Raw genomic sequence first — 55,523 nt, forward strand, 5'->3', positions numbered from 1 at the left:
ACGCTCCTCTCCCCCTAAATGTGCCAGTGTGGACGGCTGACAGAAAGGTAGCACGCCGAATAGTTCACAGCCGTTCAATCGCCAGGGCAATCCCCTGACCGCCGCCGATGCACATGGTGATCAGTGCCGTTTTCCCCCCGGTTCGCTCCAATTCATAAAGCGCCTTGGTCAGGATGATTGCCCCCGTCGCCCCGACGGGATGCCCCAGCGCGATGGCCCCGCCATTGGGGTTCACCTTTGCCGGGTCCAGATCCAGCGCGCGGGTCACGGCAAGGGCCTGAGCGGCGAAAGCCTCGTTAGATTCGACCAGATCAAAGTCGACAGGCTTCATCCCCAGTTTGGCCGCCAACTGTCGGCTGGCCGGAATTGGCCCGATGCCCATCACCTTGGGGTCCACCCCCGCGACCGCATAGCCCATGATCCGGGCGCGCGGTTTCAGCCCCGCCTTTTCCGCCGCACTTGCCCGCGCCAGCACCAGCGCCCCGGCTCCGTCATTCAGGCCAGAGGCATTGCCCGCTGTCACCGTTCCTTCCTTCTGGAACGCGGGCCGCAGCCCACCAAGGGTTTCCAGAGTGGTGGGCTTGGGGTGTTCATCAACCGCAAAGACGGTGGGGCCTTTGCGGCTGGCAATCTCGATCGGGGCGATCTGGTCGGCGAACAGGCCAGCCGCGATGGCGCGGGCGGCGCGGGCCTGGCTTTCCACCGCAAAAGCATCCTGATCGGCCCGGCTGATCCCGGCTTCGGCGGCGACATTCTCGGCCGTGATGCCCATATGGCCGGTGCCGAAGGGGCAGGTCAGCGCGCCTGTCATCATGTCGATCATCTTGGTGTCGCCCATCTTCTGGCCCCACCGCGCGGCTTGCACCGCATAGGGAGAGCGGCTCATGCATTCCGCTCCGCCCGCCAGCGCGAAATCGGCATCGCCCAGCATCAGGGATTGCGCCGCCGAAATCACCGCCTGCACCCCCGACCCACACAGCCGGTTCACGTTCATCGCCGGGGTTTCCTGCGGCACCCCCGCCCCGATGGCCGCAACCCGCGACAGATACATGTCGCGCGGCTCGGTGTTGATGACATGGCCGAAGACGACCGTTCCGATCTGGTCGGGCGCAATCCCGGCGCGCCCGATTGCGGCCTTGGCTACATGGGTCGCCAACTGGTGCGGCGCAAAACCGGTCAATGATCCGCCAAAGCTGCCAATGGCGGTGCGGGCTGCGGAAAGGATCACGATATCGGTCATGCTGGGCCCCTTTTGTTGATCACGTCTTGATGGCGGATTGTGACATGCCTTCACATCTTGCGCAGCATGACGTTGCGTCGTCACCGGGCCAATTGACATTCCCCCATCGCCGGGATTTTTGGCGCGGCGATCAGGAGAATGATGATGCAAGACATAACCGCAACGCGCCGGGCGCTGCTGGTATCGGGGTTGGCGACCTTTGTCTTGCTGGGGGTTGCCCAGGCGATCATCGGGCCTGCCTTGCCGGTGTATCAGCAGATGTTCGGCCTGACGACCGGCGGGGCTGGCTGGCTGGTTTCGGGCTTCTGGATCGGCTGCTTTCTGGGCGTGATCGGCATTTATCTGGGGGCAGGGCGGATTGGCCCGCGCCCTGGTCTGGCAGGATCGGCTGCCGGGGCGCTGATCATGGGATTGTCTCCCTGGTGGCCAGCGGTGATTCTGGGGGGCGTGGTGTTCGGTGCGGGCTATGGCAGCCTGTCCGCCGTCTTCAATCCGCGCATCCTGTCGGCCTATGGGGCGCGGGGGCCGTCGATGATGGGCCTCTTGAACGCGATTTTTTCGCTGGGGGCGATTGCGGCACCGCTGGTGTTTCTGGCGCTGGGGGGCAGCCCGCGCGACACGCTGCTGGTGACGGCGCTGTTCGCGGCGCTGATCTGGCTGGGGTCTGGCGGGGTTTCGCGCGGCGGCGCCGGAGCCAATCAGGCGCAGACCGGGTTTCGCCTGCATTGGCCGATTCTGGCTTTCGGGGTTCTGGCCATCGGGGTCGAGGCGTCGCTGGTCAGCCTTGGACCAACCGCACTGATCCGTGCAGGGCTTGAGGAGACGCAGGCGGCGCGGCTCTTCTCGCTGTTCTATGTGGCCTATCTACTGGCGCGTACCTCTTTGATCTTTGTGGCCAGCCGCATTCCGGCATTTACCATCTTTTCCGGGGCCGTTGCCGTGACGCTGGCTTGTGCGCTGGGCGCGATATTCATCAGCCCGGTCTGGTTTTTCCCGCCGCTTGGCATCAGCGCCAGCTTGTTCTTTCAGGGCTTTTTCGTCACCGGCATCCGCAAGATGGGCACGGATGCCCGCGTACCTTCGGTGATCATCGCCTCGGGTCTGCTGGGGGCGATCGTGCTGCCCCTGATCTGCGCGCGGCTGATGGACGGGTTGGGCGACCGGGGGTTCTTCTGGCTTATTCTGGCGGCGTCGGTGGCCATGTTGGCCGCCGCCGTACCGATGCACCGCCAGATGGTGCGCTAGGCGGTCTCGGGGCGGATCGGCATACGCCCGCCCTTGATCAGCCGATAGGCATCGCGCCCTTCAACCACCACCGCCGACAGCGGCCCACCATAGGCGACCGAGCTGTCGATATTCAGCCGGTTGCCATAATGGCGCGGCTGGTCGATGGCGGTATGGCCATGCACGATCAGGGCACCATGGTCACGCGGATCTTCCAGAAAATCCTTTCGGATCCAGACCAGATCGGTTTCGGTCTGTGCCTCCATCGCGATGCCGGGTCGGATGCCCGCATGGACAAAGATTGCCTGATCCCGCTGCCACCAGTTTTGCAGGCCTGCCAGAAAAGCACGGTGTTCGGGCGGCACGGCGGCGACGGCCTCGGGGTGAACCTTGCGCAGCGGTCTGTCGGCGGCGCTTTTGACGCCGTAAGAGGCAAGGGTTTCACCGCCGCCGATCTTGTAATGCAGATAGGACAGGTCGGACCGCAGGCCCGCATCTGTCGAATCGGGGCTTTGCAGAAAGCCCGCGAACATCCGGTCATGATTGCCGCGCAGGGTGATCCAGTCCTCGCCCCGCGCCTGACCGGCGATTAGAAAGTCGATCACGCCACGGCTGTCAGGGCCACGGTCCTCGAAATCGCCGACATGCACAACCGGAGCGTTGCCGTTCCGCGCCATGTCATCGGCGATCAGATCGTGAACTGCCTTCAGCTTGTCCAGATGTCCGTGAATGTCGCCAATCGCATAAGTGTGCATCGCGTGCCTCGTTTCCTGTCCGCAAGGGTTAGGCGCTGCGGTGCAGCAGGACAAGGCCCCTTTGCGGGCATAAAGTCCTACATATATGGTCATGGTAGCGCTGACAGGAGGCGGTCATGGAACTTGCAGAGATTGGTCTGGTGGGTCTGGGCACGATGGGGGCGGCGCTGGCGCTGAACATCGCGGAAAAGGGACACCGGATTGCGGTGTGGAACCGGACCGGCACGGTGACAGATGCGTTTGTGGCCGAAGCGGGCGAATTGGCCGCAAGGGTGGTGCCGACCCACAGCTTGCAGGCACTGGTTGACGCAATTGCCCCTCCGCGCGCCATCATCCTGATGGTGCCTGCGGGTGATGCGGTCGATCAACAGATTGCGGCCTTGCGCCCCTTGCTGGGCAAGGATGATCTGATCATCGACGCGGGCAACGCCAATTTCCACGATACGGAGCGACGGTCAGCCGAGGCCGAGGTGCAGGGCGTGTCCTTCATCGGCATGGGCGTTTCGGGGGGCGAGGAGGGTGCGCGCCATGGCCCCTCGATCATGGGCGGCGGGCCGCGCGCGGCCTGGGACCGGGTTGCGCCCATCCTGACCAGCATTGCCGCGCGGCATGGCGAGGTGCCTTGCGCCACATGGATGGGGCCGGGCGGGGCGGGGCATTTCGTGAAAACCGTGCATAACGGCATCGAATATGCCGACATGCAAATGATCACCGAGGTTTACGGGCTGATGCGCGATGGCCTGGGCATGGCGGCCCCGGCGATTGCCGATGTGTTTGATGGCTGGAACGCCGGGGCCTTGCGGTCCTATCTGGTGGAAATCTCGGGTGCTGTGGCCCGCGCGGTGGACCCAGAGACTGGTGCCGCGATGCTGGATGTCATTCTGGATGCCGCCGGGCAAAAGGGCACCGGGCGCTGGACGGCGATTGAGGCGCAGCATCTGGCCGCCCCGGTTCCCGTGATCGAGGCGGCGGTGATGGCCCGCAACGTCTCGTCCCGTCTGGCCGAGCGGCAGGCGGGGCAGGCGGCGTTCGGCGCAGGCCCGCAGCCGGTTTCGCTGACGGTAGAGGATCTGGAAGGCGCGCTGATGGCGGGCAAGATCCTGTGCTATGCCCAAGGCTTCACCATGCTGGATGCGGCGTCGAAAACCTTTGGCTGGGGCGTGCCCTTGCCGGAATGCGCCAAGGTCTGGCGCGCGGGTTGCATCATCCGGTCCGATATGCTGGACCATATGGCGCAGGCCCTGACCGAAGACCCCGGCCGCAACCTGATTTTGGCACCGACCTTTGCGGCCCTGCTGAAACAGCACCATGGGGCGTTGCGCAAGGTGGTCGCGGCGGCGGCGCTGAACGGCCACGGATTGCCTGCGCTGTCAGCGGGACTGGCGTGGTTCGACCTGATGCGCACGGCGCGCGGCACGGCCAACATGATCCAAGGCCAGCGCGATTTCTTTGGCGCGCATGGGTTTGACCGGCTGGATGGCAAGCCGGTGCATCATGGGCCGTGGGGCGGGCATGCTTGACCACATCTTTCTGACGGTCAGTGATCTGGCCCGGTCTGTGGCATTTTATCAGGCGGTTCTGCCAAATCTGGGCATCATCGCGCGCCATGATTACGACGGCAAGGATGGCCCAACCGGCCACCCTGATCTGAAAGGATTCGGGGCAGGCGGGCGGATTTTCTTCTGGCTAAAGCAGGGCAATGCCGCGCCGGGGGCGGTGCATGTCGGCTTTGCCGCAAGGTCCGAGGATGAGGTTCGCGCAGCCCATGTGGCGGCGCTGTCCGCCGGGGCGACCGAAATCCACCCGCCGGGGCCGCAGCATCATTATGACCCGCGCTATTATGCGGCGCAGGTTTCGGACCCGGATGGATACAGCTTGGAATTCGTGTTCAAAAGCTGGCAGCACTAAGCAAAAGGCCCGAGGTTTCCCTCGGGCCTTTTCCATCACGCGCCAACAAATTCCAGCGGCTTCACCTGGCTGAACATGCCGGTGTTTTCCAGCGTTTCCACCACTTTCGGGTCAAGCGCCTGATCCAGATACAGGATCGCAATCGCATCCTGCCCCACGCCCGACCGGCCAAGGGTAAAGTTGGCGATGTTCACGCCGTTCTTGCCCATGGTCATGCCCAACAGGCCGATGATGCCCGGCACGTCCTCGTTGGTCGTGTAAAGCATGTGGCGGCCAACCTCGGCGTCGATATTGATGCCCTTGATCTGGATGAACCGCGGCTTGCCATCGGCAAAACAGGTGCCCGCGACCGAGCGTTCGCGTTTATCGGTCACCATCGTCACCTTGATATAGGCGTCAAACACCCCGGTCTTGTCCTGCCGGGTGGTCGAGATCTGGATGCCCTTGTCCTTGGCCACGATGGGGGCAGACACAAGGTTCACATCGGGGTTCTGCGCCTTCAAGACGCCCGCGATGACCGACTGGTTCAGCGCGGCCAGATTCATGTCGGCCACGCGGCCATCATACAGGATGTTGATGGCGCGGATCGGCTCATCCGTCATCTGGCCGATGAAGGCACCCAGATGGCTGGCCAGCTTGATCCATGGCCCCATCACGGCGGCCTGTTCGGCGGTGACATTGGGCATGTTCAGCGCGTTCTGCACGGCCCCGGTCAACAGATAGTCCGACATCTGCTCGGCCACTTGCAGCGCCACATTCTCCTGCGCCTCGGTGGTCGAGGCGCCAAGATGCGGCGTGACCACCACATTGGGCAGGTTGAACAGCGGGCTGTCGGTGGCGGGTTCCACCTCGAACACATCAAAGGCGGCCCCGGCAACATGGCCGGATTTCAGCGCCTCGGCCAAGGCGGCCTCATCCACCAGACCGCCACGGGCGCAGTTGATGATGCGCACACCGGGTTTGGTTTTTGCCAGCGACTCGGCGTTCAGGATGCCCTTGGTCTTGTCGGTCAGCGGCACATGCAGGGTAATGAAATCGGCACGGGCCAGCAGCTCTTCCAGCTCCACCTTCTGCACGCCAAGGGCCTTGGCGCGCTCTTCCGACAGGAAGGGGTCATAGGCCACGACCTTCATGTGCAGGCCGACCGCACGGTCGCAGACGATGCCGCCGATGTTGCCCGCGCCGATCACGCCAAGGGTCTTGTTGAACAGCTCCACCCCCATGAACTTCGACTTTTCCCATTTGCCGGCATGGGTCGAGGCAGAGGCTTCGGGCAGTTGGCGGGCGACGGCGAACATCATCGCAATCGCATGTTCGGCGGTGGTGATCGAATTGCCGAACGGCGTGTTCATCACAATCACGCCTTTCTTGGAGGCGGCCGGAATATCCACATTGTCCACACCAATCCCGGCGCGGCCGACGACCTTGAGGTTCGTCGCATTGGCCAACAGCTTGTCGGTCACCTTGGTGGCCGAGCGGATGGCAAGGCCGTCATATTGGCCGATGATCTCGGCCAGCTTTTCCTTATCCTTGCCAAGTTTCGGCATGTAATCCACCTCGACCCCACGGTCGCGGAAGATTTGAACGGCGGTTTCACTCAGTTCGTCGGATACGAGAACGCGGGGGGCCATGATGGGCTCCTATGAATTGGGTTTTCCGGGGGGGAAGGGGGCGCGGTTTGCGCCCCCGGGAAAGATCAGGCGGCTTGCGCCAACGCCGCGATTTCGGTGTTGAAAGCATATTCGATCCACGGCAGCAGGGCCTGCACGTCCGAGGTTTCGACCGTGGCACCGCACCAGATGCGCAGGCCAGCCGGGGCATCACGGTAGGCCCCCGCGTCCAGCGCCACGCCTTCCTTTTCCAGCCGCTTTGCCACGTTCTTGGCAAAGGTCGCGCCATCGGAGATGCGCGGATCGGTGAACTTCAGGCACACGCTGGTGCAAGAGGCGGTGGCCGGATCGACCGCCAGATTGGCGATCCAATCTTTATCTGCGATGAAATCGGCAATCGCCTTGGCGTTGGCCTCACTGCGGGCAATCAGGCCCTTCAGCCCGCCGATGGTTTGCGACCATTTCAGCGCGACAAGGTAGTCCTCGACGCACAGCATGGACGGAGTGTTGATCGTCTCACCCACAAAGATGCCTTCGGAGATTTTGCCCTTGGAGGTCAGTCGGAAAATCTTGGGCAGCGGCCAGGCCGGGGTATAGCTTTCCAGCCGTTCCACCGCGCGGGGCGACAGGATCAGCACGCCATGCGCGCCCTCACCGCCCAGAACCTTTTGCCAGCTAAAGGTCACCACATCCAGCTTGTCGAACGGCAGGTCCATAGCAAAGGCGGCACTGGTCGCGTCGCAGATGGTCAGGCCAGCGCGGTTCGCGGGAATGGCGTTGCCATTCGGCAGGCGCACGCCGCTGGTGGTGCCGTTCCAGGTGAAGACCACGTCTTTGTCGAAATCGACGGAGGCGAAATCGACGATCTCACCGTAAGGCGCGATTTTCACGGTGGCTTCCAGCTTGAGCTGTTTGACCACATCGGTCACCCAACCTTCGCCAAAGCTCTCCCACGCCAGCATTTCCACCGGGCGCGCACCCAGCAGGCTCCACAGAGCCATTTCCACAGCCCCGGTGTCCGAGGCGGGGACGATGCCGATGCGGTAATCCGCAGGCACGCCCAAGATGTCTCGGGTCAGCTCAATCGCCTCTTTCAGCTTTGCCTTGCCAACGGCGGCACGGTGAGAGCGGCCCAAGGGCGCATCAGCCAACATGTCGAGGGAGAAACCGGGGATCTTCGCGCAAGGGCCCGAAGAGAAACGCGGGTTTGCCGGCCGCGTTGCCGGAGCGGTAGTCGCCATATCTGGTATCCTTACAGATATATGCCCTTCGGTGGGGAAGGGTGTCCCGCCGATGGGAATATGCGGGCGGCGACGCTGGCACAAGACAGAAAATCGCGCTAAAGCGCCGCATCACCCCCGAAAAGCGACGTGCTTTTCCACTATCGGAAACTTTCTGATCATGTTCATCGCCACGCTTTTGACCAACCCCGAACGCCCTGTGCTGGACCGTGCGGCGGTGGAATCCCTGCGCAATGCCTGGGGCGGGGGCGATGCGGTCTGGCTGGACCCCGGCGTGGCGGCAGAGTTTGCGGTGCAGGCGATGCCCGAAAACCGTTGGCAGGTCTGGCAGGATTTTCAGGGGCTTGGCGTCGATCTGGTGGTGCAGCCTGCCGAGGGGCGGCGCAAGAAAATGCTGCTGGCCGATATGGATTCGACCATGATCGAGCAGGAGTGCATTGACGAGCTGGCGGACGAGGCGGGCGTGGGGCCCTATGTCGCCGACATCACCAAACGCGCGATGAATGGCGAGCTGGACTTTGACGCAGCCCTGCGAGAGCGGGTTGGCCTGCTGAAAGGCCTGCCGGTTTCGGTGATTGATCAGGTGATCCGCGACCGGATTACCCTGATGCCCGGCGGGCCGGTTTTGCTGGCGACGATGAAGGCCAATGGCGGCTATGCGGCGCTGGTTTCTGGCGGCTTCACGGCCTTCACCGGCGCGATTGCCGCGCAGCTGGGGTTTGATGAAAACCGGGCGAATACCTTGCTGCATGAAGGCGGCAAGCTGACCGGAGCGGTGGCGGACCCGATCCTCGGCAAGCAGGCCAAGGTGGATGCCTTGGTCGAAATCACCGCACGGCTGGGGCTGACCGAGGCCGATGTGCTGGCGGTGGGCGACGGCGCGAATGATCTGGGCATGCTCAAGCGCGCAGGCGCGGGGGTGGCGCTGCATGCCAAACCCGTGGTGGCGGCGGAATGCGATATTCGCATCAACCATGGCGACCTGACGGCGCTGCTTTACATTCAGGGCTATGCGGCGGAAGACTTCATCCGCTGAAACGGAGACCGCGATGCCCGATAGCCGCACCTTGGAAATGACCGTGCTGATGACGCCCGACATGGCGAATTTCAGCGGCAAGGTGCATGGCGGGGCGCTGCTGAACCTGCTGGACCGGGTGGCGTTTTCCTGCGCCTCGCGGTTTTCGCAGCAATATGCGGTGACGCTGTCGGTGGATCAGGTGGTGTTCAAAGAGGCGATTCAGGTGGGTGAACTGGTGACGTTTCGCGCCAGCATCAACCACGCGGGCCGCACCTCGATGGAAGTTGGCATACGGGTTGAGGCGGAAAACATCCGCACCGGCCACCGGCGGCATACCAATTCGTGCTATTTTACCATGGTCGCGGTGGATGACACCGGCAAACCGGCGCAGGTGCCGACCTATGTGCCCGCGACCGATGTTGACCGCAGACGGCATCAGGCCGCACTTCTGCGCAAGGAGTTGCGGCGAGAGTTCGATGCGCGGCACCGTGAGGTTGCGGGCAAGGCATGACGGTTTCCGTTCGCGCCGCGCGCCCCGAAGATGCCGCAGCGATGGCGGAGATTCTGAACCAGATCATCAGGATCGGCGGCACCACCGCCCATCAGGAACCGAAATCGGCCGAGGCCGTGCGGCGCGACTATATCGACGGGCCAGAGGTTCAAACCTCAGTCGTCGCCGAGGTGGGCGGGCAGATCGTCGGCTGGCAGTCCATCGGGCTGTGGCAGGGCGACGCGCATATCGGCACCTTTGTGCAGCCGGGTTTGCAGGCGGGCGGTGTGGGCGCGGCCCTGTTTGCGCTGACCTGCGATCAGGCCCGCGCGGCAGGAAACACGCAGATCGAGGCAGCGATCCGCGCCGACAATGTGCCGGGTCTGGCCTATTACGCGCGCATGGGGTTTCGGGATGTGGGCGCAGAGCCGGAGTTCGCCCTGAACGACGGGCGCGTGGTGGGGCGCATGCACCGGCGGTATGATCTGTGATCTTTGAGATTTCGCTGCACATGACCGGCCTTCTGGCGCTGGCGGCCTTTGTGGCCGGGCTGGTTGATGCCATTGCAGGTGGTGGCGGGTTGATCACCGTGCCCGCACTGCTGCTGGCCGGGGCCGATCCGGTAACGGCGCTGGCCACCAACAAGCTGCAGGGCAGTTTCGGGTCGGGCACGGCAACGCTGGCCTATGCGCGGGCGGGCCATGTCCGGCTGCGCGATCAGGCGGGGATGGGGCTGGTTGCGCTGATCGGCGGGGCGGCGGGGGCGATGGTGGCGCATCTGATCCCGGCAGCGGCGCTGCGCATCATCATGCCGCTGATCCTTGTGGGCATCGCCGCCTTCTTCGCGCTGAAACCGGGTCTTAGCGATGCCGACCGGGTGCAGCGCATGGCGCCGGAGCTGTTCACGGCAACGGTGGTGCCGCTGATTGCCGGGTATGACGGGTTTTTCGGGCCGGGGACGGGCAGTTTCTTCATGCTGGCCATTGTCATGCTGGCCGGGTTCGGCGTGCTGAAGGCGACGGCGCATACCAAGCTGTTGAACTTCGCCTCGAACATCGGGTCGCTGGCGGTATTCGCGGTGGGCGGGGCGATCTGGTGGAAGGTTGGCCTGGCGATGGCCGTGGCGCAGACGGCGGGCGCGGCACTGGGCGCAAAGCTGGCGATGCGGGTGGGGGCAGGGCTGATCAAGCCTTTGCTGGTCGTCACCTCTGCCGGAATGGCGCTGCGGCTGATCTGGCAGGCCTGGCAGGGCTGAGCGCCCCGCCTTAGTTGAACTTGTTGTCGCGGGGGAAGCCGCGCGGGGCCATGCGGCCCACACCGGCGCGGGCACCTTCCCATTCCGACAGGTCGGTCTCGGTGCGGGTGCGGCCGGCAGGGTCTTTCCATGACAGACCGGCGGCTTTGGTAAAGGTGGTGGCATCCGACAACCCGCCATCCTTGTATTTCTGCAAACGAACGCCCTTGCCCTTGGACATTTCGGGCAGTTCGGACAGCGCAAAGACCAGCATCTTGCGGTTGTCGCCCACCACGGCCACGGCATCCCCCGTGGTGCGGCGGCACAGCGCGGTTTTCACGCCTGCGCCAAGGGTCAGCACCTGTTTGCCCGCCTTGGTCTGGGCCAGCACCTCATCCGAGGGCACGATGAACCCATCGCCCGCAGTCGAGGCGACCAGCAGCTTTTCGCCCGCGCGGAAGATCATCAGGCTGACGATCTCGGTATCATTCGGCAGATCGACCATCAGGCGCACGGGTTCGCCCATACCGCGCCCGCCGGGCAGGTTCGCCCCCAGCAGGGTATAGAACCGGCCATTGGCGGCGATGATCAGGATCTTGTCGGTCGTCTCGGCATGGAAGGCAAAGCGGGCGCCGTCGCCATCCTTGAACTTCTGCTCGGTCGAAAGGTCTACATGGCCCTTCATCGCGCGAATCCAGCCCATTTGCGAACAGATCACGGTGATCGGCTCGCGCTCGATCATTGATTCAATCGAGATTTCCTCGGCATCGCCCGCTTCGGCAAAGGCGGTGCGGCGGGTGCCAAGCACGGTATCCTTGCCGAACTGCTTGCGGATCGCCTCCAGCTCGGACCCGATTTTCTTCCACTGGCGACGGTCGCTTTCCAACAGGTCGGCCAGATCGGCGCGTTCCTTTTGCAGGGCGTCACGCTCACGGATCAGCTCCAGCTCTTCCAGACGGCGCAAAGACCGCAGGCGCATGTTCAGGATGGCTTCGGCCTGAACCTCGGTTAGATCGCCCTCGCCTGCGCCGGGGGACACATAGTCTTTCTCGCTGGTCGCGCGGCGGTGCTTTTTCGACCAATCCTCGGCCATGAGGGCGCGCTTGGGGTCGTCATCATAGCGGATGATGTCGATCACGCGGTCAAGGTTCAGGAAGGTCAGGATGAAGCCTTCCAGCACCTCCAACCGCGCATCGATCTTTTCGATGCGGTGGGTAGAGCGGCGCTGCAACACGTCGCGGCGGTGGTCAAGAAACGCGCGCAGCACCTCTTTCAGGCTGCAAACCTTGGGCACGCGGCCATCGATCAGCACGTTCATGTTCATGTTGAAGCGGGTTTCAAGGTCGCTGTTCCTGAACAGCGCCGCCATCAGCATGTCTGGTTCCACCGTGCGCGACCGGGGTTCCAGCACCACACGGATATCTTCGGCGCTTTCGTCGCGCACATCGGCCAGCAGGGGGACCTTCTTGGTCTCGATCACCTCGGCCAGCTTTTCGATCAGGCGCGATTTCTGCACCTGATAGGGAATTTCGGTGACGATGATCTGCCACATTCCACGGCCCAGATCCTCGACATGCCATTTGGCGCGGGTGCGGAAGGCACCGCGCCCGGTGCGATAGGATTCCAGAATCGAGGCACGGCTTTCCACCATGACGCCGCCGGTGGGAAAGTCAGGGCCGGGGATCAGATCAACCAGCGCTTCGGTGGTTATGTCGGGGTTGGCAATCATCGCCTGACAGCCCTGGATCAGCTCGTCCAGATTGTGCGGCGGGATGTTGGTGGCCATGCCCACGGCGATACCGGATGACCCGTTGGCCAGCAGGTTCGGGAAGGCGGCGGGCATCACCACCGGCTCTTCCAGCGTGCCGTCGTAGTTGGGGCGGAAATCGACCGCGTTTTCCGTCAACCCGTCCATCAGGGTTTCGGCAATCGCGGTCAGGCGGGCTTCGGTATAGCGGCTGGCGGCGGGGCTGTCGCCGTCAATGTTGCCAAAGTTGCCCTGACCATCAACCAGCGGGTAGCGGACGTTGAAATCCTGCGCCAAACGGGCCATGGCGTCGTAAATCGCGGTATCGCCGTGGGGGTGATAGTTGCCCATCACATCGCCCGAAATCTTGGCCGATTTGCGGAAACCCCCGGTTGCCGTCAGCCGCAATTCGCGCATCGCGTAAAGGATGCGGCGGTGAACGGGCTTCAGCCCATCGCGTGCATCGGGCAGCGCGCGGTGCATGATGGTGGACAGCGCATAGGTCAGATACCGCTCGCCAATGGCGCGGGAGAGGGGTTCGGCCACCAGATTTGCGGAAAGCTCTGGCTCGTCTGGGGGATCGATGGGGGTATCGGACATGGATGCTGTCTAAGGCGTGGCTGCGGGTCGGTCCAGTGGGTTTTTCCGGCGGCGTCAGGTGGGAAAAATCGCAAGGAATTCTCCCACCCCGGTCTGCGAATCGTGATAGATCGTGATTCATAGTGAGTTAATGAGATTGATCCCATGTTCCGGCTGACAGCACTTCTTGGCGCAGGCATTTATCTGGCGATGCTGGTGGGCGGCGTTGACCGTGGACAGCAGCGCTTTGGCCTTATGGCCGCGCCTGAAATGGGGCGCCCGGCGATTGTAGCGGCGGCAGAGCCCGCGGCCCCGGCCGTGGTCCAGCCGCAGGTGCAACCGGCTGCCTTTGTGCCAAGCGCGCCGGTGATGGTGACCCCGGCGGTTGAGGTTGCCCCACCCGAGGCGCAATTGCCGGATGCCCCGGCAGAGGTTGCCGCAGAGGTTGCCGTGGTGGTGCAATACATCAGCACCAATGCCAATCTGCGCGAAGGACCGGGCACCGATTTTGCCGTTCTGGCCCGTCTGCCCGCTGGTGAGGCGGTGCAGGTGGTTGAAGCCCTGCCCGATGGCTGGAGCCGTATTCGGATAGAGGGCGATGGCGGCGAAGGCTTTGTCGCCACGCGGCTTTTGTCGCAATAGGGGTTTCCGCCTGCGCTGCCCCCGCTTAGGAAAGCGGGAAAAGGCAGGAGGCGGGCGTGGAATCACGGTCAGTTCTGATCACGGGCTGTTCGTCGGGCATTGGCCTTGATGCGGCCCGCGGGCTTAAGGCGCGCGGCTGGCGGGTGTTTGCGACCTGTCGGCAAGAGGCGGATTGCGAGCGGCTGCGGGCCGAGGGGCTGGAGAGTTTCCGGCTGGATTACGCGGATGAGGCCAGCATCGAGGCCGCGGTGGCCGAGGTGGTCGCCCGCACCGGCGGGCGGCTGGACGCGCTGTTCAACAACGGTGCCTTTGCTTGCCCCGGTGCGGTGGAAGACCTGCCGCGCGGGGCGCTGCGCGAGATCTTCGAGGTCAACCTGTTCGGTTATCACGACCTGACGCGGCGGATCATTCCCCTGATGCGGGCGCAGGGCCGTGGCCGGGTGGTCAACTGTTCGTCAGTGCTGGGGCTGGTGGGCGCGAAATGGCGCGGGGCCTATGTGGCGACCAAATTCGCGATGGAAGGGCTGACCGATGTGCTGCGGCTGGAAATGCGCGGCACGGGGCTGGATTTCATCCTGATAGAGCCGGGTCCAATTGGTACGATGATCCGCCAGAACTCGATCCCGCATTTTGAAAAGTGGATCGACTGGAAGAACTCGGCGCGGGCTGACGAATACCAGACGCTGCTGGGGCGGCTTTATGAAAGCCGGGGGCCAGACAGGTTTCAACTGGGGCCAGAGGCGGTGACGGTCAAGCTGATCCATGCGCTGGAAAGCCCACGGCCACGGGCGCGGTATTATGTAACGACGCCCACCTATATCGTGGGCTGGTTGAAGCGGCTTTTGCCGACACGGGCGCAGGATTGGTTTCTGACCAAAGGCTGACGTTGCCCGTAGGCCGCTTTGGGCCTAGAAGCGGGGCAAAGCGATAAGGGGGCTGGCGATGGCGGCGAAAAAACCTGTTGTCCTGTGCATTCTGGATGGCTGGGGCATTGGCCCCGATCCGGCGGTGTCGGCCCCGGCGCAGGGCAATGTGCCGAACTTCAACCGCATCTGGGCCAATTGCCCGCATTCCACCCTGACCACCTTTGGCCCGGATGTGGGGTTGCCGACCGGGCAGATGGGCAATTCCGAGGTGGGCCACACCAACATCGGCGCGGGCCGTGTGGTGGCGATGGATCTGGGGGCCATTGATCTGGCTGTCGAGGACGGCAGTTTTGCGCTGAACCCGGCGCTGCTGGACTATGCCGCCAAGGTCAAGGCGGCGGGGGGGGCGGCGCATCTGATGGGCGTGGTGTCTAATGGCGGGGTGCATGGGCATATCAGCCATATCATCGCGGCCTGTCGGGCGATCACCGCGCTGGGCGTGCCGGTCTGGCTGCATGCCATCACCGACGGGCGCGATGTGGCGCCCAGTTCCGCCATAACCTTCGTTGCCGATCTGGAGGCGCATTTGCCGGTGGGCGCGCGGGTGGCGACCGTGATCGGCCGCTATTGGGCGATGGACCGCGACAATCGGTGGGAACGGGTGGAGCGGGCGTGGCGCGCGATGGTGCTGGCCGAGGGCGAGCATGCGGATACCGCCTTGGCGGCGGTGGAGCGGTCATATGCCAAGGAGGAGATGGATGAGTTCATCGCCCCGACGGTGATCGGCAGCTACAAGGGCGCAAGGGCCGGTGACGGCTATTTCTGCCTGAACTTCCGGGCCGACCGGGCGCGGGAAATTCTGTCGGCGCTGGCCGATCCGGCCTTTGACGGCTTTGCGCGGGCGGTCTTGCCGAAGTGGTCGGCCCTGCTGGGGATGGTGGAATATTCCACCGCCCATAACGCCTATATGGCCACGGCCTATCCCAAGCGCAGCATCGTCAATACGGTGGGCGAATGGGTGGCCAAGCAGGGGCTGACGCAGTTCCGGCTGGCCGAGACCGAAAAATATCCGCATGTCACCTTTTTCCTGAACGGGGGCCGCGAGGTGCCGTTCGAGGGGGAGGAGCGTGCGATGCCGAAATCGCCCAAGGTGGCTACCTATGATCTGCAACCCGAGATGAGTTCGGTCGAGGTGTCGGACCGGCTGGTCGAGGCGATTGAGCGCGGGTTTGACCTGATCGTGGTGAACTACGCCAACCCCGATATGGTGGGCCATACCGGCAGCCTGCCCGCCGCGATCAAGGCGGTGGAGGCGGTGGATATTGGCCTTGGCCGGGCGCTGGCGGCGCTGAACACGGCGGGCGGGGCGATGGTGGTGATTGCCGACCACGGCAATTGCGAGGTGATGGTTGATCCGGTGACCGGCGGGCCGCATACGGCGCATACCACCAACCCGGTTCCTGTCATTCTGGTCGGCGGGCCGGTTGGCGCGCATCTGCGGGACGGCGGGCGGCTTTCGGATGTGGCGCCCACGGTGCTGGAGCTGATGGGCGTGGCGCAGCCGCCGGAAATGACGGGGCAAAGCCTGATCGCCAAATGATCCTGCGTGCCGTTACCCTTGCCCTGTGCCTTGCCCTGCCCGCCCCGGCGGCGCGGGCCGGTGTTGCCGAAGAGGCGGCGGCGGCATCGGACAATCTGGCGGCGGCGGTTGCCGCGCTGGAACAGGCCGACAGCGCGAAAGACCGGATCGCGGCGCTGACCCAGACCATCCGCGCCTATGAGCAGGGGCTGGCTGCGATGCGCCAGTCGATGCGGCAGGCCGAATTGCGCAAATCGGAACTGGATGCCCGGCTGGAGGCCAAGCGCGATGACGTAGCCCAGTTGCTGGGCGTTCTGTCGGGGATCGAGGCCGAGCCGGGGCCGATGTTGCTGATGCACCCAGATGGCCCCTTGGGCACGGTGCGGTCGGGGATGGTGCTGTCGGATGTGACCCCCGCCTTGCAGGCGCAGGCAAACCAGTTGCGCGCCGAGATCACCGAGCTGGAGGCCTTGCGCAAGTTGCAGACCTCGGCGGGCGACATCTTGCAGCGCGGGCTGACGGCGGCGCAAGCGGCGCGGTCTGATCTGTCGCAAGCGATGTCGGAACGCACCGAATTGCCCAAGCGGTTCACCGAAGACCCCGAGGTTCTGAAGAACCTGTTGGAAAGCGCCGATACGCTGAACGGCTTTGCCAAGGGCCTGTCGTTGGATGACCGCCAGACGCCCGAATTCCCGAATGCGCGGGGCACGCTGCCCTTGCCGGTGCTGGGCCGGGTGATCCTGAAACCGGGCGAAACCGATGCGCGCGGGGTGGAGCGTCCGGGCATGGTGCTGGCCACGCGGCCCGGTGCGCTGGTCACCAGCCCCTGGGCCGGGACGGTGCGATACAGCGGCCCGCTGCTCGACTACGGAAATGTGATCATTCTGGAGCCCGGGGGCGGGTATCTGTTGATCATGGCAGGTCTTGCCGAAGTCTATGGCCAGGTGGGAGAAGTGGTGGCGCAAGGGGCGGCTTTGGGCCTGATGGGCGGGGCTGATCCCGGCGTTGCCGACTTTCTGGTGCAGGCCGAAGAAGGTGGTGGCGTGGCCGATACGGAAACGCTTTACTTGGAATTGAGGCAGGGCGCCGACCCGGTGGACCCGATGGAATGGTTTGCGGCCACGGCCGCGGGGAAGGAATGACGCGACGATGAAAAAGATGTGGATGGCCGCTGCGGGCGGCATTGTGGCGGGCGTGCTTGCCACGACGCAGGTCGCAGGCCCCCTGTTGGCGCAAGAGGCGGCCAAGAACAGCTCGGTCTATGAACAGCTTGACCTGTTCGGCGACATTTTTGAACGCATCCGCGGCCAGTATGTCGAGGAAGTGGACAGCAAGAAGCTGATCGAGGCGGCGATCAACGGCATGCTGACCTCGCTTGACCCGCATTCCAGCTATCTGAACGAAGAAGATTTTGCCGCGATGCAGGTGCAGACGCGCGGCGAATTCGGCGGGCTGGGGCTGGAGGTCACGCAAGAGCAGGGCTTCGTCAAGGTCATCTCGCCGATGGACGGCACGCCTGCCGACAAGGCGGGCATCAAATCTGGCGACTTCATCACCCAGGTGAACGGCGAGGCGGTGAACGGCCTGACGCTGGATCAGGCGGTCGATATGATGCGCGGCGAGATCGGCAGCGAAGTGACGCTGACCGTGGTGCGCGAAGGGGTGAAAGACCCGTTCGACGTGTCGCTGGTGCGCGATACGATCAAGCTGACGGCCGTGAAGCCGCGCCTTGTGGGCGGCACCGTGGTTCTGCGGATCACCACCTTCAACGATCAAACCTTCCCCGGCGTGGAAGAAGGCATCAAGAAGATGGTGGCCGAGGCGGGCGGGATGGACAAGGTGAACGGCTTTGTCATCGATCTGCGCAACAACCCCGGCGGCCTGCTGAATCAGGCGATTCTGGTGGCCGATGCCTTCCTTGACAAAGGCGAGGTGGTTTCGACGCGAGGGCGCAACCCGCAAGACAGTGAGCGGTTCAACGCGACGCCGGGCGACATGGCCGAAGGCAAGCCGATCGTGGTGCTGATCAACGGGGGCTCTGCCTCTGCCTCGGAAATCGTGTCGGGCGCGTTGCAGGATCATCGTCGCGCCATCGTTGTCGGCACCCGCAGCTTTGGCAAAGGCTCGGTCCAGTCGCTGATCCCGCTGAAAGGCGAGGGCGCGATGCGTCTGACCACGGCGCGGTATTACACACCGTCGGGCCGCTCGATCCAGGCGCTGGGCGTAATGCCCGATATCGTGGTGAACCAACCGGCGGTTGACCCCAACCAGCAAGGCACCGAGGCGAAAGCCGCCGAAACCGAGGGCAAGGACCGCCACGAATCCGATCTGCGGGGCATCCTGTCGAATGACTCGATGACCGAGGACGAGAAGAAGCAGTTGGAGGAACAGCGCGCCCGCGTCGAGGAATCGGCCAAGCTGCGGGATGAGGATTATCAACTGGCCTATGCCATCGATATCCTGCGCGGGCTGGCGGCGGTTGCACCCAAGCCCTGACCATCAGCGCCGCGCGGATCTGTCCGCGCGGCGTGCCAAACCCCCGGGGGCCAAATGTCTGTCGATCCTGAAACGCTGCCCTATCGGCCTTGCGTCGGCGTGGTTCTGATCAACGATCAGGGCCTGATCTTTGCCGGGCAACGCGTTGATAACCCGATGCCCGCCTGGCAGATGCCGCAGGGCGGCATTGACGAGGGCGAAAAGCCACGCGCCGCCGCCCTGCGCGAGTTGTGGGAAGAAACCGGGGTCACCGAGGATCTGGTGGAGTTTGTGGCCAAGACCCACCATTGGGTAACCTATGACCTGCCACCCGAATTGCTGGGCAAAGTCTGGGGCGGCAAGTATCGCGGGCAGCGCCAGAAATGGTTCCTGTTTCGGTTCAAGGGCCGCGACGATCAGGTGCAGATTGCCATCGAACACCCGGAGTTTGACAAGTGGCGCTGGATCGGGGCGGATGAGATGGTCGCCTCTATCGTGCCATTCAAGCGCGCGGTTTACGAGGAAGTGGTGCGCCACTTCCGCGCCTATCTGGCCTGACCTTACAGAAACAGCCGCAGGATCAACGGCGCAATCACCGCTGTCAGCACGGCGTTCAGCGCCATGCCCAAGCCAGCAAAGGCCCCTGCGGTCGGGTTGACCTGCAAGGCCCGCGCGGTGCCGATGCCATGGGCTGCCACGCCAACGGAAAATCCGCGTGCCCGCCAATCCTTGATGCGCAGCAGGTTTAGCAGGGGCGTGACCACAACCGCGCCGATGGCGCCCGTGATCAGAACCATCACCGCCGTCAGCGTGGGCGATCCGCCCAGCCGTTCGGACACGCCGATGGCAACCGGCGCGGTGGCGGCCTTGGGGGCAAGCGAGGCCAGAAGATCCGGTCCCAGCCCAAAGCCCCGCGCGATGGCCAGCACCGAGACGGCAGAGGTGACAGAGCCTGCCACCAGCGCCGCCAGCATCGGCAGGGCCGCCCGGCGGATGCGGGGCAGGTTTTCGCACAGCGGCAAGGCCAGGCTGATCGTGACCGGCCCCAGCAGAAAGTGGACGAACTGCGCCCCTTCGAAATAGGTGGCATAGGGGGTGCCGGTCAGCCACAGCACCGGTGCCAGCACGGTCACGGCGATCAGCACCGGATTGACCAAGGGCGCGCGGTTTGCCGCCCGCGCACAGGCATCGCCAATCGCATAGGCCGCCAGCGTTGCCGTCAGCCACAGCAGCGGGCCACGGGACAGATAGCTCCAGATTTCGGCGAAATCAGTCATCGCGGTTGCCCGTCAGCCGCGCGACGGCGGCAAAGGTCAGCGCGCCCACCGCGATGGCCAGCACGGTAGACCCCAGCAGAGCCAGAAACAGCGGTCCGCCCTGCGCGCCCAGAATGGCAGCATGACCGACAACGCCCACACCCGCCGGAACGAACAGCAGGGACATGTTGGCCAAAAGCCCCCGCGCCAATGGGCTGACCAGCGCCAAAAGCCGAGGCGACAGGCGCAATGCCAGAACCATCAGCACCATGCCCAGAACCGGCCCCGGCAAGGGCAGGCCAAGGGCGCGCACCGTGGCCTCTCCGGCAAGCTGGCAAAGCAGAATGGCTAGAAGCGCGTGGATCATGGCAAAAGAACCCCTTTGCGGAAGGTGATCGAGGTGGGGCGGGAATACCCGAAATGGGCCGTGCGCGCGGTTTCTGCAAAGCCCAGGGCACGAAAGGTAGCCTGATTTTCCACCAGTTCGACGCGGGTCTGCAATTCAACGGCGGGCAGGCCAAGGGCGGCGGCCCGCTCGCAGGCAAGATCAACCATCAGCCGCGCCAGCCCCTTGCCGCGATGGGTTGCAGAGACGGCCAGCTTGCCCAGATAGAGACAGCCGACCTTGGGTGTCAGCACCATGCAGGCGATGGCGGGGGTGCCAATGGCCCAGACCTCGGCCGTTTCCGCCTGCCCGGCCAGATTAGCGGTGGTCAGATTGTGCATCGAGGAAGGCGGGTCGATCCGGTCCTCCATATAGGCGAATTCGGTCTGGATAAGGCGCAGCAGGGGTGCGAAATCGTCTGTCGGGGCAAGGCGGTGGGGCTGCATCAATGGGGCAGCCCGTCCGACAGGTGCAGCCAGGGCAGCCGCTCTGACCAGAAGTAATGGCGGGTTGGGGCAAAGGCTTCGGGCAGGTCCAGCGTTGCGGCGAAGAAATGCCGCTCTCCCGGAAACCGGGCCGAGCGATAGCTGATCTGCGTGCCGCAGCGCGGACAAAACTGCCGGATGGCACCGGGAGAGGATTCGTATTCGGCGGGGGGCAGGCCGGTAAATGCCCATGCCCCATCGGCCACGCCGAAATAAGAGGTAAAGGGCGAGGCGGTGGCCCTGCGGCAGCTTTCGCAGTGGCAATGGCCCTGCCACAGCGGTGGTTCTGTGCAGTGGTAGGTCACGGCTCCGCACAGGCAGCGGCCGGAATATGGCGGGGTCATCGGGCACCTCCTGTTTCTATCGAAAGCCAAGCGCGCTTGCAGCGCAAGGGGGATTGTCGCGCCCAACATCTTGGGGATAACCGGCATCCCCTTGCCAGATACAGGGGGTGGGCAATTGACTTGGGCCGCGTTGCAAGGGACGATGGCCACCCCGCCCGAAAGGATTCCCGTGCGCTTTTCCCGCCTGCGTCTGAACGGCTTTAAAAGCTTTGTCGATCCCACGGATATGGTGATCCATGAGGGGCTGACAGGTGTGGTCGGCCCGAACGGCTGCGGCAAGTCAAACCTGCTGGAGGCGCTGCGCTGGGTGATGGGCGAAAACCGCCCCTCGGCCATGCGGGGCGGCGGGATGGAAGACGTGATCTTTAACGGCGCAGCGACGCGGGGCGCGCGGCATTTCGCCGAAGTTGCACTGCATCTGGACAATGCCGACCGGCTTGCCCCCTCGGGCTTCAACGATGCCGACACGATCGAGATCATTCGCCGGATCACCCGCGATGCCGGGTCTGCCTATAAGCTGAACGGCAAGGAGTTGCGGGCGCGCGATGTGCAGATGCTGTTCGCCGATGCCTCGACCGGGGCGCATAGCCCGGCGCTGGTGCGGCAGGGGCAAATCTCGGAACTGATCAACGCCAAGCCCAAGGCCCGCCGCAAGGTGCTGGAGGATGCGGCGGGGATCGGCGGACTTTATCAGCGGCGGCACGAGGCCGAGCTGAAGCTGCAAGGGGCCGAGCAGAACCTGCTGCGTGTCGATGACGTGTTGGAGCAGTTGGCCCAGCAGCTTTCCACCCTGACCCGGCAGGCAAAACAGGCGGCGCGCTATCGCGAGATCGGCGAAGAGCTGCGCAAGACCGAAGGGATGCTGCTGCTGCGCCGCTGGCGCGAGGCGGATCTGGCGCGCGAAGAGGCCGAGGGGCAGTTGCGCAAGCGCTTGCTGTTGGCCGCGCAGGCCGAAGGCGCGGTGCGGGCCGCCGCCAAGGCCCGAGAAGGGGCCGAGGATGCCCTGCCCCCCCGGCGCGAGGAAGAGGCGATTGCGGCAGCCATTTTGCAGCGCCTGATGGTCAGCCGTGACCAGTTGACCGACCAAGAGGCGCAGGCGCGGCAACGGATTGACGCGCTGCGGGGACGGATCGTCGAACTGGACCGCGATACCGACCGCGAAGGCGGCCTGAACCGCGACGCGGGCGAGGTGATCGGGCGGCTGGATTGGGAGGTCGAGCAGCTTTTGCGAGCCCATGAGGGGCATGAGGAGCGGCTGGCCGAGGCGGCAGAGATTGCGCGCGAGGCGGGGGCCGCGCTGTCCGACCGTGAAACCGTGATGCAGGCCGCCACCGAAGATTCGGCGCGGCTGGTCGCGCGGCACCAATCGGCGCAGCGCCTGTTGGCCGATACCCGCGCCACCCTGACCAAGGCCGAGACAGAAGCGGAGCGGGCAGCGGCGGCGGTTTTGGTGGCGCAAGATGCACTTGCCAGTGCCGCAGAGGCGATGGCCCTGACCGAAGAGGCACGACAGGAGGCGGCGGCGCAGGCCGAGGAGGCCGACAGTCTGCTGGCCCAGGCCGAAGACGCCCGTGCCGAGGTGCAGGGCCGCGAGGCCGATGCGCGGGCCATGCGGTCCGAGGCCGAGGGCGAGGCCAATGCCCTGCGCGCCGAGGTGCAGGCGCTGACCAAGCTGGTGTCGCGTGAGGCGCAGGCCGGTAATCAGTTGATTGACCGGCTGGAGGTGGAGCCGGGGCTGGAACTGGCCTTGGGCGCGGCGCTGGCCGATGACCTGCGCGCACCCGAGGTTGGCGCGCGGGACCGGTCTGGCTGGGTGGAACTGCCCGGATATGACGAGACGGCGGCCCTGCCCGGCGGGCTGGCGCTGGCAGCTTTTGTCAAGGCGCCGGTGGTGCTGGCGCGGCGTCTGTCGCAGATCGGTCTCGTCAGCCGTGAGGAAGGCCCTGCGCTGCAAGCCACCCTGCGCCCCGGCCAGCGGCTGGTCAGCCGCGAGGGGGATTTGTGGCGCTGGGACGGGCTTCGCACGGCGGCCGAGGATGCGCCGCAAGCCAGCGCCTTGCGCCTGCAACAGTTGAACAAACTGACGCGCCTCAAGCGCGATCTGGAAGAGGTGTCCGCCCGTGCCGAAGGCGCGCGGCAGGCGCATGAGGCCTTGCAGGCCCGACTGGCCGATCTGGCCCGCGCTGACCAGATGGCGCGCGATGCCCGCCGCGCCGCCGATGCCCGTGTGGCCGAAACCAACCGCGCGGCGGCCAAGGCCGAGGCGGATCACTCCATCGCTGCGGGCAAGCTGGATGCCGCCCGGCTGTCGGTTGCCCGCTATGATGAAGAGGTTGCCGAGGCGCAAGAGCGGCTGGAAGGGGCCAATGCCGCGCTGGAGGATCTGGGCGATCTGGAGGCGGCGCGGGCCGAGGTGGAGACCACAAGGCAAGCGGTGGAAGCTGCCCGCATTGCCATGATGTCGCGCCGCGCCGCCCATGACGAATTGCGCCGCGAGGGCGAGGGACGGGCGCGCCGGCGGCAAGAGGCACAAAAGGAACTGTCGGGCTGGAAGCATCGCCTTGAAGCGGCGGCGAAGCGCATCGCCGAACTGGCCGCGCGCCGGGCCGAAACCGAAGAGGAACTGGCCGAGGCCAGCGCCGCGCCCGAAGAGATTGCGATCAAGCGCGAGGAACTATCCGACGCGATTGCCGAGGCCGAAGCCCGCCGGGCAGAGGCCGCCGATGCGCTGGCCGCCGCAGAAGGCGTGTTGCGCACCGCGCGCGAGACCGAACGCGAGGCCGAGCGGCTGGCTGGTGAGGCGCGCGAGGGCCGTGCCCGGTCCGAGGCGCGGGCCGAAGCGGCGCGCGAAACCGCCACCTATGCGGTGGAGCGGCTGCGCGAAGAGATGGGCGCCTCTCCGGGCGAGTTGATGGACGGGATGCGGCTGGACCCCGACAAGATGCCGCCTGCTGACCATCTGGATACCGAAGTGCAGCGGCTGAAACGCCAGCGCGAGGCGCTGGGCGCGGTGAACCTGCGCGCCGAGGAAGATGCGGCGACGGTCAGCGCGGAATATGACGCGCTGGTCAAGGAAAAGGTCGATCTGGAAGAGGCGATCAAGAAGCTGCGCGGCGGTATCTCTGGCCTGAACCGCGAGGGGCGCGAGCGGCTGCTGACCGCGTTTGAGCAGGTGAATGCCAATTTCGGCCAGTTGTTTACCCATCTGTTCGGCGGGGGCGAGGCGCGGCTGGTTCTGGTGGAATCCGATGACCCGCTGGAGGCGGGGCTGGAGATCATGGCGCAGCCGCCCGGCAAGCGGCTTTCGACGCTTTCCCTGCTGTCGGGGGGTGAACAGACGCTGACGGCGTTGGCGCTGATCTTTGGCGTCTTTCTGGCCAACCCTGCCCCGATCTGTGTGCTGGACGAGGTGGATGCGCCCCTCGACGATGCGAACGTGACGCGGTTCTGCGACCTGTTGGACGAGATGACCCGGCGCACCGATACGCGGTTTCTGATCATCACCCACCATGCGGTGACGATGGCGCGGATGGACCGGCTGTTTGGCGTGACCATGCAGGAACAGGGCGTCAGCCAGTTGGTCAGCGTGGACCTGAAGCGCGCCGAGGCGCTGGTGGCGTGACGGTCGAGGCCTTGGAACGGGCGCTGACTGCTGCGGGGTTTTCCGGGGTCGAGCAGGTTGACGGGGTGGTCTATGCCCGGCTGACAGCGGCGGATGGCGAGTTTACCGCCCGCCCGCTGGGGCAGGGGTGTGAGTTGGCGCTGTGCCGGTCGGTCCGGGCGGCGGACTGGCAAATGGCGGAATGGGCGCTGCACCACCCCGATGCGCCGCTTGACCTGTGGCAAGGCGAAACGCGGCTGCGGCTGGTGGTTATGCCAGACGGTGCGGCACTGGCCCGCTGGGCGGCGCTGGCCGAGGCGTTCGTGCTGGCCTCGACCCGCTGGCGCAAGGGCCAGCGCGACCGGGGCGAGGGCTGGTGATCAGCGCAGAACCTGCAAGCGGTCGGTCAGCCTGACCTCGCCATCTTTGACGATGGAACACAGCGCGCCACGCAGGCGCAGGTCGGGGTGGCCGGGGGCCACGATCCAGTCTTTCGCCGCTTGCCCATAGCGGACTTTCCATTTGACGCAGGCATCGTTGAACACCGACGAAACCCGCAACACCGCTGTGCCCGCGCCAATCAGCGTGCCTTCGGGCAGGTTGTCCAGCCCGCAATCCAGATCGGCGGTGATTGTGTCGCCGGGCTGGGGCGTGCCTTCGCGGTCACGCCAGACCAGATCCATCACCCGTGTAGGCAGGATCGAGACCTGAATGGCGGGGTCTGGCTGGCCATCGGGCAGCTTCAGCCAAGGCTGCGTCAGCCAGCGTTCGCCGGGAACGCCCCCCGTGACGGTCAGCGTAAGGCTTTCGGGGAACTGACGCTGGTTAAAGCCAGGGCGAAAGCACAGCGAATGAATGGGCGCATCAGTTTTGGGTGCAGCCAGAACATGTGGCAGGGCGACTGACAATTCTTCTGTCGTCACAAAGTTCGGCAGCATCGGTGGTCCTTTCAGAACAGCACCACAAGGCAAACCAGCGCAACCATGCCACACCAGCCGCGCCACAGGGCGGTGACGGTGCGGTCAATATCCGCAGCACCAAGGTCGCGCTTTCCTTCGGGCCAGACCCAGGGAAACTGCGCCATTTGCCCGTGATAGCTGCGCGGGCCAGAAATGGCGACATCCAGTACGACGGCCATCGCCGCCTCGGGCCAGCCCGCGTTGGGCGAGCGGTGCAAGGGCGCGTCGCGCAGGATCGGATGCGGATCGGTCCAGCCATGCGTCACTGCGATCAGCACCGCAGAAAGGCGTGCGGGGATCAGGTTCAAAAGGTCATCAAAACGCGCGGCGGCCCAGCCGAACTGTTCATGCCGGGGGGTGCGGTGGCCGATCATGGAATCGGCGGTGTTGGCGATTTTGTAAACCAGAATGCCCGGCAGACCCGCCACCAGAAACCAGAAGGCAGGTGCAATCACCCCGTCCGAGAAATTCTCGGCGGCACTTTCGATGGCCGATCGGGCTACGCCCGATTGGTCCAGCACCGCCGTATCGCGCCCGACGATCATCGCCACGGCGCGCTGGCCGTCTGGCAGCGACCGTCGCAGGCCATCGGCCACGGCCTGCACATGATCGACCAGGCTTTTCTGTGCCAACAGGATCGCGGCGATGATCACCTGCCACAGCCAGCCCAACGGCAGTGCGGCAATCACGGTTCCCAGATACCAGGCGCCAACAGCAAGCCCCGCCGTTACGGCAACACCCTTCGCGCGGCGATTTTCGCCATGGTTCAGCCGCCGGTCCAGCCAGCCGATCAGACGTCCCATCAGCACGGCAGGATGCGGCAGGCGCGCCCACAACGTTGCGGGTTCGCCCAGCAGGGCATCAAGAATCATCGCGGGAAGCAAAAGAATTGCGGTCATCGGGGCCTGCATCACGGTTGGCGCAGCAAGAGCGGATTGTGAGGCGAAAGGCAACACGCGCAGGACGCGAATTTGTGCAGCATTGCCGCAACACAGACATAACAAATCCGCAACATCGGCATGTTAGGCTGCCAAAACCGGAATCGGGGCTAATCTGATTGCGGGGGAGGTGGCCATGCTGGAATTTCTGAGCAAAGAGTTGAGCGACCAGTTGCGCGCCGCGCAGCAAACCCGCCAGCGGCGCAAATCGCGGCTGCGGGTGCATGTCGATCAGGTTGAATATCCGGTGCTGCGGCTGTGGGTTGACGGCATGGCCTTGCAGGTTGAAGGGCTGTCGCATCTGCGCGGGCTGGTCGATATTTACGACGGGTCGCGCCATGTGCTGCAATGCCTGATCATCGCCTCGGAGCTGGATGGAAACGAGCTGATCTGCACCTTCAAGCGCGCCACAGCCGTCAGCGACAAGCCTGCGCTGGATTATTGGCGCGACGAAAGCCTGCCGGTCGCCTATTTGCCTAAGGCCTGACCTCGACCGGCGTTCCGGTTGGGGTGACGGCCCAGATCTCGCGCATTTCGGCATTTGTCAGGGCAATGCAACCTGCCGTCCAGTCACCGGCAACCTTTGCCATGTCGGGCAAGGCGTTGGGCTGGCCGTGAATCATGATATCGCCGCCGGGATCATAGCCGCCCGCTCGGGCGCGGGCTATATCGGTCGGGTGAGGATAATCCAGACCGAGGCTGAGGTGATAGGCCGAGGCGGCATTGCGCCGGTTGATCCGGTAAAGGCCTTCGGGCGTGCGGCCATCGCCCTGCCGCACCTTGGTTCCCTGCGGCTGAAAGCCAAGGGCGACGCGGTACTCCCGAACGATGACGCCGTTCTGATACAGCACCAGCCGCCGCGCGGATTTTTCAACCACGATCCGTTCGACCACCCCCACAAGGGGTGGCTGGGTCGGCAGCGGGTCAGAGGGGCGCAGGTACAGCGCGGCCAATCCAAGTGCCATCAAGGACAGCAGGATCAGGGCTGTAAAGAACCGCGCCAACCATTTCATTGCAGATCAGCAAAGGCCTTCTGCATCCGCTCGACCGCACGTTCGATATTGGCGCGAGGCGTGGCGAGGTTGAACCGCAGGAAGCTTTCGCCGCCAAGTCCGAAGGCCGAGCCATGGTTGGGCGCGATATGGGCCCCTTTTTGCACGCGGTCGGTAAATTCGGGGGCGGCCATGCCGGTGCCCGCAAAATCGACCCAAGCCAGATAGGTCGCTTGCAGTGGCATCGACCGCAGGCCGGGAATGGCGTTCAGCCCGGCATCGAACAGTTTGCGGTTGCCATCAAGATAGCCGCACAGCGCATCGACCCAAACCGCGCCTTCCGGGGAATAGGCAGCGGTGGCCATGAACATGCCAAAAGAGTTCCCGGAAATGCCCAAAGCCATCATCACATTGGCAAAGCGCGCACGCAGTGCGGGATCGGCAATAATCACATTGCCGGTGTGTGCGCCTGCGATGTTGAAGGTCTTGGTGGTGGCCGTCATCATCACCAGACGATCCGCAATGTCGGGCGTGGCGATGGCCATGGGAATGTGCTTGTGGCCCGGCATCACCAGATCGTGGTGAATCTCGTCCGAGACGAGGATCAGGTTATGGCGTTTGCAGAAATCGGCCACGCCGCGCAGCTCTGTCTGCGTCCAGACCCGGCCACCTGGGTTGTGGGGCGAGCATAGGATGAACATGGTCTCGCGCCCGGTCATCCGGCTGTCCCAGTCCGCGAAATCCATTTCATACCGACCATCAAGGGTGGCCAGCGGCATCTCTGCCACCTCGCGACCCGAGGCTTTGATGACGCGGGCAAAGGCGTGATAGACCGGCGTGGTCAGAACGATCCGGTCGCCCGGCTGGCTGAAAGCTTGCAGGCACAGCGAGGTGCCGTTGACCAGCCCATGGGTGGTAAAGATCTGATCCCGCTCGATCGTCCAGCCATGACGGTTCTCCATCCACCAGCGGATCGCATCCAGATAGGCACCATCTTCGCCGTAATACCCATAGATGCCATGGGCCAGCACCTTTTCCAGCATCTGCTGCACACAGGCGGGCGGACGGAAATCCATATCGGCGACCCACATCGCGAGGCCGTCCGATGCGGGAATGCCATAAAGGCCTTCCATCGAATCCCATTTCACGGAATGGGTGCCAAAGCGGTTGATCGGAGTATCGAAGTCCATTTGTCCTGCCTGTCTCTCGAGTGTCGTAAATTCCTGATAATGGGTTGATATCAGTAAATCATCCCTATTTTTATAAAAAACTCAGAACATAGTACTGATCTTGAACAAATTACTGGTATTTTATCCTATCGCAATCGTGCTGCCGGTTTATGACCGGATTTGCCCATCCCTCTTGCACCGATTTGTCCTGCGCCGTAAATCCCGGACATGAAGCGCCCTATCCTCATTCATCCCGATCCGCGTCTCAAGAAGCCTTGCGAGGCAGTGGGCGAGATCACGCCCGAAATCACCGTGCTAGCCGCCGATATGTTCGAAACGATGTATGAGGCGCCGGGCATCGGGCTGGCGGCGCCTCAGGTCGGGGTTATGCTGCGCGTTCTGGTGATGGATTGCGCCAAGGATGGCCCGCCAGAGCCGTTGGTGCTGCTGAACCCGCGGGTGACTTGGGCCTCGGAAGACCTGTCCAGCTATGAAGAGGGGTGTCTGTCGATTCCCGACCAATATGCCGAGGTCAAGCGCCCGGCATCGGTGCGCGTCGAATGGATGGATATGGACGGCCAGTCGCAAGAGCGGGTGTTCGACGGGCTTTGGGCCACCTGCGTGCAGCATGAGATCGACCATCTGGATGGCAAGTTGTTCATTGATTACCTTGGGCCGCTGAAACGCCAGATGATCACGCGCAAGATGGAAAAGCTGAAACGCGAACGGGCGCGGACCGTCTGATGGCGGTCTTGCCCATTTTGCGCTGGCCCGATGCGCGGCTTGAGGAACGCTGCGCCCCGGTGACGGGCGATGTGTCGGCACTGGCTGCGGATATGTTGGAAACGATGTATGCAGCACCGGGCCGGGGGCTGGCCGCGCCACAGGTTGGCCAGTTGCTGCGGCTGTTCGTCATGGATGCGACGTGGAAAGAAGGCACGCCCGCGCCGGTGATCTGCATCAATCCGGTCATCACATGGCGATCATCCGCGCGGATAACGGGGCCAGAGGGCTGCCTCTCCATTCCCGGTGTGACGGCAGAGGTGACGCGCGCCAGCGAGATCAGGTTGCGCTATACCGGGCTGGACGGGGTGGAGAGGGAAGACCACCTGACCGGCTTTGCCGCGATCTGCGCCCAGCATGAATATGACCATCTGGACGGCATTCTGACGCTGGACCGGATTCCCCCGGTCGAGCGGGCAGCCGCCGAGGCGGCGCTGGCATGACGGCGCGCCTTTGCATCCCATGGCCCGCGCAAGTGCTGCGCCAGCCTGCCGCCGATGTGGCCGAAATCACCGATGAGGTGCGGGCGATCTGGGCCGATATGGTTGAGACGATGGAGGCGATGCCGGGCTATGGCCTTGCTGCCGTTCAGATCGGGGTGCCCCTGCGGCTGGCTGTGGTCGATTGTTCCGATGTGCGGGGGCAAGCGGTGCTGATGGCCAACCCTTCGGTGCTGCACGCCAGTGGCCAGTTCCGGGAACATGACGAAGCCAGCCCCAATCTGCCCGGCGTCTCGGCCGTGATCCGCCGCCCGCGTGCGGTGACGGTGCGGTTTCTGAACGCGGCGGGTGCGTGGGAAGACCGCGATTTTGTGAACCTGTGGGCGACATCGGCGCAACATCAGATCGACCATCTGGCGGGCAAGATGTATTTCGACCACCTGACCCCGCTGAAACGCAAGATGCTGATCGCCAAGGCCGACAAGCTGCGGAGACGGGGATGAAAATCGTCTTCATGGGCTCTCCCGACTTCTCGGTGCCGGTGCTGGAGGCGCTGCATCAGGCCCATGAGATTGTTGCGGTTTACTGCCAGCCCCCCCGCCCCGCCGGGCGCGGCAAGGCCGACCGGCCAACCCCGGTTCATGCCCGCGCGCTGGCGCTAGGCCTGCCGGTGCGCCACCCGGTTTCGCTGCGCACGGATCAGGCCGTGGCGGAGTTTGCCGCGCTGGGGGCCGATGTGGCGGTGGTGGTGGCCTATGGGCTGATCTTGCCACAGGCCATTCTGGATGCGCCGCGCCTTGGGTGCCTGAACATCCACGCCTCGCTTTTGCCGCGCTGGCGCGGGGCCGCGCCGATCCACCGAGCGATCATGGCGGGCGATGCGGAGACGGGCATCTGCATCATGCAGATGGAGGCGGGGCTGGATACCGGCCCCGTGCTGCTGCGTGAGGCGGTGGCGATTGGGGCCGAAGAGACGACGGCCGATCTGCATGACCGGCTGTCGGCCATGGGCGCGCGGCTGATCTTGCGGGCGCTTGACCAACTGCCCATGGCAGCGGTGCCGCAGCCCGATCAGGGGGTGACCTATGCCGCCAAGATCGACAAGGCCGAGGCGCGGATTGACTGGACCAGACCCGCGACACAGGTTGACCGGCTGATCCGGGGTCTTTCGCCGTTTCCGGGGGCCTGGTGCGATGTCGGAGGTGAGCGGGTAAAGCTGTTGCGCTGCCGCCTTGCACCGGGCCGTGGTGTGCCGGGGCGGGTGCTGGGCGGCTGGGTGATTGCCTGCGGCACCGGCGCAATAGAGGTGCTGGAGGCGCAGCGCGAGGGTAAGCGGCCCGCAGCGGCGAAAGAATTGCTGAACGGCCTGAAACTGCCCGAAGTTCTGGGCTGATCCTGTCAGGATATGACAGGAGGCCCGTGCGATACCCTGATCAAACGGAGGGTACGCACGATGGAACGGTTTTGGGTTATTACGGCTTCGGCTGATCACGCGGCACATGGGCGGGCCGAAGGCATCGTGCAGGCCTGCCACGGCAAGACCGCGCCCCTGCGGCGGATGCGTCCCGGTGACGGCGTGGTGATTTATTCCCCCCGCACGCTGATGCGGGGAGGTGCGCCGGTCATGGCCTTTAGCGCCATCGGAAGGCTGGCGGAAGGCGAGGCCTGGCAACATGACATGGGCGGTGGCTTTGTGCCTTGGCGGCGCGGCGTGATCTGGCAAGATGCGCAGCCTGCCCCGATCCACCTGCTGCTGAACCGGCTGGATCTGACGCGGGGCCAGACCTCTTGGGGGATGGTGTTCCGCTATGGTCACCGCGAATTGTCGCGCCATGATTTCGCACTGATCGCGCGGGCCATGCTGGGCATGGACAAGGCGCAGCCCGATCCCCATATCTCACCCGTCAACGCGGAGTGTGAGCCATGGGCATCGTTCTTCTGATCATCATCGGCGCGGCGGCTGGATTTCTGGCGACACGCGCCTTTGGTTGGGAGGCAGATATTCCCACAACGGTGGTTATCGGCATGGCCGGAGCCTTGGTCGGCGGGTTCGCCCTGCGCGCGCTGGTGACCATGGCGGTCTGGATGGCCGGGTTTGTCGGCGCGGTTCTGGGCGCGGTGGCCTTGGTCTGGCTGTGGCAGAAATACGGGCGCTAGCCCAACCGCTTCATCAGATCGGACAGTTTGAAGCCCTTGGCCCCAAGGCTATCCCACAACTGACGGCTATACCACGCCGCGACCAGCATCGCCGCCACCTCTCGGCCTTTTGGGCCACCACCGCGGCGCGCGGCCACGGCGGTTTCGACACGGGCGCGCCAGTCTTCGGCCCGCTGCCGCAAGGCCGCATTGCGCAGGCTGACGGCAAGCACGGCGGCACTTGGCGTTGGCAGGTGCTTGAGCAGACCCTGAGCGCCCTTGTCGGGATCGGCGGTTTCGCCCTCAACCGCAGCAGACAGACGATCCCATTCCGCAAGGAGCGCGGCATGGATCATGCCATCGACCGAGCCGAAACGCTGGGCCAACGTGGCCGGAGCAAGCCCGCAAGCCCGAGACAGGTTGCCAAAGCTGACGGCCTTTTCGCCCTGATCTGACAGGGCAGACAAAACCAGCGCGAAGATTTGCGTATCAGGAAGGGTGCGGGGGCGTGACATGGCGCTAGGGTGACCGATCGTTCAGGAACTTCAAAGGGGCCGCGTGGGCTATTCCATCGCTTCTGCCGCTTGCGGCTGGGTTTCTTCGGCAGGTTCGACCGCAACGCTTTTGGTGCCCGCCTGATTAAGCAGCATCTTGCGCGCCTTCCAGCGCAGGCCAACCTCTTTCAGAATGGGCCATTGCCGGTAATGCACGGTATAGATCTGGCGACCTTCGGGCAGGGGTTCGCCGCGGGCGCGGCCACCAAGGATAAAATGCTGCTCATCGGGCAAAAGGTTCCAAGCCAAGCCTGCCTTGCGGATGGCAAGGGGCAGGCTGATCTGGTCCAGATAGGGGCGCTTGTGCGGAATATCGGGGTGGGCATCCAGCGTACGGGCCAGATCGTACCAGACCTGCGGGAAGGTTTTGCCCTCTGCATTGCGGTGATGTTGCGGAAAGCAGAACAGGCCCGACGAGAAGTATGGAATGCGCGGTTTGCCGCGTTTCTGTTTCATCAGCATCAGCCGCTCTTCGGGAATTTCCATTCCCGCAGCCCCATAGATGATCTTCCAGACATCCTGCTTGGCCCAGTTCATACTGGCCGCTGGGGTCAGTGACACATGGCCGGGACAGATCAGGTTGGCGACATCGTTCTTGCGGATGCACAGGACGTCGGAATCCATAAAACAGGAAAACTCGGTCTCGCGCGGTTCCAGCGTGGCAAGGATCTTGTTGCCATGGGGATAGGCCGGGTCCCAGCGCCCGGTGGTTTCAAAGGGGCGCACGTCGCAGCCCATCTTGCCTAGCGCGGTGATAACATCGGGGGCGATGGTGGAAAACTTTGCCGCCGGGCAATAGCCGATCAATTGCACGGTCTGGCCGAATTGTTCGCGCAACGAGGCGGCAAGATAGCAGGCCAGAACCTGATACTCTGGCGGCTCGACGATGAAATAGACCGATAGTTTCGGCGTCATGGATCAGCCTCGTCCGGGTGGCGTTCGCCTTTGGTCAGGGCGCGGAACGGCTCGCCCCGCCGTTCAGTCTGCGCTTCGAGCAGCGCGGCAATGTCTGCCTCGGCGGGCAGGGCAGGGCGAAAATTGTAGGGCAGGTGGCCAAGCGCCTTGAGCCGGTCGAACAGACGGACAAAATTCAACTCTCCGACGGACCTGTAGTCGGGCCGGGTCACATCGCCGGACACCCAGTCGTTGCGGATCACATCGACCACATTGGGTGTGACACCGGCAAAGCTGCGGAATTGTAGCAGATAATCATCCACATTCGCACTGGACCGGCGCAGGATCATCGTCACTTGTGCGCCCGGTTGCAGGACATAGGCCGCCAGATGCAGGGCAGAACCATCCAGCGCCACGATGCTGCGCGCCGCCTTGTAGCGGGCGATCTGTACCGAAACCGGATGGCGTTCAGGGTGAAAAATCTCATATCCCGCGCGGGCAAGGTTTTCCTCGATCACTGCCTCGCCCAGAATGCCACCGCGCTGCGCCGCCAGCCTTGCGCGCGAGATGTAAAGGCGCTCCCCGCCTTCGGGCACCGCCGCAGCCCCCAGCCGTCCCTGCATGAAAGCGCGGTAGGCCGGGCTGCCCGCATAGCGCTCTTCCCAGCCAAACCCGAGTTCGGGCAGATAAAGCCGCTCTACCCGTAGGGCGCCCGGATAGGTACGGATCGGCACATCGATGCCCAAAAGATCGAACAGCGGCTTTTGTGACCGGATCACCCGTTCGGTTTCATGGTGCGCCCCGCGATAGGGCAGATAAAAGATCGAATCCGGCCGCAGGCCCAGATGGTCCAGCGCCCAAAGGCGGGCGGTGCTTTCCACCAGAAAATGTCCGAAATGGCCGCGCAGATGCCCGGCAAACAGGTGCTGGCCGGGCAGAAAGGCGATGTGTTCATCGGCTTGCAGCGTCGGGGCGGGCGTGGCCTTGCGCGCCCGTATCCAGGCGCGTGACAGTTTGGCAAAGCTGCCGTCGCGCCGCAAAACCCCAGAAGCCAGCCGCGTGTCGCCCTCTCGCTCGGGCAAGATCAGCGCGCGTGACAAGCGTTCGATGGTGCCGGAAAAGGGCGGTTTCGGGTCACCCAGTGCGATCTGCATCATCCCGTCGGGCATGGCGGGCGGGCGGTTCTGCATCCCCTCCAGCCGGGCAACGGCGCGTTTCGGAAATCGAACGTCGGGAAGATCGGTCATCAATTTGTGGGCAGCGGCCAAGGCAAGGCGATAGTGCCCCAGCTGTTCTGCATGGCCAAGAAACTGCCGCTGCCACGCGGGATCGGCCCGACCCACCTTTAGCGCCATTGCAAAGGCGCGGGGGTGAAACCGGCTAAGGGCAATATCGCCGATAAGATCATCAAGCAGACCCGCCGACTTCACCTCTCGGATGGCGCGGTGGCCCATATGCGAAAGGGGCAAGTGCCGTACGTTCGGCCCGCTGATCCGGCGGGCATGGGCACGATCTTCGGGAACGAAGGGGTCATAGGCCAGCCACACTTCGGCATCGGTAACCGAGGCGGCGGCATCCAGAAACTCTGGCGTTGTCCAGTCCCACCGGCGCTGGCCATAGCGATAGCGCAGATCAAAGGGCGCGATGCGGCGCGACAGGGTGGATTGCGGCGAAAAGGCCAGAACGGCGGCTTGCGGCACAAGCGACGAAAACGCCAGCGCCGCATACCCGCCCATCGACGTGCCGATGAACAGAATGCGGCGAAACCCGTCGAACAGACCGGCATCGCGCAGCGTCGTGATCAGGGCCGGGGCATCAGGGTTGCGATACCAATCCTTGCGGCTGGCCAGAATGCCCAGTACCGACAGGCCCAGCCGCTCTGACAGTGCCATCAGCCAAGGCTGCGGCGGATCATATTCGCCCACCGAGGCAAGATTGTCGAAGGTGACCAGCAGGGTATCGCCGCGCTTTTGAAACCAGGCATCGACCAGACCGCCACGCAGCAGAAAGGCGGGCGTGGCGGCGGCACTTGCCGCGTCGCGCGCTTCTGGCGGTGGGGCAAAGCGACCGGGTGCGGCAGGGCCGGTTCTATCCTCGCCGCCGGGGTCGTAGGTCTCTGCCATAAGGGCATCGCTGATCGGGTGATCCTGCATCGTTACGCCCGTCGTCGCCAGACGTGAACGCCCGCCCGCGAGAGGGTGTCATCGATCACGAAGCCCGCCTTGTCCAGCAGGTGCCGGCACTCTCGCATCCCCTCGCGGCCATAGATGTCGCGGTGGAACTCTGCCAGAAACAGCGTGACACCAGACAGATCGGCATGGCGCAGAAAATCCAGCTCTGCCCCCTCGATGTCCATCATCAGAACATCATGCGGGAATGCGGCCTTCAACGTGTCGTACGGGATCACTGGAACCTGAACGGCCGTACGCTTTTTGTCTTCGGGGCGAAACAGACCAGAGCCGAGGAAGTTGCCAGCAACGAAAAACTCGACCATCGCCGGAGGGTTGGGTTGAGAAAACACTACACCATGGCGGAGGGTTATAGAATCTTGCAGCCCGTTTTGCTGATAAAGCGCCGAAATCTGCGGCAGCAGGTTTGGGTTCGCCTCGACCGACAGCATCGCGGTCGGTTTGCGATTCAGGGCCATCACCGCGCCGACAATGCCCGACCCGGTCCCCATTTCCAGAATGCGCGCGCCTTCGGGAATGGCGGAAAGGCCAGTTTCTATCTCGCCCCGCTCATAGCGGCCATCCGTGATGCTTTGCACCATGGCCGGCCCGAAATGCGGCGATTGCGGCACCTGAACGCCGTGGATCGTTGCGACGATCCGGGTTTCGGTGGGGGCGTCTGCCGTGTTGGTCACGTCATACTCCGTTCTGCGGCTCTGATTGGCCGGTGTTCTGTTCTGGCAAACGGGTGTTCTGCTCTGGTAAACAGTATGGCGGGTCGTGGTTGCAATGTCACCGTCGAATCCAATTCTTGCGTAGACATGCTTTCTGCTTGCCCGTGCTGGCCGCACCGACCTAAATTCCCTGTAAACAAGCGAAAGAACTTCGCAGCAGTCCGAGGCAGAGTGGCAAGGTGATCGTAGCGCGATCACGGTTCAGCAAGATGGTAGCAGTCCTGACGATGGGCTTTGTTTCGTTTCCTGTCCGCAATCGGGGGCCTTCGCAGGTGTCTGCGCAGGGTCTGTTCATCTTGGAATGACCCGCTTGGCCGCGAAACCCGTCAAAAATGCAAAGGCTGTGAAACCGCCGGTTTCCCTCAACCCTTCTCGGCCTCTTGGTGCGTCGGAAATCTGGGGCACGGTCGATTTTGCGCTCAAACGCCACAAGAGCCCGCATGGCCAGGTGACGGCTGTATCCATGATGAAGGACGAAGGCCCGTTTCTGATCGAATGGGTCGCCCATCATCTGGTGCTGGGGTTCACCGATCTGGTGGTTTACACGAACGATTGTTCGGATGGCACCGATGACATGCTGATCCGGCTGGAAGAGTTGGGTCTGTGCCACCACCGCCGCAACGTCATTCCCGAAGGTCTGCGCCCTCAACCCTCTGCCTTGAACCACGCGCAGGAAGAGCCTGTCGTCTGCCAGTCTGACTGGGTGATGGTATTCGATGCCGATGAGTTCCTGTCCATCCCCTATGGCGACGGCACGCTGGACGGCCTGATTGGCGCGGCCAAAGATCTGGGCGCGAATGGTATTGTGGTGACCTGGCGCATCTTTGGCTCTGGCGGGGTGGTCGATTGGTCGCGCGCACCCGTGACCGAGCAATACCTGCTGGCTGCCCCCCAGACCTGGAACAAGGGTTGGGGCGTCAAGACGCTGTTCCGCTTTGACCCTGACCACTGGAAGCTGGGCATCCACCGACCCAAGATGAAAACCCGCTGGATCAAGACCGACTATCCCGATCAGGTCAAATGGCTGAACGGGTCGGGCCGCGAGATGGAGGATTACTTCAAGTTTCGTGGCTGGCGGTCGATCACCCGCACCGTGGGATATGACTGGGTGCAGTTGAACCACTATGCGGTCAAGTCGGTGGACAGTTATGCCATCCGCAAGATGCGCGGCAACGTGAACAACAAGAAAGACAAATATAACAACGATTACTGGAGCTTGCAGGATCGTAACGAGGTGCGCGACGAAACCATGCTGCGTTATAAACCGCAGCGGGATGCGTTGATTGCGCAGTTGCTGCAAGACCCGGTGCTGAACCGCTTGCATTTCGCGGCTGTTGATCGCGCCGAGGCGCGGCTGGCCGAGTTGCGTGGCACCGAGGCCTATCACCAGCTGGTCACCGATCTGGCCCAGGCCAGCCAGGTTCCGCTGTCGCAGATCGTCGCCAAACCGCCCGTAGCCCGTGACAAGGAAAAGATCGCGGCGCTGATGTCGGATGTTGAAAAGCAGCGCGGGCTGAAGGCACGGAGTGAGCGCAAGGAAAAACTGGCCGAACCGAAAGAGCCCCAGCCCGAGGGCCTGTATCTGCCTGGCCCGCTGGACACCGATGCCGACCTGCCGATGGAATATGTGGCGAACCATCAGGTTCAGGTGCCGCTGGACATGCGGTTGTTTTCACCGGTGGCTATGCCGCTGATACGCAAGGGTAAATTTCAGCGTATTCTGGCGCGAAAGCTGCCGCAGATCGTGCCAAAGGGTGGCAAGGCCCTGTTTGTTGGCGCGGCAGAGGGCTTTCTTGCGGTCAATCTGGCCAACACGCGTGGCGATGCGACGGTGGTTGCGCAGGAAAGCGAACATTCATTCCGGAATGTGATGCTGCGCTTGTGTAGCCAAAGCGCGCGAGAGATTGGGCCGCGGTTTCAAGTGCTGGATGCGCCTGTGACGCAAGAGGCTGTGGTCGAATGGCTGCGTCTGCACCGGCCCGCAACGCTGATTTTGTCGGACCCGCAGCTTTCGCCCGAACTGCTTATGTCGTTGCTGCCCGCATTGCCGCTGCCAGGTCCGGCACAAATCTTGCTGACCGGACGGCTGGTTGAGCGCTGGAACGGCCAGCTTGGCCCCGTGGCAGAGATGCTTGTCGCGCTTGGCTACCGTCCCGATTTCGACTTGCCGCCAACCGTTGCGCTTGGCTTTTCCGCCGTGCCCGAACCCGAGCCGGACGATGCGCCCGACGCATGACCCTTTGCCTGTGAAAGAGAGCCCAAGATGCCCACACCTTCTGCTAGTCCCGTCCGCCGCCCCGTCGCCTCGCTTTGGATCGGCGAAAAGCTGCACTATCTGAACCAGATCTGCCTTTTGTCACATGTGCGTCAGGGCCATCCGACGACGCTGTATTGCACCGACACCGTGACGAATGTGCCCGAAGGGGTCACAGTCCGCCCGGCCAGCGACATCATGAAGATCGACATGGATATCGTGCGGCAGACCTCTGAATCCTTTCTGTCAAACGTGTTCCGCTACAAGATGATTCAGGCAACCGATGCGGTCTGGATAGATTGTGATGCCTATTGCCACAAACCTTTCCCCGACGAGATGACCCATATCTTTGCCGGCCACGGGTTTCGCGGCGCGCTGAACTGCGGGGTGGTCTACATCCCCAAAAATGGTGAGCTGATGGCCCAGTTGCTTGATTACTATGAAAATTTGCCCGCCGCCCCGGCGTGGTTCAACAAGCAGCAGCGCAAGAAGATCGACAAGCAGGAGACCAGCCTGCCGCAAGCGGTGCGCATCTATAACGCCGAGCGTACCGCCTTTGGCCCGCAGGCCTTTACCTGGTTCGCCCAGCAGACGGGGGATTTTGAAAAGGCCCTGACGCCCGATTATCTGTATCCGGTGCCGTTCCAGTTGAACGATGTGTTCTATGACCCCTATGGCCGGGTTGAAGGGCATTTTACCGACAACACCCTGTCGGTTCACCTTTACACCAACGGTACCAAGCCGTGGTGGCGCAAGAACGTGCCGCTGCCAAATTCCTATGCCGCACGGATGTGTGCGGTCGAGGGTGTGGACCCTGCAAAGGCGTTGGAGGAGTAAGGTGGACCGCGGCGAACCCACCCCAACCGAAGCAAAAAGCAAGGCCGAGCTGAAGGCAGAGGCGCTGATCCGCCGCCAAAAGCGCAACCTGCGCAAGGCCAGCGCCGAGGGCTTTCTGGCCGGCGTCTGCGCCATGCTGCGCCCCGGTGATTTGGTGATGGATTGCGGGGCCAACATGGGTGTGGTGACGGCCGTTCTGGCTGCGACCGGCGCCGATGTGATCGCCTATGAGCCGGACCCCTTTGCTTTTGCCGCCTTGCAGGAGAAATTTGCCGATACCCCAAATGTCACGCTGGTCAATGCCGCGGTCGGCGTGGGCACGGGCACCGTACGCCTGATGCGGGCCGATAATTTTGAGACGAACCCTACGGGGGCCTCGGTCAAAAGCACCATTCTGGATGGCGGGCGGCGGATTGATGCGGACAATTCGGTTGAGGTGCCGCTGATCGACTTTCCCACATTGGTCCGCGAAAAGTCGGTCGAGCGTGGCGGCATCGCCTTTGTCAAAATGGACATCGAAGGGGCAGAGTTGGAGATTCTGGAGCGGATGGATGCCGAGGATCTGTTTGCCCATGTGCGCTGTCTGGTGGCAGAAACGCATGAGCGCAAGTTCCGCGATCTGCGTGACCGCTATCGCGCCATCCGCGAAGGTTTCGCCGAGAAATACCCGGCAGGAAGGGTGAATCTTGACTGGATTTAACGCTTTGGCTGCTGCGGTGGACGGGGGCGGTAGACCGGCAGCCGCCAACCAAGGGTCAGGCTGCCCGTCCGCAGGATCAGCGTGACAAGGCTGCACAGGATCAGGGCGGCGCCTTGCGGCACGCCTGCCCATCCACCCAGAACCGCCGCCAACGCCCCGGCAAAGGCGCAGGTGACGTAAAGCTCTCCTTGTTTCAAGACCAGCGGCACCTCGTTGCAAACCACATCGCGCAACAGGCCACCCATGCAGCCGGTGATCATGCCCATGACCAGAACGACGGGGCCGGATTGTCCGGCCTCGACCGCGGCGGCAACCCCTGCGGGCACGGCCACGGCCAGCGCACAGGCATCCAGCCATTCCAGCGTCCGGTAGCGGCTTTCCAAGAGATGGGCGGTGAAAAACACCAGAATGGCCGCCCCCGCCGCAACGGCCAGCAACACAGGATCGGCAATCCACAAAGGCGGGCGGTCAAGGATCACATCGCGCAGCGTGCCGCCGCCGACTGCCGTCAGGCAGGCGATGAAGACAAACCCGACGATGTCGAGTTGCGACCGGCTGGCCACCAAGGCCCCGGTCAGGGCAAAGACCGCCACCGACCCATAATCCAGCGCGCTGGCAAGGCCGGGGATCATCCCGCCGCACCCGGCTTGAACGGGGCCATCCCGGCACGGGCCAAGGCATCGGCGCGTTCGTTCTCGGCATGGCCCGCGTGGCCCTTGATCCAGCGCCAGGTTACCTTGTGCTGGCCTTGGGCGGCATCAAGGCGTTGCCACAGCTCGGCATTCTTCACCGGGTCTTTGGCGGCGGTGCGCCAGCCGTTGCGCTTCCAGCCGTGAATCCATTCGGTCACGCCATTTTTCACATAGGCGCTGTCGGTCACGATGGTGATCTCGACCGGGCGGTTCAGCGCCTCCAGCGCGGAAATCGCGGCCATCAGTTCCATCCGGTTGTTGGTGGTCTGCGGTTCTCCGCCAGAAAGCTCGCGCTCTTTCATCACCGCCCCGCCCTCGCGGGCAATCATCAGAACCCCCCAGCCACCGGGACCGGGGTTGCCCGAGCAGGCTCCGTCTGTATAGGCGAAAAGTTCCGGCATCGGCGCATCCTTTTCGCGCTGTCTAGCGGGGTGGGGGGCGCAGTTCAACTGGCGCATGACGCGGCGTTGCGCGTGACGGCGGCGCAATGACCGGGCAATCTGGCGAGATGGAGGAGACCATGACCGAATATCCGCACCTGCTGGCACCGCTTCATCTGGGCCATGTCACGCTGAAAAACCGCGTGATGATGGGGTCGATGCACACCAATCTGGAAGAGCGTGGGGACTGGGCGCGCGTTGCTGCCTTTTATGCCGCGCGGGCCAGGGGTGGGGTGGGCCTGATTGTGACGGGGGGCATGGCGCCGAACCGGGAGGGCGGGGTGTTTCCTGGCGCGTCTGGCCTGTTTTCGGCGGAGGATATTGCGCATCATCGCAGCGTAACGGATGCGGTGCATGGGCAGGGCGGGCGCATTGCGATGCAAATCCTTCATGCGGGGCGTTATGCCTATGGGCCAGAGTGTGTTTCCGCCTCTGCCATCAAGTCGCCGATTTCGCCGTTTCCGCCAAAGGCTTTGGATGAGGCAGGAATCGAAAAGCAGATAGCCGACATCGCCACCGCCGCGGCGCACGCCAGAGAGGCCGGGTATGACGGGGTAGAGGTGATGGGGTCCGAGGGGTATTTCCTGAACCAGTTTCTGGTGCGCCATACCAACAAGCGCACCGACGGTTGGGGCGGGCCTTATGAAAACCGGATGCGCCTGCCGGTCGAGGTGGTGCGCCGGGTGCGCGCGGCGGTGGGGGATGATTTCATCCTGATCTACCGCATCAGTCTGATTGACCTGATCCCCGATGGGTCAAGCTGGGACGAGGTTGTAATGCTGGCCAAGGCGGTGCAGGCGGCGGGCGCAAGTATCTTGAACACTGGGATCGGCTGGCACGAGGCGCGGGTGCCCACCATCGCAACCTCGGTCCCGCGCGCGGCCTTTGCCGATCTGACCGGACGGTTGCGGCCCGAGGTTTCCATTCCGGTCATTACCAGCAACCGGATCAACACGCCCGAGGTCGCCGAAGGCGTGCTGGCCCAAGGGCTGGCGGACATGGTTTCCATGGCGCGGCCGTTTCTGGCCGACCCGGATTTCGTGGCCAAGGCGGCCAGCGCGCGCGCGGCGCAGATCGCGCCCTGCATCGCCTGCAATCAGGCCTGTCTGGACCATACTTTTGCGGGCAAGCTGACAAGCTGTCTGGTCAACCCGCGCGCCTGCCATGAGACGGAACTGGTTTACACCGCGACCGAAGCCCCCAAAAAGGTGGCCGTGGTGGGCGCGGGGCCAGCAGGAATGACCTGCGCCATGGTTGCGGCAGAGCGGGGCCACAAGGTCACACTGTTCGACCGCGCTGGCGAATTGGGCGGGCAGTTGAACTTGGCCAAGCAGGTGCCGGGGAAAGAGGAGTTCCACGGGCTGGTGGGCTGGTTCACAACCGAGGTGACGCGGCTGGGGGTGGAAACACGCCTGAATACCGAAGCCACGCCCGATGCGCTGGCGGGCTTTGACGAGGTGGTCATCGCCACCGGCGTCACCCCGCGCGATCCGGGCATTCCGGGGCAGGACCGGGCGCTTGGCTATATCGATGTGCTGCGCGGGGCCAAGGTGGGCAAACGGGTGGCCGTGGTCGGTGCGGGCGGCATCGGCTTTGATGTGGCGGAATATCTGGTGACGGGGCATTCCCCCACCACCGACCCCGCGCTGTGGCGGCAGGAATGGGGGGTGGGCGATCCGGCGACAACGCCGGGTGGGTTGGCTGACCCGCAGCCAGAGGCGCCGCTGCGCGAGGTCTGGTTGTTGCAGCGCAAACCGGAAAAGCCGGGTCGGGGTCTGGGCAAGACCACGGGCTGGATTCACCGCGCCGCCCTGATGGCCAAGGGGGTGAGGATGACCGGCGGTTGCACCTATCAGTCGATCACAGATCAGGGACTGGTGGTGCTGCGGGACGGGCAAGAACAGGTTATCGCGGTCGATGATGTGGTTTTGTGCGCCGGGCAATTGCCGGAACGCAGCCTGTCGGGCCGGCTGACGGCGGCGGGCATCGCGCATCACATCATCGGCGGTGCAGATGTTGCGGCAGAACTGGATGCGAAACGCGCGATTGATCAGGGTGCAAGGCTTGCGGCGCGGCTTTAGTTCAACAGGGCATCGATTTCCTTGGTAATCGCCGATGACCCGGGCTTGGTCATCGACCCCCAGGCCTTGATGAATTGCCCGTCCGGCCCGATCAGCACCTTGTTGAAGTTCCAGCCGGGCGTGAAACCTTGGGTCTGCTTTGCCCAGGCATAGAACGGATGAACCTCACCCTTGGCGACATGCTGGATCGTGGTCATTGGCAGCGTCAGGTTAAAATTCGCGTCGCAGAACTCTTTGACGTCCTTGTCTGATCCCAACTCTTGATTGAAATCATCGGACGGCACAGCCAGCACCACGGCGCGGCCCTTATAAGCATCGGACAACGCCTGAAGGTCGTCATACTGCGGTGTAAAGCCGCAAAGCGAAGCGGTGTTGACGACCAGAACAGGCTTTCCACGCCAGTCTGCGGTGTCATAGCTGCCACCATCAATCGATTGGAAGGTAAAGTTGGGCGCAGGGCCAGCGGCGATGGCTGGGTTGGCTGCGGCAAGTGTCAGACCTGCGATAAGGCTGGTCAGGCGGGGCAGGGGCATGTCGATCCTCCTATTTCAAGGGGAATACGTCGGGCCTGCTCGGATGGATCACGGTATTTTGCGGATTGTATCGCCCGGCTGCAAGGTGGGGAACAATTCCAGCACCTCACCGCCGATGATGCCATCATGGCCCTTGCCGGCAATGATCTCGGCGGCCTTGCGCCCGATCTCCAACCGGCAGGCATCCATTGTGGCCAGTTTGCGCGGCAACCCGTCCAGCAACTCAACGCCGTTGAACCCGGCCAACCCGATCTTGCCGGGAACGTCCAGACCCTGATCAAGACAGTAAAGCAGCCCGCCCGCGCCGATCATGTCATTGGAGTAATACAGAAAATCGATGTCAGGGTTGCGTTTCAGAACGGCCTCGGTCATCTCGCGGCCTTTCAGCAGCGCCGATCCGCCCGAATAAAACTCTCGGTCAACCAGTTTCAGCCCCGCCTTGGCCAGTGCATCCTCGAACCCTTCCAGCCGCTTGCGGGCGCGGTGATCGTTGGGCATCTGGGTGCCCATGAAGGCAATGTGGCGATAGCCGGCGGCGATGATCGCCTCGGCCATCTGACGGCCGGCGCGGCGGTGGGAAATGCCTACGGCAGAATCTACCGGCTCGCCGTCGATGTCCATGATCTCGACAATGGGAATGCCAGCCTGTGCCAGCATGGCGCGCGAGGCGGGTGTATGTTCCAGCCCGGCGATGATCATCCCGGACGGGCGCCAGCTCAGCATCTCATAAAGGACAGCCTCTTCGCGGTCGGGCGAATAATTCGAAACACCGACCACGGGTTGCAGGCCGGTATCCTCCAGCACCTCTGAAATGCCGGTCATCACCTCTGGGAAGACCATGTTCGACAGCGAGGGAATGACCACCCCCACCAGATTGACACGCTGGCTGGCCAGCGCCCCGGCGATCTTGTTGGGCACATAGCCAAGCGTCCGGGCTGCGGCCAACACCTTTTCGCGGGTCGTCTCGGACACATCGCCCCGGTTGCGCAACACCCGGCTGACCGTCATCTCGCTGACACCGGAGGCTTCGGAGACATCACGAAGCGTCAGAGGGCGGCGGGAGTCGAAACCGGAGGGTTTGGTCACTTTTGGGCTGTCCTGAAAGAAGGCCTGAAGGAAGGCGTAGCCAATGTTAGCGGCAAAACTCGGCTTGTCCATCCCTGCGGCCGCCGCAACCGGGCCTCGATGGCCGCGAATTGCACACTTGCCCGGTTTGCCCCGTTGCCTTGCCAACTGATCCGGGGCAAAACGCTTGTGTGGCCTCGTAGCTCAACGGATAGAGCGTCCCCCTCCTAAGGGGAAGGTTGCAGGTTCAAGTCCTGCCGGGGTCACCAGCAAAATCAATAGGTTGGGTCGGTTTTTGAGGGGCGCTGCCTGATTTGGCGTATCTGGTCCGCGCGCCACCGGAGTTGGTCGTGCAATCGTTCCAGGCGGCTCGCCAAACCGGCACTTTGGCATGACTTCGCAAGAGCCGACGTCGCTCTCGGACGGGCTACCCCATTCGTGCCCGGCTGACGGCGCTGGCCCATTGCTTGCGCCATGTCGCGCGGGCAGCGGGTGCGATTTGTGGCTGGAAGGGCGTTGCTGCATCCGTCATCGGCTCAGTCGCCTCGCCCATAGCGGCCATTGCCATCGCCGAAACGCCCAGGGCGCCCACTTCTTCAATATCCGACCGCAGAACCGACTTGCTCAGCAGATCCGCCTGAATCTGCATCAGAAAAGCGTTGCCCGACGCCCCGCCATCGGCCCGCAAGCCGGACAGGCCATGGCCGATGTCACGCTCCATCGCCTCGAACACATCGGCGATTTGCTGGGCGATTGCTTCCAGTGTAGCGCGAGCCAGATGGGCGGGGGTGGTGCTGTGAGTCAACCCGGTGATCAGGCCAGTTGCGTGATCATCCCAATGCGGCGCCCCAAGACCGGCCAGCGCGGGCACAAAGACCACGCCGCCCGCATCCGGCACGGTCTGCGCCAGATCGGACAGGTCAGCCGCGCCATTGCGGCCAAGAAGCCCGGCCATGAAGGCGGCGGCTTGCGCCGAAACAGTTATGTTGCCCTCAAGCGCATGGCTGGTGCCGTGCTGGTCGGTCCAGGCAATCGTGCCTGAGAGGCCATTGGCAGAGCCGACGCGCCCCGGCGTCAGCGTCATCAGCGATGATCCGGTGCCATAGGTCGCCTTGACCGTGCCGGGCGCGCGAACGCCGTGGCCATAAAGTGCTGCATGGCTGTCGCCCATCATGGCGTGGATCGGAACACCCGCGGGCAGGGCTGTGGCTCCGGTAGCGGTTTCGCCGAACCGGCTGTCTGACGGCAAAGCCTGCGGCAGGCATGCAGTTGTGGCACCGAACAAGTTGGCCAGGTCGTCGGAAAATTGCAGGCTGCGGGTATCGAACAATTGTGTGCGGCTGGCGTTGGAATGGTCGGTGGCAAAGACCGCTCCGCCAGTCAGGTTCCACAAAAGCCAGGCATCCACCGTGCCCGCCCGCAAGCGGCCCTGCGCCAGCAGGCCACGGGCCTCTGCCACATTGTCCAGCACCCAGGCCAGCTTTGATGCCGGGAACAGTGGGTTGATCCCCAGCCCGGTCGCGGCGACAACCTGCGCATCGTGCCCGGCCTCAATCAGCGCGGCGCAAGCCTCTGCCGTGCGACGACACTGCCAGATTGGCACCGGGCAGATGGGCTGCGATGTGGCGGCATCCCACACCACCAGCGTTTCGCGCTGGTTGGCGATGGCAATGGCATCGGGTGTGCCATGGTCACGCACAATCGCCGCGATGACGGTCTGGACCGAGGCCCAGATGTCGCTTGCCGATTGTTCGGCCCAACCCGGATGCGGGTATTGCGTCGTCATCGGGGCCGAGGCGCGGGCAATCACCTGACCCGTGGCATCGACCAGCAGGGCCTTGGTGTTGGTCGTGCCCTGGTCAATCGCCAGAACCCGCATGGATCAGCCCTTCTTGCGGGCCAAGGCCCGGCGTGCGGCATCGGCGATGCCTTCGGGCGACAGGCCAAACTCCTTGAACAGCCACTCGGTGGAACCTGTGGGCAGGAAGCCCGGAAAACCAACCTTTTCCACCGGAACCGGGGTGTTGGCGGCGGTGAATTCCGAGACAGCGCCACCCAGGCCACCGCGAACCCCGGCCTCTTCCACCGTCACGATGGCCCCGGTTGCGGCGGCGGCATGCAGCGCGGCTTCGTCCAGCGGGTTGATGGTGGAGAAATTCAGTACCCGCGCAGCGATGCCTTCGGCCTTCAGCGCGTCGGCCGCCTGCACGGCCAGATGCACCGTCGTGCCGCAGGCGATGATGGTCACGTCATCCCCTTGCCGCACCACCTCGGCCTTGCCGGGCTGGAACTTGCGGTCTGGCACATCAAGATTGGGCACCGGCATCCGCGACAGGCGCAGGTAAACCGGGCCTTCATGCGCGGCGGCCCATTTCACCGCCTCGGCGGTTTCCCATGGGTCGGCGGGCACGATAGTGGTGATTGTGGTCAGGGGACGCAGCCAGGCGAAATCCTCGATCGAATGGTGCGTGGCGCCCAGTTCGCCATAGGCGATGCCCGAGGATTGGCCCACCAGCTTCACGTTGAAATTGGCATAGGCCACATCGGCCTTGACCTGCTCCAGCGACCGGCTGGTCAGGAAACAGGAGGCTGCCGAAACGAAGGGAACCTTGCCGCCATTGGCAAGGCCAGCCCCGACGCCAACCATCAGTTGCTCGGCAATGCCGACGTTGATCAGTCGGTCTGGGAACTGCTTTTGAAACGCGTTCAGCTTGGATGACCCGACCGAGTCGTTCACCACGCAAACCACGCGGGGATCGGCCTCGGCCACTTCGATCAGGGTTTTCACCCAGGCTTCGCGGCAATCCGCCATGCCGGCGGCAACGGGGGCTGCATGGGCCATCACACAAGCTCCTTCATCGCTTGGGCATATTGGTCGTCATTGGGCACGCCATGGTGCCAGCTTGCCACGTTTTCCATGAAGGACACGCCTTTGCCCTTTACGGTATTGGCGATCACACAGCGCGGTTTGTCACCGGGGGCGGCCCCCAGAACAGCCAGCAGGGCGGCAGGATCATGGCCATCCACTTCCACCACCTCCCAGCCGAAGGCGCGGTATTTTTCGTCCAATGGGTCCAGCCCGCTGGTCTCTTCTGTGCCCGTGCCCTGTTGCAGGCGGTTGCGGTCGATGATCAGCGTCAGGTTCACCAGCTTCCTGTGCCCCGACAGCATCGCGGCTTCCCAGTTCGACCCTTCCTGCTGTTCACCGTCGCCGGTCAGAACATAGGTGCGATAGCTGGCGCCCGTCAGTTGCCCGGCAATCGCAATGCCCACCGCCACGGGGAACCCGTGACCCAAGGGGCCAGTGTTGGTCTCGATCCCCGGCAGATAGTTGCGGTTGGGGTGGCCGTTCAGCAAGGATCGCGGCTGCATATAGGTGGGCAGCCAATCCTCGGGGAAATAGCCTGCTGCCGCCAGCGCAGAATAAAGCGCCCCGGTGGCATGGCCCTTGGACATGATGAACCGATCCCGGTCGGCCCAGTCAGGGCGTTTGGCATCATACTTCATCACGCCGAAATACAGCGTCGCCATGATGTCGGTGGCCGAGAAATCGCCACCGGGGTGCCCGGCGCGGGCGCGGTGAACCATGGTGAACGCGGTGCGGCGCATCCACAGCGCCTTTTCGCGGATCAGGGCAACGGGATCGTTCTTCAACATTTCAGAACCTGTTCGGATGGAAAAGTTGCGGCTCGACCTCACCACCGTGGTGGTAAATTGGCCAGCCGAGGTAGCGGGTGACGGCCTCTTTCACCACATCGGCATGATTGCCGCGCACCATGGCAACGTGGTGTTCAAAGCCGTTCTGGGTGACAAAGCGCATCAGTTTGCGCAGGTCTGGCACGCGGGTGACCGCAATGCCGCCATCCATGGGGAAGGGGTGGTCGGTAAACTCGCCCTCGCCCAGATAGCATTTCACGGTGCCGGCGCGGTCATCGGTGGACAGGCGGAAATAGGTCAGGGGCCCTGGTTTCACCTTGCCCTTGACCGCGCCAAAGCATTTCGACTTGCCGATGGTTTCGCCCAGCACATCCAGCTCGCCAATCTCTGGCGTGTCGCCGATGAAGCTCTTGGGGTAATTGCCACAATGTGTGCAGACGCAAAGGTCTTTTTCATAGGCGTAGTTGTTGTTCCAGTCGAGCAACGCCGGTGGCGCGCCAGAGGCCAGCGCCAGCGCATACATCGACACCGCGCCGATCACATCAACCTCACAGGCCGAAGGCATCAGCTCTTCGCCCATCATCGACATGGTGACGCAGGTGGCGCAGCCGAAATTGTCCTGCAAGGACCGCCAGCACTGAATTGCCGAGGCGTCGCAGCCGTTCTCCTCGATCCAGCGGTTGACGGCCAGTGTCCATTTCGCCTGTTTCACGATCTGTGCGGGCTGGATATGCGCCGGAATCGTGCCGTAAGCCTTGATCTTGTTCATCTTTTCGATCAGCGCCGGATCGCTGTCGGAAATCGCCCCCGCTGCACCCATCATCTCTGACAGGTCCACCGTGACCACTGTCATGCCTGCCGCCTGCAACAGCTTTTCCGAATATCGCATGGTCTGGAAAGCACCCGTCCGCGCCCCGATCGACCCGATCCGCGCGCCGCGCAGGCCGCGCACAGTGCGGCAGGTGCGGGCGAACCGTTCCAGATCGGCGCCGAATTCCTCGCCCCAGACATCGCTGGTGTGGTTGGTGGTTTCGGTGAACGGCACGCCGTATTGCCAGAAGTTGTTGGTGACCGAGATTTTGCCGCAGAACGCATCGCGCCGGGCATGAACAGAAACCTTGTCCACCTCATCATTGCTGGCCTGCAGCAGAATCGGCACATTCAGCTTGGCGCGGTTCACCAGTTCGATGATCGCAATCTCATCGCCAAAGTTGGGCAGGCAGATTACCAGACCGTCAATCTCATCGCGGTGCTGCTTGAAGTGATCTGCATATAACTGGGCATCGGCGATCGACTGCACTGCACCGTTCGCCGTAGCCTCGAACGGCAGGGTGATGGCGCGGACGCCCAGTTTTTCCAGCTGCGCCAGCACCTGTTCGCGCGCATCCTTGCAGGGTGCGGGGCTGAAAAAGGCGCGGCTGCCGATGACCACGCCAAGGGTGATCTTGCGACGAATGGTAAGCGTCATGCGGTCCTCCGGTTGGCTACCGCGCCCCCTCGCGCGGCGGATCGAATGGTTTCGATCACTTTCGCTTATTGCGTTTTATATCCGAGTCGCAGACGTATCGCAACCCGTTAAGATAGCGATATCCTGCCGGATACCCAGTAAACAAAGGAATTTTCCGCCGCGGCGCAGCGAGAACGTGCCGCGCTGCGCGAAAAAATCAAAAACAAACGAAAGCTCTTGACGGGAATCACAAACAAGACGCAGGAATGTTGCGGAGGAATCGCATCCACTCGGGTGCAATCGAAAAGGGAGGTCTTTCGATGAACTTCAAACGCCGTCTTTTGCTGTCTACCTTTGCGCTGGCCATGGCGGGGGCTCTGCCCTCGCTGGCCAATGCTGCCGACACCATCGCCATCATTACGCCCAGCCATGACAACCCGTTCTTCAAGGCCGAAGCCGATGGCGCAGCCGCCAAGGCCAAGGAACTGGGCTATGAAACCATGGTCCTGGTGCATGACGATGACGCCAACAAGCAATCGGAACTGTTCGACAGCGCCATTGCAGCGGGTGTGAAGGCGATCATTCTGGACAACGCAGGTGCCGATGCCTCGGTTGCTGCCGTTCAGAAGGCCAAGGATGCGGGCATCCCGTCCTTCCTGATCGACCGTGAAATCACCGCTTCGGGCGTGGCCGTTTCGCAAATCGTGTCGAACAACTATCAGGGCGCGCAACTGGGCGCCGAAGAGTTCGTCAAGCTGATGGGCGAAAAGGGTGATTTTGCCGAACTGCTTGGCAAGGAATCCGATACCAACGCTGGTATCCGGTCCAAAGGCTATCATGACGTGATCGATCAGTATCCTGACATGAAGATGCTGGCCCAGCAAACCGCCAACTGGTCGCAGACCGAGGCTTACACGGTCATGGAATCGATGTTGCAGGCCAACCCGTCGATCAAGGGTGTGATCTCTGGCAATGACACCATGGCGATGGGCGCCTATGCAGCACTTGAGGCCGCGGGCCGCACCGATGTGATTGTGGTGGGCTTTGACGGGTCGAACGACGTGCGCGATTCCATCGCCAAGGGCGGCATCAAGGCCACCGTTCTGCAACCGGCTTTCGCACAGGCGCAATTGGCTGTGACCCAGGCCGATGCCTTCCTGAAAACCGGCAAGACCGGGGTTGAGGAAAAGCAACTGATGGATTGCGTTCTGGTCAATGGCGACAATGCCGCCAAGCTGGAAACCTTCGCCCTGAAGGACTGATGGTTGCTGCCCGGCGCGCATCTGCGCCGGGCACCCTTTCCGTGAGAAGACAATGAAACGCATGACTCTGACGGCGGCCTGTCTGGCTGCGGCTTTCGGCATTGCCGGGTGCAAGATCGTCAAGACCGCGCCCGCCGATGACAAATCTCCCTCGGCAGATGCCAGCGGTGACGATGCCCGGATCGCCACGATCCTGTCCGACACCTATGACGCGAAACTGCTGCCAGAGATTGCGGCCAAGGCCCTGCCGCCCATCGATCTTAAGGCCAAGCTGGCAGCCGGACTTGACACCGCAGGCGGTCAGCGCGGCGCGGGTGACGGGGCGGCATGGAACTTTGCCGTGGCAGGGCAGGGCAAGGTGGTTGCGGCCAACCTGACCTCGCGCGCCCGCACGCTGGATGTGGATGTGGACGGGGATGCTAAATCCGACCTGACCGTGCAGCTTGGCCCTGTGGTCAAAGGCAGTGCCCTGCGCGATTTTGCGCCCGCGCTTTATGATTTCACCAGCTTCCGCGACCAGATCGAATTTGCCAAGCTGGGCCGCGCGCTGAACGACCGCGCTGCTGGGGCAATCAAACTTGCCGAGGGCGACCCTACCGGAAAAATGGTGACATTCATGGGCGTCATCGCGTTGCGCAAGGCAACAGACGCCTGGTTGCTGACACCCACAGTGGTTGAGGTTGCGCCATGAGCGCCGATCACCCTATCGGCCTGTCGATCCGCGATGGCGTCAAGGTTTACCCCGGCACCCGCGCCCTGAAAGGCGTGGATTTCGATCTGCGCATGGGTGCCGTCAACGTGCTGGTCGGGGAAAACGGCGCCGGAAAATCCACGCTGATGAAGGTGATTGCGGGGGTTGAGGAGCTGACCGAGGGCCGCGTGGAAATGGCGGGCAAGGTGGTGCATTTCCGGTCGAAATCCGAAGCGGTGGCCCATGGCATCGGCATCGTGTTTCAGGAACTGAACCTGTTTCCCAACATGACCGTGGCCGAGAACATCTTTATCGCCCGCGAACCCACCCGCGCAGGCATGGACATTGACGCCGCAAAACAGCGCGAGGCGACCCGCGCCCTGATGGCCCGGCTGGAACAGCCGATTGACCCTGATACCCCCCTTGGAACCCTGCGAATCGGCCAGCAGCAGATCGTAGAAATTGCCAAGGCGCTGGCGCAGGACGCCCGCATCCTCATTCTGGACGAACCCACCAGCGCCCTTTCGGCAGCCGAGGTCGAGGTTCTGTTCCGCGTCATTGCTGACCTGAAGCGGCAGGGCGTGGGTATCGTCTATATCAGCCACCGGCTGGAGGAACTGATCCGTGTCGGCGACTACATCACCGTTCTGCGCGATGGCGCGATCACCGGTGCGCGGTCGATGGCGGGGGTGGATATCCCCTGGATCGTGCGCGCCATGATCGGTGACAGCAGCAAGGAATTCGGCCGGACCGAACCTGCGAACTTCGGGGCAGAGGTGTTCCGTGCCGATAATATCTGCCTGCCCCGCCTTGGGGGCGGATATACGGTTGATCATGTCAGCCTGTCGGTGCATGCGGGTGAGATTGTGGGCCTTTATGGCCTGATGGGCGCTGGCCGGACCGAATTTCTGGAATGCGTCATGGCCCAGCATCCGCATTCTACCGGGGCTTTTCATGTTGCGGGCAAGCCGCTGACCGAGCGTGATGTACCGGGTCGCATTGCCCGTGGCATCGCGCTGATTCCCGAAGATCGCAAGCGCGACGGTCTGGTGCAGATCATGTCGATCCGCGAAAATCTGACGCTTTCGGCGCTGAAATCCTATGCCACAGGCTTCCACCTGAACCTGAAGGCCGAGATGAAGGGAGCCATGGAATTCGTCAAACGCATGACGATCAAGGTGGCGCGAGTGGAAAACCCGGTTTCCAGCCTGTCGGGGGGGAACCAGCAAAAGGTGGTCATTGGCAAGGCGCTGATGACCAACCCCAAGATCCTGCTGATGGATGAACCCAGCCGCGGCATCGACATTGGCGCCAAGGCCGAGGTGTTCCGCACCATGCGCCGTCTGGCCGCAGATGGTCTGGGCATCCTCTTCGTCACCTCTGATCTGGACGAGGTTCTTGCCCTCTCCGACCGTATCATCGTCATGGCCAACGGGCGCATCACTGGTGAGTTTCCTGCCGGAACCGATGCCGCTGCGGTGATTTCCGCCACTGCTCCCAATGCCACCAAAGCCGTCAAGGAACTTGCCGCATGACCGCCATTCCCGCCCCCGCCACACCGGGTAGCACTGCGCTGCTGCTGCTTTTGCTGCGTGCCCGCACCTTTGTGGCGCTGATCCTTGTGCTGGCCTTCTTTGCCTTCGCCGCCCCCAACTTCCTGTCGGCGGCCAATGCGGTGATCGTGTCGAAACACGTTGCGCTGAATGCGTTTCTGGCTATCGGGATGACCTTTGTCATCATCACCGGCGGGATCGACCTGTCGGTTGGCTCTATCGTTGGCCTTTGCGCCATGGTGGCGGGCTGGCTGGTGCTGAACGGTATCGATCTGGGGCTTGGCTGGTCGATCCAGTTCAACACACTGGAAATTGCGCTTTTGGTTATGTTGGTCGGCGTCGGGGTCGGGCTGATCAACGGGCTTTTGATCACCTGGCTGAACGTGGCACCCTTCATCGCCACGCTGGGCACCCTTTATGTCGCGCGGGGGGCTGCGCTCTTGTCATCAGACGGGCGCACCTTCCCGAACCTTGGCGGCAATGCCGAATACGGCTCGGCCAGCTTTCCATGGATCGGCAGCGGCACCATTCTGGGGTTGCCGGTGATGATCTGGATGCTGGTGCTGGTGGGGTTGCTGGCTTCCTATATTTCCCGCCGCACGCCATTGGGCCGCTATATCTATGCCGTGGGAGGCAATGAACGCGGGGCGGCGCTGTCGGGCGTCAAGGTCACGCGCGTGAAGATGTTCGTCTATATGTTCTCGGGGCTTTGTGCGGCACTGGTCGGGCTGATCATCGCCAGCCAGTTGCAGGCCAGTCACCCGGCGACGGGCGAGACGTTTGAGTTGAACGCCATTGCGGCGGCGGTTCTGGGTGGCACCTCGATGTCGGGCGGGCGCGGGCGGATTGGCGGCACCATCGTGGGGGCCTTTGTCATCGGCATCCTGTCTGACGGGCTGATCATGATGGGTGTCAGTTCGTTCTGGCAAACCGTTATCAAAGGGCTGGTCATCATCGCCGCCGTGGTAATTGATCAGGCGCAAAGCAAGTTGCAGGCGCGTGTGGCCCTGCAACAAGAGGCGGCGGCAGGCCGGTAACGGCCCGCTTTGCAGCCGGGCGGGAATGGCCTAGAAACGGGTTATCTTCGGCAGAAAGGCAGTCCCTTGCAGCACCGGCCCAGCATCGCACGAGATGAGACCATGGCGGGCCTTCTGTCCGAACCCCGCCGCCGCCGGATTCTGGAGTGGATTCAGGAAGAGGGGGCCGCCCGTGTCCGCGAACTGGCCGCCGTGTTTCAGGTATCCGAAGCGACGATCCGCCAGGATCTGGAGCGGTTGGAGGGCGACGGTTTCATCACCCGCGAACATGGGGGTGCCTTCCTGAACCAGATGCCCGCGCAGGCCCAAAGCCTGACGCTGCATCATCAGGACAACATGGACAAAAAGCGCAAGATCGGCGCGCTGGCGGCCAGTCTGGTCAAGGATGGCGAAACGCTGATCCTTGATGCGGGCACCACCACGACCGAGGTCGCGACGCGTCTTGTGCAAAGGAAGAACCTGACCGTCATTACCAATGCGCTGAATATCGCGATCCTGCTGGGTGCTATTCCCGGCTTTGCCGTGCATATGCCGGGCGGGCAATTCAAGGCGCCCACGCTGTCGCTGTCAGGCGACAAATCGGTTGAGTATTTCCGCAATATCTTTGCCGGAAAGCTGTTTCTGGCCACGGCGGGTGTGGCGGTGGATGCGGGGCTGACCTATCCCAGCTTTGCCGACCTGCAACTGAAAGAGGCGATGATCCGCGCGGCATCCCGCGTGTATCTTGTTGCCGACAGCACCAAGATCAACAAAAGCAGCTTTACCCGGCTGGGGTCGCTGGAGGTGATCCATTCCTTCATCACCGATGATGGAATATCGGATGCCGAT

General features: G+C 63.4%; 56 protein-coding genes and 1 tRNA gene (1 of these 57 cut by a window edge). 32 read left to right on the top strand and 25 right to left on the bottom strand.

Annotated elements, in window-relative coordinates:
* Positions 1-64 precede the first annotated feature (64 nt).
* Positions 65-1,240, bottom strand: coding sequence for an acetyl-CoA C-acyltransferase family protein (locus JI744_RS09265; RefSeq protein WP_202659904.1), 1,176 nt, complete (start codon positions 1,238-1,240; stop codon positions 65-67).
* Positions 1,241-1,384: 144 nt separating this feature from the next.
* Between JI744_RS09265 and JI744_RS09270 the strand changes: the two genes are divergently transcribed.
* Positions 1,385-2,485: an MFS transporter gene (locus tag JI744_RS09270; protein ID WP_202659906.1), complete on the top strand. Its 1,101-nt coding sequence runs from the start codon at positions 1,385-1,387 to the stop codon at positions 2,483-2,485.
* Here the strand turns inward: JI744_RS09270 and JI744_RS09275 are convergent.
* A complete protein-coding gene (locus JI744_RS09275; RefSeq protein ID WP_202659908.1) occupies positions 2,482-3,219 on the bottom strand; it encodes a metallophosphoesterase in 738 nt (245 codons plus the stop codon). The two genes, JI744_RS09270 and JI744_RS09275, sit on opposite strands and share 4 nt — an antisense overlap.
* Before the next feature lie 116 nt (positions 3,220-3,335).
* Between JI744_RS09275 and gndA the strand changes: the two genes are divergently transcribed.
* Positions 3,336-4,739, top strand: a complete 1,404-nt coding sequence (gndA, locus tag JI744_RS09280; RefSeq protein WP_202659910.1) for an NADP-dependent phosphogluconate dehydrogenase — start codon at positions 3,336-3,338, stop codon at positions 4,737-4,739.
* The gene (locus JI744_RS09285; RefSeq protein WP_202659912.1) at positions 4,732-5,127 is read left to right on the top strand and encodes a VOC family protein; all 396 of its coding nucleotides are present in this window, start codon (positions 4,732-4,734) and stop codon (positions 5,125-5,127) included. The genes gndA and JI744_RS09285 overlap by 8 nt, the downstream gene beginning before the upstream one ends.
* A gap of 35 nt (positions 5,128-5,162) precedes the next feature.
* On the opposite strand, the gene serA is transcribed toward JI744_RS09285, so the two are convergent.
* Both serA and JI744_RS09295 read right to left on the bottom strand, forming a co-directional pair.
* On the bottom strand, positions 5,163-6,758 hold the full coding sequence (serA, locus tag JI744_RS09290) for a phosphoglycerate dehydrogenase (RefSeq protein ID WP_202659914.1): 1,596 nt from the start codon (positions 6,756-6,758) through the stop codon (positions 5,163-5,165).
* A gap of 65 nt (positions 6,759-6,823) precedes the next feature.
* Positions 6,824-7,978 (bottom strand): phosphoserine transaminase, encoded by a 1,155-nt coding sequence (locus tag JI744_RS09295; protein ID WP_202659916.1) that lies wholly within the window; start codon positions 7,976-7,978, stop codon positions 6,824-6,826.
* A 160-nt stretch (positions 7,979-8,138) separates the two neighbouring features.
* Between JI744_RS09295 and serB the strand changes: the two genes are divergently transcribed.
* From serB to JI744_RS09315, 4 genes are read left to right on the top strand one after another with little or no spacing between them, the layout of a single operon-like run.
* Positions 8,139-9,014 (top strand): phosphoserine phosphatase SerB, encoded by an 876-nt coding sequence (gene serB / locus JI744_RS09300; RefSeq protein ID WP_202659918.1) that lies wholly within the window; start codon positions 8,139-8,141, stop codon positions 9,012-9,014.
* A gap of 13 nt (positions 9,015-9,027) precedes the next feature.
* Complete coding sequence (locus JI744_RS09305; RefSeq protein WP_236019358.1) at positions 9,028-9,507, top strand: acyl-CoA thioesterase; 480 nt, start codon at positions 9,028-9,030, stop codon at positions 9,505-9,507.
* On the top strand, positions 9,504-9,977 hold the full coding sequence (locus JI744_RS09310; protein WP_202659920.1) for a GNAT family N-acetyltransferase: 474 nt from the start codon (positions 9,504-9,506) through the stop codon (positions 9,975-9,977). Before JI744_RS09305 ends, JI744_RS09310 begins: the two co-directional genes overlap by 4 nt.
* Complete coding sequence (locus tag JI744_RS09315) at positions 9,977-10,741, top strand: TSUP family transporter (protein ID WP_202660463.1); 765 nt, start codon at positions 9,977-9,979, stop codon at positions 10,739-10,741. The genes JI744_RS09310 and JI744_RS09315 overlap by 1 nt, the downstream gene beginning before the upstream one ends.
* A 10-nt stretch (positions 10,742-10,751) precedes the next feature.
* Here the strand turns inward: JI744_RS09315 and JI744_RS09320 are convergent, their stop codons facing one another.
* Positions 10,752-13,067, bottom strand: a complete 2,316-nt coding sequence (locus tag JI744_RS09320) for a DNA topoisomerase IV subunit A (protein ID WP_202659922.1) — start codon at positions 13,065-13,067, stop codon at positions 10,752-10,754.
* Between the two features lie 144 nt (positions 13,068-13,211).
* Here JI744_RS09320 and JI744_RS09325 point away from each other — a divergent pair, with 144 nt between their 5' ends.
* From JI744_RS09325 to JI744_RS09350, 6 genes are read left to right on the top strand one after another with little or no spacing between them, the layout of a single operon-like run.
* The gene (locus tag JI744_RS09325; protein ID WP_202659924.1) at positions 13,212-13,688 is read left to right on the top strand and encodes an SH3 domain-containing protein; all 477 of its coding nucleotides are present in this window, start codon (positions 13,212-13,214) and stop codon (positions 13,686-13,688) included.
* 56 nt (positions 13,689-13,744) lie between these two features.
* Positions 13,745-14,572 (top strand): SDR family NAD(P)-dependent oxidoreductase, encoded by an 828-nt coding sequence (locus JI744_RS09330; protein ID WP_202659925.1) that lies wholly within the window; start codon positions 13,745-13,747, stop codon positions 14,570-14,572.
* A gap of 58 nt (positions 14,573-14,630) precedes the next feature.
* The gene (gene gpmI, locus JI744_RS09335; RefSeq protein ID WP_202659927.1) at positions 14,631-16,154 is read left to right on the top strand and encodes a 2,3-bisphosphoglycerate-independent phosphoglycerate mutase; all 1,524 of its coding nucleotides are present in this window, start codon (positions 14,631-14,633) and stop codon (positions 16,152-16,154) included.
* The gene (locus JI744_RS09340; protein ID WP_202660465.1) at positions 16,154-17,275 is read left to right on the top strand and encodes a murein hydrolase activator EnvC family protein; all 1,122 of its coding nucleotides are present in this window, start codon (positions 16,154-16,156) and stop codon (positions 17,273-17,275) included. The genes gpmI and JI744_RS09340 overlap by 1 nt, the downstream gene beginning before the upstream one ends.
* Before the next feature lie 7 nt (positions 17,276-17,282).
* Positions 17,283-18,629 (top strand): S41 family peptidase, encoded by a 1,347-nt coding sequence (locus tag JI744_RS09345; protein WP_202659929.1) that lies wholly within the window; start codon positions 17,283-17,285, stop codon positions 18,627-18,629.
* 54 nt (positions 18,630-18,683) lie between these two features.
* Positions 18,684-19,166, top strand: coding sequence for an RNA pyrophosphohydrolase (locus JI744_RS09350; protein ID WP_202659931.1), 483 nt, complete (start codon positions 18,684-18,686; stop codon positions 19,164-19,166).
* 2 nt (positions 19,167-19,168) lie between these two features.
* On the opposite strand, the gene JI744_RS09355 is transcribed toward JI744_RS09350, so the two are convergent.
* From JI744_RS09355 to JI744_RS09370, 4 genes are read right to left on the bottom strand one after another with little or no spacing between them, the layout of a single operon-like run.
* Entirely contained in the window at positions 19,169-19,885 is a 717-nt protein-coding gene (locus JI744_RS09355; RefSeq protein ID WP_202659933.1) for an LrgB family protein, read from the bottom strand.
* On the bottom strand, positions 19,878-20,231 hold the full coding sequence (locus JI744_RS09360; protein ID WP_202659935.1) for a CidA/LrgA family protein: 354 nt from the start codon (positions 20,229-20,231) through the stop codon (positions 19,878-19,880). Before JI744_RS09360 ends, JI744_RS09355 begins: the two co-directional genes overlap by 8 nt.
* A complete protein-coding gene (locus tag JI744_RS09365) occupies positions 20,228-20,695 on the bottom strand; it encodes a GNAT family N-acetyltransferase (RefSeq protein WP_202659937.1) in 468 nt (155 codons plus the stop codon). Before JI744_RS09365 ends, JI744_RS09360 begins: the two co-directional genes overlap by 4 nt.
* A complete protein-coding gene (locus tag JI744_RS09370) occupies positions 20,695-21,078 on the bottom strand; it encodes a GFA family protein (protein WP_202659939.1) in 384 nt (127 codons plus the stop codon). Before JI744_RS09370 ends, JI744_RS09365 begins: the two co-directional genes overlap by 1 nt.
* A 169-nt stretch (positions 21,079-21,247) precedes the next feature.
* Here JI744_RS09370 and JI744_RS09375 point away from each other — a divergent pair, with 169 nt between their 5' ends.
* Both JI744_RS09375 and JI744_RS09380 read left to right on the top strand, forming a co-directional pair.
* Entirely contained in the window at positions 21,248-24,700 is a 3,453-nt protein-coding gene (locus JI744_RS09375) for a chromosome segregation SMC family protein (protein WP_202660467.1), read from the top strand.
* Positions 24,697-25,059: a hypothetical protein gene (locus tag JI744_RS09380; RefSeq protein WP_202659941.1), complete on the top strand. Its 363-nt coding sequence runs from the start codon at positions 24,697-24,699 to the stop codon at positions 25,057-25,059. The genes JI744_RS09375 and JI744_RS09380 overlap by 4 nt, the downstream gene beginning before the upstream one ends.
* On the opposite strand, the gene JI744_RS09385 is transcribed toward JI744_RS09380, so the two are convergent.
* Both JI744_RS09385 and cbiB read right to left on the bottom strand, forming a co-directional pair.
* Complete coding sequence (locus tag JI744_RS09385; protein ID WP_202659943.1) at positions 25,060-25,617, bottom strand: hypothetical protein; 558 nt, start codon at positions 25,615-25,617, stop codon at positions 25,060-25,062. It abuts the gene before it with no gap.
* An 11-nt stretch (positions 25,618-25,628) separates the two neighbouring features.
* Complete coding sequence (gene cbiB, locus JI744_RS09390; RefSeq protein WP_202659945.1) at positions 25,629-26,537, bottom strand: adenosylcobinamide-phosphate synthase CbiB; 909 nt, start codon at positions 26,535-26,537, stop codon at positions 25,629-25,631.
* Between the two features lie 175 nt (positions 26,538-26,712).
* Between cbiB and JI744_RS09395 the strand changes: the two genes are divergently transcribed.
* The gene (locus tag JI744_RS09395) at positions 26,713-27,063 is read left to right on the top strand and encodes a hypothetical protein (protein WP_202659947.1); all 351 of its coding nucleotides are present in this window, start codon (positions 26,713-26,715) and stop codon (positions 27,061-27,063) included.
* On the opposite strand, the gene JI744_RS09400 is transcribed toward JI744_RS09395, so the two are convergent.
* The gene (locus tag JI744_RS09400) at positions 27,053-27,589 is read right to left on the bottom strand and encodes a L,D-transpeptidase family protein (protein ID WP_202659948.1); all 537 of its coding nucleotides are present in this window, start codon (positions 27,587-27,589) and stop codon (positions 27,053-27,055) included. The two genes, JI744_RS09395 and JI744_RS09400, sit on opposite strands and share 11 nt — an antisense overlap.
* Positions 27,586-28,758: a MalY/PatB family protein gene (locus JI744_RS09405; RefSeq protein ID WP_202659950.1), complete on the bottom strand. Its 1,173-nt coding sequence runs from the start codon at positions 28,756-28,758 to the stop codon at positions 27,586-27,588. Before JI744_RS09405 ends, JI744_RS09400 begins: the two co-directional genes overlap by 4 nt.
* A 207-nt stretch (positions 28,759-28,965) precedes the next feature.
* Between JI744_RS09405 and def (JI744_RS09410) the strand changes: the two genes are divergently transcribed.
* From def (JI744_RS09410) to JI744_RS09435, 6 genes are read left to right on the top strand one after another with little or no spacing between them, the layout of a single operon-like run.
* Entirely contained in the window at positions 28,966-29,481 is a 516-nt protein-coding gene (def, locus tag JI744_RS09410; protein ID WP_202659952.1) for a peptide deformylase, read from the top strand.
* Entirely contained in the window at positions 29,481-29,963 is a 483-nt protein-coding gene (gene def, locus JI744_RS09415; RefSeq protein ID WP_202659954.1) for a peptide deformylase, read from the top strand. Before def (JI744_RS09410) ends, def (JI744_RS09415) begins: the two co-directional genes overlap by 1 nt.
* Complete coding sequence (gene def, locus JI744_RS09420) at positions 29,960-30,463, top strand: peptide deformylase (RefSeq protein WP_202659956.1); 504 nt, start codon at positions 29,960-29,962, stop codon at positions 30,461-30,463. Before def (JI744_RS09415) ends, def (JI744_RS09420) begins: the two co-directional genes overlap by 4 nt.
* Positions 30,460-31,353, top strand: a complete 894-nt coding sequence (fmt, locus tag JI744_RS09425) for a methionyl-tRNA formyltransferase (protein WP_202659958.1) — start codon at positions 30,460-30,462, stop codon at positions 31,351-31,353. Before def (JI744_RS09420) ends, fmt begins: the two co-directional genes overlap by 4 nt.
* Positions 31,354-31,413: 60 nt before the next feature.
* Positions 31,414-31,902: an EVE domain-containing protein gene (locus JI744_RS09430; RefSeq protein WP_202659964.1), complete on the top strand. Its 489-nt coding sequence runs from the start codon at positions 31,414-31,416 to the stop codon at positions 31,900-31,902.
* On the top strand, positions 31,884-32,117 hold the full coding sequence (locus JI744_RS09435; protein ID WP_202659966.1) for a GlsB/YeaQ/YmgE family stress response membrane protein: 234 nt from the start codon (positions 31,884-31,886) through the stop codon (positions 32,115-32,117). The genes JI744_RS09430 and JI744_RS09435 overlap by 19 nt, the downstream gene beginning before the upstream one ends.
* Here JI744_RS09435 and JI744_RS09440 read toward each other — a convergent pair.
* From JI744_RS09440 to JI744_RS09455, 4 genes are read right to left on the bottom strand one after another with little or no spacing between them, the layout of a single operon-like run.
* Positions 32,114-32,611, bottom strand: a complete 498-nt coding sequence (locus JI744_RS09440; protein ID WP_202659968.1) for a transcriptional regulator — start codon at positions 32,609-32,611, stop codon at positions 32,114-32,116. The genes JI744_RS09435 and JI744_RS09440 overlap by 4 nt on opposite strands.
* 48 nt (positions 32,612-32,659) lie before the next feature.
* Complete coding sequence (locus JI744_RS09445; protein WP_202659970.1) at positions 32,660-33,565, bottom strand: hypothetical protein; 906 nt, start codon at positions 33,563-33,565, stop codon at positions 32,660-32,662.
* On the bottom strand, positions 33,562-35,697 hold the full coding sequence (locus JI744_RS09450) for a glycosyltransferase 61 family protein (RefSeq protein ID WP_202659972.1): 2,136 nt from the start codon (positions 35,695-35,697) through the stop codon (positions 33,562-33,564). The genes JI744_RS09445 and JI744_RS09450 overlap by 4 nt, the downstream gene beginning before the upstream one ends.
* Positions 35,698-35,699: 2 nt before the next feature.
* Positions 35,700-36,407, bottom strand: a complete 708-nt coding sequence (locus JI744_RS09455) for an FkbM family methyltransferase (RefSeq protein WP_202659974.1) — start codon at positions 36,405-36,407, stop codon at positions 35,700-35,702.
* A gap of 487 nt (positions 36,408-36,894) precedes the next feature.
* Between JI744_RS09455 and JI744_RS09460 the strand changes: the two genes are divergently transcribed.
* From JI744_RS09460 to JI744_RS09470, 3 genes are read left to right on the top strand one after another with little or no spacing between them, the layout of a single operon-like run.
* A complete protein-coding gene (locus JI744_RS09460) occupies positions 36,895-38,682 on the top strand; it encodes a glycosyltransferase family 2 protein (RefSeq protein WP_328757183.1) in 1,788 nt (595 codons plus the stop codon).
* Between the two features lie 27 nt (positions 38,683-38,709).
* The gene (locus JI744_RS09465) at positions 38,710-39,537 is read left to right on the top strand and encodes a hypothetical protein (protein WP_202659976.1); all 828 of its coding nucleotides are present in this window, start codon (positions 38,710-38,712) and stop codon (positions 39,535-39,537) included.
* 1 nt (position 39,538) lies between these two features.
* Positions 39,539-40,237, top strand: coding sequence for an FkbM family methyltransferase (locus JI744_RS09470; protein WP_328757185.1), 699 nt, complete (start codon positions 39,539-39,541; stop codon positions 40,235-40,237).
* Here JI744_RS09470 and JI744_RS09475 read toward each other — a convergent pair.
* Together JI744_RS09475 and rnhA are read right to left on the bottom strand one after the other, a co-directional pair.
* A complete protein-coding gene (locus JI744_RS09475; protein WP_202659979.1) occupies positions 40,234-40,869 on the bottom strand; it encodes a trimeric intracellular cation channel family protein in 636 nt (211 codons plus the stop codon). The two genes, JI744_RS09470 and JI744_RS09475, sit on opposite strands and share 4 nt — an antisense overlap.
* Positions 40,866-41,330 carry a ribonuclease HI gene (gene rnhA / locus JI744_RS09480; protein ID WP_202659981.1) on the bottom strand — a complete coding sequence of 155 codons (465 nt, stop codon included), beginning with the start codon at positions 41,328-41,330 and terminating at the stop codon, positions 40,866-40,868. The genes JI744_RS09475 and rnhA overlap by 4 nt, the downstream gene beginning before the upstream one ends.
* Before the next feature lie 119 nt (positions 41,331-41,449).
* On the opposite strand from rnhA, the gene JI744_RS09485 reads away from it, so the two are divergent.
* The gene (locus tag JI744_RS09485; protein WP_202659983.1) at positions 41,450-43,450 is read left to right on the top strand and encodes an oxidoreductase; all 2,001 of its coding nucleotides are present in this window, start codon (positions 41,450-41,452) and stop codon (positions 43,448-43,450) included.
* Here the strand turns inward: JI744_RS09485 and JI744_RS09490 are convergent.
* The gene (locus JI744_RS09490) at positions 43,447-43,983 is read right to left on the bottom strand and encodes a glutathione peroxidase (protein ID WP_202659985.1); all 537 of its coding nucleotides are present in this window, start codon (positions 43,981-43,983) and stop codon (positions 43,447-43,449) included. The two genes, JI744_RS09485 and JI744_RS09490, sit on opposite strands and share 4 nt — an antisense overlap.
* A 48-nt stretch (positions 43,984-44,031) precedes the next feature.
* On the bottom strand, positions 44,032-45,069 hold the full coding sequence (locus tag JI744_RS09495) for a LacI family DNA-binding transcriptional regulator (protein WP_328757187.1): 1,038 nt from the start codon (positions 45,067-45,069) through the stop codon (positions 44,032-44,034).
* Between the two features lie 172 nt (positions 45,070-45,241).
* Between JI744_RS09495 and JI744_RS09500 the strand changes: the two genes are divergently transcribed.
* Positions 45,242-45,317: transfer RNA gene (locus tag JI744_RS09500), tRNA-Arg, on the top strand.
* 158 nt (positions 45,318-45,475) lie between these two features.
* Here JI744_RS09500 and JI744_RS09505 read toward each other — a convergent pair.
* Genes JI744_RS09505 through JI744_RS09520 form a run of 4 tightly spaced genes read right to left on the bottom strand, consistent with a single transcriptional unit; the run spans position 45,476 to position 50,173 of the window.
* Positions 45,476-46,927, bottom strand: coding sequence for an FGGY-family carbohydrate kinase (locus JI744_RS09505; RefSeq protein ID WP_202659989.1), 1,452 nt, complete (start codon positions 46,925-46,927; stop codon positions 45,476-45,478).
* A gap of 3 nt (positions 46,928-46,930) precedes the next feature.
* Entirely contained in the window at positions 46,931-47,890 is a 960-nt protein-coding gene (locus JI744_RS09510; RefSeq protein ID WP_202659991.1) for a transketolase family protein, read from the bottom strand.
* A complete protein-coding gene (locus JI744_RS09515; RefSeq protein WP_202659992.1) occupies positions 47,890-48,705 on the bottom strand; it encodes a transketolase in 816 nt (271 codons plus the stop codon). The genes JI744_RS09510 and JI744_RS09515 overlap by 1 nt, the downstream gene beginning before the upstream one ends.
* Before the next feature lies 1 nt (position 48,706).
* Entirely contained in the window at positions 48,707-50,173 is a 1,467-nt protein-coding gene (locus JI744_RS09520) for an L-fucose/L-arabinose isomerase family protein (protein WP_202659995.1), read from the bottom strand.
* Between the two features lie 299 nt (positions 50,174-50,472).
* On the opposite strand from JI744_RS09520, the gene JI744_RS09525 reads away from it, so the two are divergent.
* The 5 genes from JI744_RS09525 to JI744_RS09545 all read left to right on the top strand — a co-directional run.
* On the top strand, positions 50,473-51,414 hold the full coding sequence (locus tag JI744_RS09525; protein WP_202659997.1) for a D-ribose ABC transporter substrate-binding protein: 942 nt from the start codon (positions 50,473-50,475) through the stop codon (positions 51,412-51,414).
* Between the two features lie 52 nt (positions 51,415-51,466).
* The gene (locus JI744_RS09530) at positions 51,467-52,105 is read left to right on the top strand and encodes a DUF2291 family protein (RefSeq protein ID WP_202659999.1); all 639 of its coding nucleotides are present in this window, start codon (positions 51,467-51,469) and stop codon (positions 52,103-52,105) included.
* Positions 52,102-53,640 carry a sugar ABC transporter ATP-binding protein gene (locus tag JI744_RS09535; RefSeq protein ID WP_202660001.1) on the top strand — a complete coding sequence of 513 codons (1,539 nt, stop codon included), beginning with the start codon at positions 52,102-52,104 and terminating at the stop codon, positions 53,638-53,640. The genes JI744_RS09530 and JI744_RS09535 overlap by 4 nt, the downstream gene beginning before the upstream one ends.
* Entirely contained in the window at positions 53,637-54,695 is a 1,059-nt protein-coding gene (locus tag JI744_RS09540) for an ABC transporter permease (protein ID WP_202660003.1), read from the top strand. The genes JI744_RS09535 and JI744_RS09540 overlap by 4 nt, the downstream gene beginning before the upstream one ends.
* Before the next feature lie 102 nt (positions 54,696-54,797).
* Positions 54,798-55,523 carry the 5' portion of a DeoR/GlpR family DNA-binding transcription regulator gene (locus JI744_RS09545; protein WP_202660005.1) on the top strand. It continues 48 nt past the right edge of the window, so 726 of the gene's 774 nt are visible here — the first part of the coding sequence; its start codon is at positions 54,798-54,800; the stop codon falls past the right edge of the window.

Source organism: Fuscibacter oryzae (assembly GCF_016765795.1).
Taxonomy (GTDB): Bacteria; Pseudomonadota; Alphaproteobacteria; order Rhodobacterales; family Rhodobacteraceae; genus Fuscibacter; species Fuscibacter oryzae.

What these genes read in the sequence shown, in the direction of transcription:
- JI744_RS09360 (WP_202659935.1), bottom strand. Translation starts at nt 20,231, where the DNA reads ATGATCCACGCGCTTCTAGCCATTCTGCTTTGCCAGCTTGCCGGAGAG.
- JI744_RS09265 (WP_202659904.1), bottom strand. Translation starts at nt 1,240, where the DNA reads ATGACCGATATCGTGATCCTTTCCGCAGCCCGCACCGCCATTGGCAGC.
- cbiB (WP_202659945.1), bottom strand. Translation starts at nt 26,537, where the DNA reads ATGACCGCAATTCTTTTGCTTCCCGCGATGATTCTTGATGCCCTGCTG.
- JI744_RS09295 (WP_202659916.1), bottom strand. Translation starts at nt 7,978, where the DNA reads ATGGCGACTACCGCTCCGGCAACGCGGCCGGCAAACCCGCGTTTCTCT.
- JI744_RS09400 (WP_202659948.1), bottom strand. Translation starts at nt 27,589, where the DNA reads ATGAAATGGTTGGCGCGGTTCTTTACAGCCCTGATCCTGCTGTCCTTG.
- serA (WP_202659914.1), bottom strand. Translation starts at nt 6,758, where the DNA reads ATGGCCCCCCGCGTTCTCGTATCCGACGAACTGAGTGAAACCGCCGTT.
- JI744_RS09405 (WP_202659950.1), bottom strand. Translation starts at nt 28,758, where the DNA reads ATGGACTTCGATACTCCGATCAACCGCTTTGGCACCCATTCCGTGAAA.
- def (WP_202659956.1), top strand. Translation starts at nt 29,960, where the DNA reads ATGACGGCGCGCCTTTGCATCCCATGGCCCGCGCAAGTGCTGCGCCAG.
- def (WP_202659954.1), top strand. Translation starts at nt 29,481, where the DNA reads ATGGCGGTCTTGCCCATTTTGCGCTGGCCCGATGCGCGGCTTGAGGAA.
- JI744_RS09510 (WP_202659991.1), bottom strand. Translation starts at nt 47,890, where the DNA reads ATGGCCCATGCAGCCCCCGTTGCCGCCGGCATGGCGGATTGCCGCGAA.
- rnhA (WP_202659981.1), bottom strand. Translation starts at nt 41,330, where the DNA reads ATGCCGGAACTTTTCGCCTATACAGACGGAGCCTGCTCGGGCAACCCC.
- JI744_RS09450 (WP_202659972.1), bottom strand. Translation starts at nt 35,697, where the DNA reads ATGCAGGATCACCCGATCAGCGATGCCCTTATGGCAGAGACCTACGAC.
- serB (WP_202659918.1), top strand. Translation starts at nt 8,139, where the DNA reads ATGTTCATCGCCACGCTTTTGACCAACCCCGAACGCCCTGTGCTGGAC.
- JI744_RS09325 (WP_202659924.1), top strand. Translation starts at nt 13,212, where the DNA reads ATGTTCCGGCTGACAGCACTTCTTGGCGCAGGCATTTATCTGGCGATG.
- JI744_RS09370 (WP_202659939.1), bottom strand. Translation starts at nt 21,078, where the DNA reads ATGACCCCGCCATATTCCGGCCGCTGCCTGTGCGGAGCCGTGACCTAC.
- JI744_RS09515 (WP_202659992.1), bottom strand. Translation starts at nt 48,705, where the DNA reads ATGTTGAAGAACGATCCCGTTGCCCTGATCCGCGAAAAGGCGCTGTGG.
- JI744_RS09440 (WP_202659968.1), bottom strand. Translation starts at nt 32,611, where the DNA reads ATGTCACGCCCCCGCACCCTTCCTGATACGCAAATCTTCGCGCTGGTT.
- JI744_RS09435 (WP_202659966.1), top strand. Translation starts at nt 31,884, where the DNA reads ATGGGCATCGTTCTTCTGATCATCATCGGCGCGGCGGCTGGATTTCTG.
- gpmI (WP_202659927.1), top strand. Translation starts at nt 14,631, where the DNA reads ATGGCGGCGAAAAAACCTGTTGTCCTGTGCATTCTGGATGGCTGGGGC.
- JI744_RS09305 (WP_236019358.1), top strand. Translation starts at nt 9,028, where the DNA reads ATGCCCGATAGCCGCACCTTGGAAATGACCGTGCTGATGACGCCCGAC.
- JI744_RS09530 (WP_202659999.1), top strand. Translation starts at nt 51,467, where the DNA reads ATGAAACGCATGACTCTGACGGCGGCCTGTCTGGCTGCGGCTTTCGGC.
- JI744_RS09525 (WP_202659997.1), top strand. Translation starts at nt 50,473, where the DNA reads ATGAACTTCAAACGCCGTCTTTTGCTGTCTACCTTTGCGCTGGCCATG.
- fmt (WP_202659958.1), top strand. Translation starts at nt 30,460, where the DNA reads ATGAAAATCGTCTTCATGGGCTCTCCCGACTTCTCGGTGCCGGTGCTG.
- JI744_RS09395 (WP_202659947.1), top strand. Translation starts at nt 26,713, where the DNA reads ATGCTGGAATTTCTGAGCAAAGAGTTGAGCGACCAGTTGCGCGCCGCG.
- JI744_RS09385 (WP_202659943.1), bottom strand. Translation starts at nt 25,617, where the DNA reads ATGCTGCCGAACTTTGTGACGACAGAAGAATTGTCAGTCGCCCTGCCA.
- JI744_RS09485 (WP_202659983.1), top strand. Translation starts at nt 41,450, where the DNA reads ATGACCGAATATCCGCACCTGCTGGCACCGCTTCATCTGGGCCATGTC.
- JI744_RS09465 (WP_202659976.1), top strand. Translation starts at nt 38,710, where the DNA reads ATGCCCACACCTTCTGCTAGTCCCGTCCGCCGCCCCGTCGCCTCGCTT.
- JI744_RS09540 (WP_202660003.1), top strand. Translation starts at nt 53,637, where the DNA reads ATGACCGCCATTCCCGCCCCCGCCACACCGGGTAGCACTGCGCTGCTG.
- JI744_RS09490 (WP_202659985.1), bottom strand. Translation starts at nt 43,983, where the DNA reads ATGCCCCTGCCCCGCCTGACCAGCCTTATCGCAGGTCTGACACTTGCC.
- JI744_RS09350 (WP_202659931.1), top strand. Translation starts at nt 18,684, where the DNA reads ATGTCTGTCGATCCTGAAACGCTGCCCTATCGGCCTTGCGTCGGCGTG.
- JI744_RS09505 (WP_202659989.1), bottom strand. Translation starts at nt 46,927, where the DNA reads ATGCGGGTTCTGGCGATTGACCAGGGCACGACCAACACCAAGGCCCTG.
- JI744_RS09430 (WP_202659964.1), top strand. Translation starts at nt 31,414, where the DNA reads ATGGAACGGTTTTGGGTTATTACGGCTTCGGCTGATCACGCGGCACAT.
- JI744_RS09520 (WP_202659995.1), bottom strand. Translation starts at nt 50,173, where the DNA reads ATGACGCTTACCATTCGTCGCAAGATCACCCTTGGCGTGGTCATCGGC.
- JI744_RS09365 (WP_202659937.1), bottom strand. Translation starts at nt 20,695, where the DNA reads ATGCAGCCCCACCGCCTTGCCCCGACAGACGATTTCGCACCCCTGCTG.
- JI744_RS09285 (WP_202659912.1), top strand. Translation starts at nt 4,732, where the DNA reads ATGCTTGACCACATCTTTCTGACGGTCAGTGATCTGGCCCGGTCTGTG.
- JI744_RS09320 (WP_202659922.1), bottom strand. Translation starts at nt 13,067, where the DNA reads ATGTCCGATACCCCCATCGATCCCCCAGACGAGCCAGAGCTTTCCGCA.
- gndA (WP_202659910.1), top strand. Translation starts at nt 3,336, where the DNA reads ATGGAACTTGCAGAGATTGGTCTGGTGGGTCTGGGCACGATGGGGGCG.
- JI744_RS09310 (WP_202659920.1), top strand. Translation starts at nt 9,504, where the DNA reads ATGACGGTTTCCGTTCGCGCCGCGCGCCCCGAAGATGCCGCAGCGATG.
- JI744_RS09270 (WP_202659906.1), top strand. Translation starts at nt 1,385, where the DNA reads ATGCAAGACATAACCGCAACGCGCCGGGCGCTGCTGGTATCGGGGTTG.
- def (WP_202659952.1), top strand. Translation starts at nt 28,966, where the DNA reads ATGAAGCGCCCTATCCTCATTCATCCCGATCCGCGTCTCAAGAAGCCT.
- JI744_RS09275 (WP_202659908.1), bottom strand. Translation starts at nt 3,219, where the DNA reads ATGCACACTTATGCGATTGGCGACATTCACGGACATCTGGACAAGCTG.
- JI744_RS09355 (WP_202659933.1), bottom strand. Translation starts at nt 19,885, where the DNA reads ATGACTGATTTCGCCGAAATCTGGAGCTATCTGTCCCGTGGCCCGCTG.
- JI744_RS09535 (WP_202660001.1), top strand. Translation starts at nt 52,102, where the DNA reads ATGAGCGCCGATCACCCTATCGGCCTGTCGATCCGCGATGGCGTCAAG.
- JI744_RS09445 (WP_202659970.1), bottom strand. Translation starts at nt 33,565, where the DNA reads ATGACGCCGAAACTATCGGTCTATTTCATCGTCGAGCCGCCAGAGTAT.
- JI744_RS09345 (WP_202659929.1), top strand. Translation starts at nt 17,283, where the DNA reads ATGAAAAAGATGTGGATGGCCGCTGCGGGCGGCATTGTGGCGGGCGTG.
- JI744_RS09475 (WP_202659979.1), bottom strand. Translation starts at nt 40,869, where the DNA reads ATGATCCCCGGCCTTGCCAGCGCGCTGGATTATGGGTCGGTGGCGGTC.